Consider the following 55486-nt stretch of genomic DNA (forward strand, 5'->3'; position numbering starts at 1 on the left):
GGCACTGCTTTTCACGAACCAATCGTGATCACGGGACGTGTGGTTCGGCACGAGATCGAGAATGAGCTTGATGCCCAGCTCGTGCAACTTGGCGATCAGGCGATCCATATCTTCAAGGCTGCCAAACGTGGAGTCGATGGTCCGAAAGTCGGAAATGTCGTAACCGAAGTCGCGAAAGGGACTTTTGTAGATCGGCGTGAGCCAGACTGCGTCGACGCCGAGCCAGGTGAGGTACTCGATGCGCGAGATGAGGCCGGGCAGGTCTCCCTTGCCGTCGCCATTGGAGTCCTGGAAAGAAATCGGTGCCAGTTCGTAGATGACTGCGGACTTCCACCAATCGCCTGTGGCTTTATTCATGAAGAAGCTTCGCCGCGCTATCTCTTCCCGAACGTCCGTGGTCTCATGAACGCTGATCTGCAATCGTCAATCTGCCGCGTGCCATCCGTCCCGTCTTTCTGGGCGCGATTGCCGGCACAAGTGCTGGCGCATCGGTCGCGATGCGAAGCGCAAAATAGGCGATCGTCGCCTGAAGCCCGTCTTTCAGCGGCACGCGCGGGCGCCAGCCCAACGACCGTTCGGCCGTTTCAATGACAGGCTTGCGACGCTTGGGATCATCCTTTGGCAGCGCCTCGAAGCGGAGCGGGGAGTCCGAATGTGTGTATGACAGGACCTCACGGGCAATGGCTTCGATCGTAACCTCATGCGGGTTTCCCAGATTACATGGACCGGTGACGGAGGCCGGGCTCTCCATCAGCAGCTGTAATCCCCGCACAAGATCTTCGACGAAGCAGAAACTCCTGGTCTGAGTTCCGCGTCCATAGATCGTGATGGGTTCTCCCCGCAATGCCTGCACAATGAAGTTCGAGACGACCCGACCGTCATTTTCGAGCATGCGCGGTCCATAGGTGTTGAAGATGCGGGCGATTTTGATCTCGACGCCGTACATCCGGTGGTAGTCGAACATCAAGGTCTCTGCCGCCCGTTTGCCCTCATCATAGCATGCTCGTGGGCCGATCGGATTGACGTTGCCCAGATAGGACTCGGGCTGCGGATGGATTTCGGGATCGCCGTAGACCTCGCTGGTCGACGCTTGAAGCACGCGGGCTCCTTTCTGACGCGCCAATTCGAGGATGTTCAGGGTCCCGATGACGCACGTCTTCATCGTACCGATCGGATCCTTTTGGTAGTGGCGCGGCGAGGCCGGGCAGGCCAGGCTGTAGATCCGGTTGACGTCCTCGTCGATCTCAAGCGGCTCACGTACGTCATGCTCGATGAAGTGGAAATTCGGATGGTTGAGCAGAGGCCTGATATTGTCCGTCGTCCCGGTGAACAGGTTGTCGACACAGATCACTCTGTGGCCGCGCTGTAGCAAGGCGTCGCAGAGATGCGATCCGATAAAGCCGGCGCCTCCGGCAATCAAAACGGCGGAGCCGCTACGGGGCGCATTGATGCGGGTCTGGAACGTCATGGTACTCTCCCTTCAGAACTCCGCGACCTGCACCGGCCGGATTTCGGACAATTTTCTTGGTTTGCGTTGGCGCCGCGCGAGAGCTTCCAGATAATAGGTCTCCAATTGCTCGGCTCTATGATACGACGTGTGTTCGGCGAGAACTCGCTTTCGCGCGTTCGCTGCGATCGTGCGGCGGCGTTCGTCAGTCATGTCGCGCAGGATCTCGAAGACATCCTGGGGCTTCGAGACCAGCAGAATTTCCTGCGACGGCTTGAAGATCGTCTCGATTCCAGGCCATCTATCCGAGATGATCGGCGTGCCGCAGGCGGCTGCTTCAAACATCCGAACGCTTGGGGAGAAGCCGAGCGCACGCATGTCGGCGCGGGTCGCGTTCAGGGTGAAGCGCTGCTCCGAGTAGAACATCGGATGCTGTTGTGGCGTGAGATGCTCGATCCGGGACACGTTGTCCGGCCAAACTATACTTTCGGGGTATTGTGCCCCCGCAACGACAAATTGTTCGGAGGTAAGGCTGCGGGCAGGCGCGATAAGCAATTGTTCGAGAGTCGGCTGCCTGTCGTCGCTGTAGGTCCCGAGATAACCCAGCGACCATTTCGGCTCCGCCTGTTGGGGCGTGTAAAGCCGCGTGTCGGCGCTGCAATACAGTGCTCTTGCAAAGGGGCTGCCGTATTTCTCCTCGATCATCTGCGGGACTGGACCACCGGAGAAGGAGAGATAGAGGTCGAAACGCGGGATCATTGCGGCAGACAAGTAGTCCACGCCTCCTTCGAGCCGGGATAACGTGACCGGCGTATCGATGTCATAGAAGGCTGTAATGCCTTGGGCTTGGCTCGTGACCCATTCGGAAATCGCGATGCCGTCCGGGACGAAGGAGCCGATAATGACCAGATTGGCCGCACGGATGAGTTGGCCGAAGCGGCGCGGAATGTCACTCAGAGACTCATAGAGGCTGACGTTCCACCCGGAAGGCTTCACCAGATCGCGATGGTTTCGGTACCACGAGACGTCCCGCTCCAGAAAAGTAACGTGGTGGCCACGTTGCGCCAGGGCCTCGATCAGGGCGCGATAGGTCGTGGCGTGACCGTTGCCCCAGGACGATGTGACCGAAAGACCGATGACGACAATGTTGAGCTTCATTCTGCTGCCTCGATTCGCGAACTGCTTCCGATAAATAGATCGCTGAACTGGCGCGCGCGGTGCCGATAGGTGTGATGGCCGAGGATACGCAGCCGCGCGCGGCCGGCGATCGCATGCGCGCGATCGGGGCTCAGGCCGCTGATATGATCCGCGACCTCCGCGCCGGTCGAGGCCACCAGGACCTCTCGGCCAGGTTCGAGAAAATGATCGATACCGTCCCATTGATCGGTGATCAGGCAGGCTCCGGCGCCGACGGCTTCAAAGACGCGTGTTGGTGGGGAGAACCCGTAGCGAGCCATGCTGTCGCGATTGACGTTCAACGTGGCGAGACCCGAGCCAAAGAATGCGTTGTGGTCGGCGGTTCCGACATGTCCGATCTTGCGCAGATTGGCAGGCGTGTCCTTGGTTTCCCAACCGCAGCCGCCAAGTACAAAGGTCTTTTCCGGCAACGAGCGTGCAACATCGATGAAGAAAGTTTCGACTCGCTGCTCGCGATCGGGCAAGCGGTTCGCCAGCAGGCCGAGATCGCAACCGAACCGCGGCAACGGCGGCGCCGAATAATGCGTGGCGGGGTCGAGTGCATTGTAGATCGGTACGCAGTCCCGGGCACCCATGGCGCGATAGGCGGATACGACGCCGTCGCCGCCGCCATAGGTCAGCACCATGTCGTAGGACGGGATTGTGCGGCGCAGATGATGTTGCGGATCAAGCGCCATCGCCTCGAGCGTGGCGGGCGCGTCGACATCCCAGTAGATGCGCGTCGCCTTTGATGGGATGCCGGCTGCGGCGATTTCCAATTCCTGATCGAAGACGCCGACGCCGCTTGCCTTGATCAGCATGTCGGCCGATTTTGCGGCCATGTCGATACTGCGTTGCCAGCCATCTGGCGTTGCCGGATAGACGACCACTTTCGCCCAATTAGGATCCGCGATGTCGCGATGCGCCTGGCGCTCGAAAGCGTCCGGCTCGAAGAAGGTAATGTCGTGCCCGAGTGCCGCGATTTCCTTGAGCATGCCACGATAATAGGTCGCGGCGCCGTTCCAGTACGACGAAACAAGGCTGGATCCGAAGAAGCAGATCTTCATGCGACAGCTCCGACGTATGGCCGCTGCTGCGGCTGGCCCGAGACCCGGATGTTCTCCACGATGCCGAGAAGCTGTTCCGCGCGATGACGGCAGGTGTGACGTTCCCTGATGACATCGAGGCCGGCTTCCACGGTCGCGGCGGAGAGCTCGCGGTCATCCAGCAGCATGCGCAGGGTGCGTTTCATCTGTGCTCCATCGGCAGCGCTAAAATAGGTACCTTCGGGGAACAGACCTTCTGCGTCCGACCAAGGTGCGGAAACCAATGGGATGCCGCACGCCATTGCCTCGAACACGCGAATGGTCGGGATGCCGGGAAGAGACCGGACATAAGGGCCACGCGGCACATGCACCGTTGCGCGTGCGCTGGCGAAAGCCGCGGGAGCCCAGTGCGCCGGCAGCCAACCCCCGTGCCGGATGCCAGCGGCCCGTATCGTGTCGAGCGCCGTATCGGAGTAGCGGACGCCGTAGGCGCTTGCGCTGAGTTTCAGTTCAGCGACCGGATTAACCAGAAAGTCGTTGAGTTCGGCGCTTCGTTCGCCGTCGCCCCAATTGCCGATCCAGATCAAATCGTCGGTGCGTTGGATATGCGGCAACGGATGGTACAGAGCGACGTCAGCTGCCTCATGCCACGTGAATGCCCGGTCGGCCCAGCCGAGCTTCAGGTAAATCTGGCGGAGCACCTCGCCGAAGGCGAGCACGCCGTCGAACCCGTCGAGGTCGAACTGCGCAAGTTCGTCCGGCGCGCTGACGGCCCGGTGATGGGTATCGTGAAACAGCAACGTGAACGAAGCACCCTGCGCCCGCCTGCGCCCGATCTGCGCGATCAGATCGGGCGAGTTCCACTCGTGAACGATCACGAGATCGGCGCAGTGCAGCGCCTGCTCAAGATCCAGGAATGCGTCATAGCGACGAATATCAATGCCGGGAAAGAGCGTCGCGATGTCCTCCATCGCCTGAGTACCGCCCTCTCGCATGGCATTCAACCGGCTCCAGCCGTCGACGGGTTCGTAGACAATGACCTCGTGACCGAGCGCATGCAGCTCGCGGGCATAGCCGCGGAGAAAATGTGCGTTGCCGTTGTTCCAGCAGGACGTGAACGCGTGATAGAACAGGACGCATTTCATGCGCGCACCTCGATGGGACCGTCTGGCGCGTTCGCGCCCCGCGATGTGAGCAGCCCTTCGTAGAGGCTCAGGTAAGCGCTCGTCATCCGGGTCAGGGAATAGGTCAGGGAATGCTCGTAAGCGGCACGTTGCAGCCGGGTGCGTTCGCGCTCGTCGGTGCAAAGATGGACAAGCATGCGATGCAGCGCTTCGCTGTCGGCTAAATCCACGAACAGGGCGGCTCCGCTCCACAATTCCCGGAACGTCGGAATGTCGGACAGGACAAGCGCGCAACCCGCTGCCGCGGCCTCAAGGATGCACAGGCCGAACGGCTCGTAGAGCGCCGGGCTGACGAAGATTCCGGCATGCTGCAAGCGTGCGCGCATGACCTCCCGTGGCAACTGTCCAAGCCAGCTCACAGCAGTTGACGGGCTTGCATCGGCCGGTCCCGCGACCTGGACGGGCCAGGGGAGTGCGGGTGCTGCGGCAGCCAGAGCTTCGATGTTCTTGGCGCGGTCCCAAAGTCGACCGGCCGCCATGATCAGGTTCTGTTTTCGCCCGCCGGGTCCCCCGGGCGCGATCCCATTCCAGATCACCGCGCCGGGGGAGCGGGGACGGTAGATCTCCGCGATCTCGCTGTGGAATGACCGGCTCGGGCACACCCAGGCTTGAGCGTCGTCGAGAGCTGCAGCGACCCGTTCGGTGTAGCGGCGCCATCGCGGCTGCTCCAGCCAAGCCGTGTCCTGACACGCCCGCGCCCAGGAGTTTACGCAGGAATGTGCTGCGAGCACAGTTGGCGCGCGCCAGCCGAAGGATGCCTCGCGAAAGCTGTTGAGATGAACAAGGTCCGGCCTGAATTTGGTTTCGAGGCCGGCAAGGACGCGCTGCGCGTCGGATACGTTTTGTCCTTCAGGATCCTGCCATTCGAGCGCAAGGTCCGTCTCGATCAAGCGCACGCGAGAACCATGCAGCATCGCCCGCTGATCTGCCCGCGCGCGAGGGCCCATAGTCACAAGCTCGACGTCGGCGCCGGACCGAGAGAGATGCGATGCGAGACCACAGGAATAGGTCCACACACCGCCGACCGTATCGGTGGTCATCAAAATCCTGATGTCCGAGACGCAGCTCATGGCGCGACCTGAAGTTCGAGGCTGTCGAGGGGGACGGGACGCTCGTTCTGCACGTCGCTGAACTGATCGAACAACGCGAGATAGTACTGATGCGCGCGTTCCCAGGCGAAATCGTCGGGCTCGCCCCACAGCTTCCTGTAATCCGGCGAGCCCGGATAGGGGTAGAGCGGCACTGGATCATTCGCCCAAACTCCCGCATCCTGCATCTGATGGCGCCAGCGCTGCACGACCGGATCATCGTCCTCGGGCACTTCGATCAAATTGGCCTGCACGAAGGGGACGTGACGGCGTGCCTCGACCAGCCGCTCGGCCAATTGGTCGGTGGTCATCTTGCAATTCTTGGCGAGCGCGGCGCGCCCTTCCACGGTCAGGCTCTCGATACCGGCCTCGATCGAGACACAGCCGGCGTTGCCGAGCAATGCCAGCATGTCCGGTTTCCAGAGGTCGATCCGCGTCTGCACGCCAAATTTCAGCCCGCGCGTGCGGAGCCCCTCGAGCAGTTCCCTGTTCGGAAGAAAGATTTCATCGATGAAGTAGACGTATTCGATGCCCTGTTCGCGGAGCCTATCGATTTCATCGAGGATGATCACGGGAGGGCGCTTGCGATAGGCGTTACGAAAATTGTCCTTGGCGCAGAAGGTGCAGCTGTACGGGCATCCCCTTGACGCCTCGACTTCGGCGCCTGGAGCGAGCGGCTCGGCCTCGAAGCGGTGATGGTGGTGGTGATGACGCCGGATCATTTCATCCGGCCAGCGCAGGGGCGGCTGATCCTTGAAATCCACCGCCTGAGGGCCTCCATTGACCTGGACCGAAGCCCCCTCGGCAAAGCACAGGCCAGCGAACTCGCGCTCGCCATTGGCCAGCCGAAGCAAGGAGATTTCGCATTCCCCCATCACGACGATGTCGACGCCGAGCTTCTTCAGCGCCGCCCGCGGCGTGGTCGAGCCGTGAGGACCGATCGCGACCAGGACCGGGGCGAGGTCTCGCACTGCCAGCGCGAGCTGCTGTGGAACGCGGAGCTCAGGCGGCGCGCAGCGCCAGAACAGATAGGTCGGCGCGGTCGTGACGACGACCAGGTCGGGACCGAAAGCGCGCAGTTCGGCCTCGATCTCGACCAGAGACAGATCGAACATGTGCGCGTCGAGCAGCAGGGTCTTGTGCCCGGCCGCCTTCAGATAGTGCTCGGAGATTCCGAGCTCGAGCGGGAGGTGAGCGGATCGGCAGCCGAAATAGATGCTGCCGCTGAAATCCCAGTTGGGGTTGATGAGCGCAACGCGCGTCATGCCAAGGCCTCGCGGCTGCCAGGTGGTGATCCGAAACGGCTCTCGAGCCATGTGTGGAGTGAGCGGAGACCTTCCGTGATGGCAATCTGCGGAGCCCAACCAAGCGCGGTGGACAGCGCGCGCGTGTCGGTGACATACCAGGGCTGATCACCAGGACGCCAATCGGCGAAACTGTAGGCGACATTGCGGCCGGTCAGATCGGTGATTCCATCGATCAATTCCAGCAAACTGATCGCGTTGGCGGGACCCCCGCCGAGGTTGAACACGCGTCCGCGGACCGAGTCCATGCGGTCGAGCACAGCAAGCCAGGCGGTAACCGCATCCGAGACGTGAAGCGCATCACGGACCTGCTTGCCATCGCCGTAAATCGTGAGCGGATTTCCGCGGATCGCGCTCAACAGGAAATGCGCGATCCAGCCCTGATCCTCAGTCCCGAACTGGCGCGGGCCGTAGATGCAACTCATCCGCATCACAACGGTCTGGAGACCGAACACACGAGCGTAGTCGTGAACGTATTGGTCTGCCGTGCCCTTGGAACACCCATAGGGGCTATAGAAATCGAGCGGCGTGTTTTCGGAGACACCGCCGGCCAAGACACCGTCTGTCGGAACATAGCGGCGGCCGGAGAGACTGATCGCACTCTCATCGATCAGACGGCCGTAGACTTTGTTGGTGGAGGCGAAAATCACTGGTGCCTGCCTGTTGTGCAGGCGGACGGCTTCGAGGACGTTCAGCGTACCGCGCGCGTTGATCTCGAAATCGGAGGCCGGGTCGCTCACGCTGTCGGTGACCGCCACCTGCGCCGCCAGGTGCAGCACGGCACGGACTTCGCGCACGGCGTCGATCACCGGAATCGGATCGCGGATATCGGCAACCGTGATGGCAATCTTCTCGCCGTGCCTGGACTTCAGCCACTGCGCGTTTTCGCGCACTCCGGCGCGAGCGAGATTGTCCAGCACCAGAACGTTCTCGCCGCGCTCCGCAAGCCGATCGGCGAGATTGCAGCCGATGAAGCCGCAGCCGCCGGTGATAAGGACTGGCCTGTTGTCCGGGCTTTGGGTCATCACGCAACCAATCCCCGCTGCAGCAGCTCACTGGTTGCACGTTCGGCCTGATCGTCGGCGATCTGATCCGCCAGATACTCGGCGAGCTCCCCGAGGCCGTCCTTGAAAGCAACATGTGGCTCGAAGCCGAGCAGATCGCGGGACTTGCCGATATCAGCGAAGCAATGCCGGATATCGCCGGCGCGGTACTTGCCGGTGATTTCGGGTTCGATGTCAGTCCGGCCCATGACTTCGGCCAGATCTTGTGCCACCGAAATAATGGTTCGGCTGTGACCCGAGCCGACATTGAAGACGTCGTGGGCGTGCTCGGCCTCGAGCGCGATGCGGCAGGCACGCGCTACGTCATGCACGTGGACGAAATCGCGACGCTGCTGGCCGTCCTCGAACACGAGGGGCGACCGCCCGTTGAGCAGTCGGGCGGCAAAGATGGCGAGCACGCCCGTATAGGGGTTGGACAAGGCCTGGCGCGGGCCGAACACGTTGAAGAAACGCAGGGCTACCGTGGGAATGCCGTAGGCTTTGCCCGTAATCAGGCACATGCGCTCCTGCGCATATTTGTTTAGCGCGTAGATTGAGCTCAGCGACGGCTGCTTTGTTTCAGGCGTCGGAATGGGCTCGAGAGGATGACCGGCGTTGTCGCGCAACTCCCAATCGCCGCGGCGAAGCTGTTCAATCGGCCGCTCCGCGCAGGCAAACACGCTGTGGTCGGCGTTGCAATAGAGGCCTTCGCCGTAAATGCTCATGGACGAGGCAAGCACCAGCCGTTCGACGGGCCGCTTCGACAGCGCCTGCAAAAGCACGGCAGTGCCGAGCTCGTTGGTTCTGACGTAAGGTTCGATGTCGTACATGCTCTGCCCAACGCCAACGGCTGAGGCGAGATGGAGAACCATGTCGGTCCCGCGTAAAGCGTGTTCGACGGCAAGTGCATCGGTCACGTCCCCGATCACGAGCTCAGCGTCTTCGGCAAGATAGGCCGGACGCTGGCGATTGCGGCCGTGAACCTGAGGCGAGAGATTATCGAGGATTCTGACCTCGTAACCCGCCGCGAGGAGGAGATCCGCAGCATGGGAGCCGATGAAGCCCGCCCCTCCAGTGATCAATACTCGCGTCATTCACCGCTCCGTGCCGCGTGAGACCGATCTTGCGTGATCGGCCTGGATGAGAGTGGAAGCGCGCTTTACTGATGGTCGGGCGACCCGCGCGCCAGTCACGTTCTTAGAAGCGGTGCAAGGAATGTTCGTTCCTCGAAAATGTACAAACGAAAATTTCTCTAACCTGGATCAATAATCCAGGTGAATCGCGTTCGTGGTCTCAAAAGCAGGCGCCGTGAAGCAGCGGCGGCAATTCGAGATGCTTCGCGACGGAAGCTGCGATATCGGCAAAGCCGGTCCGATGGCCGATCCGGGTGGTCCAATTCGCGTTCACGGCTAAAATCGGGACCTGCTCGCGCGTGTGATCTGTGCCGCTCCAGGACGGATCGCAGCCATGATCTGCCGTGATGATCAGAAGATCGTCGCCTCGCAGGCGGTCCAGCAACTCCGGTACGCGCGCATCGAATGCTTCGAGGGCTGCGGCGTATCCCTTGACGTCGCGGCGATGGCCGTAAGTCGTGTCGAAATCCACAAAATTGGCGAATAGCAGGCCACCGTCTGCAAGGCCATGCAGCTCCTTGAGCGTTGCGTCGAATAGTGCGTTGTTGCCGTCGCCCCGTATGTTCCGTCCCGTGCCGCGGTGGGCGAAGATGTCGTCGATCTTGCCGATCGAGACGATATCGCGATGGTCACTCTCGGCGAGATCGAGGATTGTTCGTCCTGGCGGAGGAACGGAATAGTCCCGGCGGTGCGAGGTCCGTTTGAAGTCGCGTCCGGAATTACCGATGAACGGCCGCGCAATAACGCGGCCGATATTCAGGGGATCGACCAGCTTGCGTGCGATCGAACAAACCTCATAGAGGCGTTCGAGCCCAAAGGCCTCTTCATGTGCGGCGATCTGGAAAACGCTGTCGGCCGAGGTGTAACAAATCGGTTCGCCGCTTTGCATGTGGCGCTCGCCGAATTCCGCAATAATCTCCGTGCCGGAGGCGTGACAATTGCCCAGGATGCCGGGCAGCCTCGCCTGCGCACACAGGCGCTCCGTCAGTTCGCCGGGAAAACAAGGTCTTGTTCTTGGGAAATATTCCCATTCGAAGGGGACGGGAACGCCGGCGATTTCCCAGTGTCCCGACGGTGTATCCTTGCCCCGCGACATCTCGGTTGCGCATCCGAACTGGAAATGCTCACTCGCCACGTCGTCGAGACCCGGAGGAATACGTCCGGTGGCGAGGCGACAGGCATGACCCAGCCCCATTGCCACGAGATTGGGAAGACGCAGCGGGCCCTCGCGCACCTCGCTATCGGCTTGTCCGCGCGCACACGCATCGGCGATATGACCGACGGTGTCAGCGCCTTTATCGCCGTAGTGCTGGGCATCGGGCGCGCCGCCGATGCCCACAGAGTCCATCACCAGGATCAGGGCACGCATGCACGCTCCTCGTCGGCCGCCGCAGGAAGTGAGGTGTGAGCCGAAACGCCGGTTCTCACGCAGTAACGCTCGACCATTCGCGCGCAGAAGTCTGCGAATTCGTTCACGTCAAGCGGTGGACTTGTGTGGTGAGGGGAGATGCCCCTGTGTTCTGGCGTGAAGCAGAACGTGATCGTCACCTGAAATTCCGCCAGGGCGTCCATCTGACGATCGAACCAAGCAAGAGCGTTCGGACGGAAGCTGTCGGCCCACGACAAGCCGGTCCTGAGATGCACAACGCCGAGGCGCTGCATCCAGCGTACCGCGTCATCCAGGCGATGATCTTCGAAATGGAACCACTGGCACAGGCCCATTTCGCGTGCGTACCGGCCAAACAGGTCGAGCGCGGCCTTCGGCGTTCCATCCTCGCGCAGCAGCCCCATGTGAAAATGGCGATAATAGGAGGAGCCCTCAGCCTCCTTATGCCGCGTCGTGGCTTCCCAAGTGGAGGGTAGATCGTAGAGGCTGTACCAGTGAATACGTGGCGCGCGGCCGATCAGGAGGTCTGCCGTGTGCGACAGTCCCCACGCCTGCACCTCTTCGGCACCGAAGGACGAAACGCCGACTTCGGTCACCCAGACCGGGAGCGAAGTGACGGCCTTGATCTCCTCCAGCCTGTTCGGCCATTCCCCGATTTTCCATAGATTCCAGTCCAGCGGAAAGCCGTGCACAGCCACGGCATCGACATGATCGAGAACGCCCCGGGCCTGCATGTTCCGGATGAAGGATGGGTCGATCGGCGATATACCGCCCAGCACGCGCGGCAATGTCGGATGCGCGGTACGGATCGCTTTGCCCGCGGCGGTGGCCATTTCAGCGAACTTGGCCCAGTCGGGATCGATCAGGATGTCCCAATGCGATTTGTTGTTGGGTTCGTTCCAGATTTTGGCAGCTTCGATCATCAGCCTGGTCTCCGGAAGGGATAGACCGGGCCGTCGGCTTGCGGCCGCTCGGACCGCTTGCAGAGATAAACCTCGTCTTCCGGATGCGCCGTAATGGCGAACCCAGAACTGCGGAGCATGGCTTCCACGCAGGCGCGGTTGGGCACCCACCAATTGGTCGGATCATCGGCATATTTGTGCTCGATAAAGTGGAGTTTTGGATAGCCGGGCGAGTCGAAATGTTCCGTGGTCCAGAAGTCGTAGTTCTCGTCGAGGGGATCAACCTGAGCGTCGCCGCGCAGCATCGATTGGAACAGCAGGAGATCGCCAGCCACGTGCTCATGGATCAGGTCGAGGGCGAGCAAGGGATGCCGAAGGTGATAGAGGACGCCCATGAAGATCACGAGATCGAATTTTTCGCGAAGCTGGCCCACGTCATAGGCCGACATCTTGCGAAACTCGATTCTGAGCCCACTGACTTCCGCGGCGAAGCGAGCCTGCGCCAGATACTCCTCGTCGGTATCGAGGCCGAGCACTCGCTCGGCGCCACGCCGCTTCATTTCCATCGCGTAAAAGCCGGCGTTGCAGCCGATATCCAGCACGGTCTTTCCTTCGAGCCGGTCAGGAATGACGCCGGAGAACCGTCGCCATTTGACGTTCGGGTAGTCGCCGAGAAAATGCGTGGGGGCGGTCGGGACGCCGTCAAGATCGAGATTATGAAACCACGGACCCAGCGCATCGACGCGCCGGCGAATTTCGTCACGGGAAAGGACGCCTCTTGTCATGCAACCGCTCCGTCGTTCGTGATGGCCGTCGCGCGTGCGGTGTCTGGAGATCCGCCGGCCCACAATCGCGCGCGGCCGTTTCCCGTGGTGCTTCCAGCGAGAAGTGCCATGGCCGTGCGATAGCCATCGATGGTGCCGACATCGACATAGGATTCGCCGGCCTTCACTCCAGTACCGCGACCGCCGGAGGCGAGGTAAGCATTGACCAGCGTGCCGAAATATTCGTCCTGGCGCTCGCGCTTGCTCCAGAGCGCCTGGAGCTGGCGAAACCCCTGCGCGGACATCCGGAAGGCTCCCCATATCCATTTTGACGCAGCATCCGGTTGTTTCACCTGGATCTCCATCACCTGATCGCCGTCGAGCACAACGGCGTCGAAGAGCTCCGGACGTTCTACCGGAAACAGAAGGAAGGACAGATCAGCGTTCGGCAGAGCCTGCAACGCGGCCTTGGGAAACCAGACGGTGTCGGGAAGACCGACCACGACGTCTTCGTCCCTGCCAACCACTGTGGTGGCTCGGAAGACTGCATCACACAGCCCGGATGGCTCCGGCTGCACGACGTAGGCGAGCTTGGCGTCGCCATAATGGTCGCCGAAATATTCGAGGATGTCGGATTTGCCGGGTGAGATCACGAAGCAGATCTTGTCTGCACCTCCCAAGATCAGGCGCTCCAGAAGATATTCCGAGACCGCGCAGGGACGGTCAGTGCCGTCGTCTCCGCGGCTGCCGACGGGCAGCAGTTCCTTCGAGAAGGCGAGCGGCTGGATTCGGCTGCCGCGACCCGCAGCCGGGACGATGCCCCACATGTCAGGCCTCCTCGGGTTGTTGATGGCGCGTGCCACGGCAGGCGGCTCGTTCCAGCAAAGAGATGAGTTCGCGGGCGCGCTTGTCCGATGTGTGCTGGTCCATGGTGCGCTCGCGCGCCCTCTGCGCGATGCGTTGGAGTTCGGCATCCGGCATCGCCAAAGCGGCGAGTGTGTCGGTCTGGTCGCGTGCGATCAGGATCTCGTCACCGGGAACGAAGAACGCATCAATCCCCTGCCAATCGTCGCTCAGGAGCGGAACTCCGCAAGCGGCGGCTTCGAACAGTCGTCCCGACGGACACCAACCCATTTCCGCCATCGCCGAGCGCGTGACATTGAGCGTCAGGCGAGACGACGCAAAGAACGGCGCATGTTCGGATGGCGGCAAGTGTTGAACGAAATATATATTTGGCGACCATGGGAAAGCGTCGGGATACTGGGCACCTCCGATCAGGAAGCGAAGGTCGTGCCGCGCCTGCGCGGGTCTGACGAACAGTGTCTCAAGCGTTTGCTGACGATCTTCGGAATACGTACCGAGGTAAGACAAGTCCGCGCGGTAATGCGGTTGTGGCGAGACCGGCCGATGAATATCGGTATCGACGTGACCGTAAAGCGGCTCGACACGACGTGCGCCGAGCCTGGTGCAGAACTCGTCCGAGACCCGCGCGCCTCCGGTGAAACTCAGGACCAGATCGAAGTCCTTCAAGCCGCCCGGGCCGATATATGTCACGGCTTCTCCTGCCACGAGCCTCGCCAAAGTGACCGGCGTGTCGAGGTCGTAGAACACAGGAACTGCGCGACCTTCGGCAAGGATCAGTTCGGTCGCCGCGATTGCGTCCGGACAGTAGGAGGTTACGATTGCGACGTCGGCGTCGCGAACCTCGTTTCTCGCGGTGGGACGTACATTGTCCCAATCCGAAAACAGGGTCAGACGACCACCGGGGAGCTCGTGAAGATCCCGGGCTCCGGCGTAATACGGCACGTCGCGCTCGAAGAACACGATTGTGTGCCCGAGCCGCACCAGATGCTTGCAGAGCCCGCGCCACAAGGTCGCATGGCCGTTGCCCCATGAGGAGGAGATGGTCAGACCGAAAATCACGATTTTCACGCAAATACCCGCTGGTTGATGCCGGTGATCGTGAGCTCACCGTTCTCCACGCTGAGCGTACTGATGCTGGCTGGATCAATCTCGATCGCGAGGAAGTCGTCGAGTTCAATTCGGGAATAATGCAAGAGGGCGGCGCGAATCGGCTCGGCGTGGCTCACGGCGACAATGGTGTCACCGCCATGATCGCTTCGCACTTGCTCGAGATGGCTGACGACCCGGCGCTGGAGCGATCGCATGCATTCGCCGCCCGGCGGACGGCTGGCTTCGCGTTGTGTATTCCAACTGGACCATTGGGGATCGCGGCCGAGGTCTTCAAAGGCTCGTCCCGTCCATTCGCCGTAATCGAGCTCATCGAGGGCGGGCACGATCTCGATCGGGAGACCGAAGCGGGCGGCCAGAATGCAGGCCGACTGCATGCAGCGCCGCTGCGGGCTTGATTGTATCAAGGTTGGCCGCGGTTCGATGACGTCGGCACAACGCGCCATCTCCTGAGAGCCGAGATCGTCGAGCGCAATCCCCTTCATCCGGCCGCATAGCGTGCGTCCCAGCAGGGCGTGATGGCCATGACGCACGAGATGAACGATCGTCGCCATCACGTATAGGCCTTGTCTGCGATGAAGGCCCGTGTGCGGCGTCCGGCCTCCTCATCGGTGAACTGCCGCGGCGGCGACTTCATGAAGTAGCTTGAGGGGCCCGTCAGCGCGCCGGCCTGTCCGCGATCCATCGCGAGTTTGGCGCAGCGGACCGCGTCGATGACGACACCCGCTGAATTTGGGGAGTCCCAGACCTCCAGCTTGACTTCCGCACTCAGGGGAACGCCGCCGAATGTCGTTCCTTCCAGCCGAATGAACGCAAGTTTGCGGTCGGTGAGCCAGGGGACATGATCGCTGGGACCGACATGGATATTGTCGGCCTCCATGGGAACGTCGAATTGGCTGGTGACGGCTTGCGTCTTGGATATCTTCTTGGACGTCAGTCGCTCACGCTCGAGCATGTTCTTGAAATCGGTGTTGCCGCCAACGTTGAGCTGATAGGTGCGATCGAGCTTGACGCCCCGATCGCGAAACAGATTGGCAAGCACGCGGTGAACGATGGTGGCGCCGACCTGGCTCTTGATGTCGTCGCCGATGATCGGCAAACCAGCTTCCTCAAACCGCCGCTGCCAATCGGGATTCGAGGCAATGAAGACCGGAATGCAATTGACGTAGCCGCAGCCCGCCTCAATGGCACGTGCGGCGTACCATTCGCTGGCCTGCTGGGACCCGACGGGAAGATAGGATACCAGGACGTCCGTGCGCGATGTCGACAGTACGTCCGCGACGTCAGCTTCGGGAACGTCGGCAATCGGAATGTCGTCCTGGAGATAGCGGCCGATCCCGTCCATGACCGGCCCGCGTTGCACGAACACGCCGGTCTCGGCAACATCGGAGAAGCGGTGCGTGTTGTTTGGCTTGGCCCAGATCGCTTCGGCAACATCCCGTCCGACCTTGTAGGCGTTGACGTCGAATGCCGAAGCGATCTGAATATCGCTGATGTGATAGCCGCCGAGATCGACATTCATCAATCCGGGCACCGGCTCGTTCGACTCGGCGTCCCGGTAGTAGCTGAGCCCCTGGACCAGGGAGCTTGCGCAATTGCCGACACCAACAATGCCGACGCGCACGCGCCGCCTGTCTTGAAGACGTGAATGCATGGATTGAAGCCCTCCAGGAAGAACGCGGCGTCGACGTAAGTAGATCGGCGAACGTGCGGCAGGTATGTTCGTTCCTGCCCAGATCATGCTGTGGAGCGGCCATGGCGTTTTTCAGCTGCACAAAATGCAACGAGCTTAACCTGGATTAGAATCCGTGGACGTATGGAGGGAACGAAGAGCTTCTTGGTTGAAGATGAAGAAGATGATGCTGGCGGCCGCCACCTCAAGCACCCAAAGAACCAATCCTGCCGGCCGGCGTTGGACGGGAAAGCGGGGCCCTCATCCGCATGTTGGGAGCCAGCGCGCCAGTAAGGAAGGTGTCAAATGAACACGAGCCATGCAAAGACCCAAGACAGCGAAGCCCAGAAGACCACCGACCACAATGTCATTCGGAAATGGGTGGATCAGCGCGGCGGAAAGCCCGCCACCGTGAAGGCAACCGAGGAGAATGGGCACGCCGGCATCCTCCGGATCGATTTCGATCCTCCCGATGAAGGCCTGGAGCGGATCGGCTGGGACGAATTCTTCGAGAAGTTCGATGACGCCGGAATCGCGTTCCTTCATCAAGATCGGACCAAGGACGGCGAGTTGAGCCGCTTCCATAAATTTGTAAAAGCCTAGGCGAGCCGCCTCGCGTGGGCGGGACGGGCGGCTGGACAGAAGCGATGCGTGCGGGCGCGTTCCCGCAAGCCTGGGCGATCACCGACCGGGACCTGGCGAGGCTTGCGCTTCCTCCCAAGCATACCGGCCCTCGTCATCTCCAGCGGATCTGGCGGGGCGAGCAGCTTGCGGGCAAACATGTGCTTGTCCGCTGCTATCACGGGCTCGGCGACACGATCCAGTTTCTCCGCTTCATGCCCGCGCTTGCAGCTATTGCACGAAGCGTGACAGTCTGGTGCCAGGCCGAGCTGTTGCCACTGGTCGAGCGAACGGAAGGCGTTGATATCGCGATTCCGCTTCACGATGGTACGCCCTGCGTTGAATTCGAGACTGACATCGAGATCATGGAAGTCCCCCATGCTCTCCGTGCCGGACGCGAGACAGCCGAAATGCGAGCGCCGTACCTGACGCTGCCGGATGGTGGTGCACGCGCAGAACCGCTAGAAGGCTCCAGCGGTTTGGCCGTCGGTTTGGTCTGGGAGGTCGGCGCTTGGGACAAGCGGCGTGCCATTCCTGCCGAGCTTTTGCGGCGTCTTGCGTGCGACGGCATAACGCTTTACTCACTCCAGCGCGGCGCCGGCATCGATCAGCTCGCGGAGACGGGCGCGCGGGACATCAGCACGCCCGACATCGTCGCGCTTGGGCATCTTCTCCGGCAGCTCGACCTCGTCATTTGCGTCGACACGATGGTTTCGCACCTGGCGGGAGCGTTAGAATGCGAAGCCTGGGTGTTGCTGCATGCCGACTGCGACTGGCGCTGGCCCGCTTCGGAAGCACATACCTTCTGGTATCCGACCTTGCGGCTTTTCCATCAGGAAAAATTGGGGCAGTGGGACGGCGTCGTCGAACAGGTTCGGCTGGCGCTGCTCTCGCGCGCCGAGCTGAAGCGGGCGGCCGCATGAAATTTCACGCGAGCTCCACTCCCATCGAGATTGGTGTGGGCTGCGGCGGCCGCGCTTCACTGCCGTGAGGACGGGTTCGCAGATAGGCGGGATCGAAACCTGCAAGACGGACAAGGCCCGGCCAATCCGTGATGGTCATGGTTCTACCATGCCATTGCAGGAGGTTGCGCCGACGCAACTCCTGAATCGTCCGATTTGCGTGGACGGGGGAGATGCCACATGCGGCGGCGAGGTCCGACTGCGTGAAGGGCGACGGAAAGCTGAAATCTCTTGCGAGACCGACGCCGTGGAGGCGCTCCCTGATTTCGCAAAGAAGGTGCGCCACACGGCAGAGGGCGTCACGGCTGCCCAGATTCACAGTCCAGTTTCGTTGGATGGCGAGATCGGCCAGCATCATCAGATGCAACGCGTGCGCCATCGCGGCCGAATTCGCCGACAGCTCACGAAAGAAGTCGTGAGGCACCAGGGCGATGGTCGCTGATCCGAGCGCGACAAGATTGGCCCCGGCCGAAGGATGGTAAAGCGTGTGCAGATCTGGAACGTCGCCGGGAACGTATATCGACGTGATCTGCCCGTCCTGTCCCGCCGCGACATGCCAGCAGAGATAGCCTTGGAGCAGAAGGCAACAATGGTCAGTCTCAGTGTGGTGTCGTACCACAGTCTGATGAGCTCCAACGTGCACGATGGTGCTTGGCATATCCGCGAGCAGATCAAGATCCTGGGCGGTCAAATCAGTGAGGCTGGACAGTCTGTCTGCCAGCTTGGAGAAGGCGAACCCTGCTTGCATGAGGCATCCAGTTACGCGTTGCCAGCCTCCTATTTGACCTAGGTTGCAGGAATGTCGCATTAACGTTTGCTAAGTGGGCAAAGTATGTTCACGCACACCGAGTTCTCGGTCACTTGGGTTGTAACTTCACGCAACAGGCTTTGCGTGTCGTCGCGGCTACATGTTCAGGAGGGGGCGCCGGTCCTTGCTTGGCCGTTCGTCAGCTGCCTCGCTCGATCTTTGACGGCGGCGAGCCCCTTTGGAAAGCCGCTTCGGTCGGGATAGAGCCTGCGCCTTGCTTTGGGCGAGGGACGCTTCGGCTTGGTCTCCTGCGCCGCGCGGTAATCGAGCATCGCGATGCCGCCAATCATGAGAAGCGCCAGCGCGACGTTGCCCTTCTTGGGATTGTCCGGCGTCAGTGCGGAGATGAGGGCAGCAGCATCCAGGCCGTCGCCACCGACGCGCGCCCACAGGCCGGCGTTCTTGTCGACAGAGAGGGACATGATCCCGCTGATGATTTCCCGAGCGCCGAATGCGCGCACCAGCGTCTCGTGGCCCTCCATCCCCAGCGTCTCCGTGACCCGTCGCGGCGCGAAAAGCTCGGCCAATCCGAGGCCGATGCTGAACCAGCCGAGCGCACGTGCGAGCCGATCTTCGGGGCGCGCGAGACTCGTTCCGCTGTCCACGATTTTCGGATCGCCCTTGGTCCTCACGATATTGCCGAAATGAAACATGGCTTGCTCGCTCCTTCAGGGCTTCAATACGACCTTGACGCAGGAGTCCCGCTTGTCGCGAAATACCTGGTACATCTCTGGACCTCGTTCCAAAGGGACCGTATGCGTGATCACGAAGGATGGATCGATCTCACCTTGTTCGATCCGGCGAAGCAGGTCGTCGGTCCAGCGGTTGACGTGCGTCTGTCCCGTGCGCATTGTCAGCCCTTTGTTCATGAAAGCGCCCATCGGAATCTTGTCGGAGAAGCCGCTGTAGACGCCCGCAACGGAGATAATGCCGCCGGGACGGCAGACATAGATCATCTCACGCAGCACATGCGGTCGATCGCTTTCGAGCATCACCATCTGCTTGGCGCGGTCGAGCAGCGTATCCGGTTGCGAGGCCATGACATGCGATTCCATGCCGGTCGCATCGATGCACTTCTCCGGCCCCCTGCCGTCGGTCAGATGGTCGAGCCGCTCGAGAACGCTTTCGGTCTCGAAGTTGATGGTCGTGGCGCCGCCGGCCTCAGCCATGCTCAGTCGTTCCGGGATGCAGTCGATGGCGATGACCTGATTTGCACCGAGCAGGATGGCGCTGCGGATCGTCATCTGGCCCACTGGCCCGCAGCCCCAGATCGCAACGGTGTCGGTGGGCTCTATGTCGCAATGAACGGCCGCCTGCCAGCCCGTCGGGAAGATGTCGCTGAGAAACAGCAACTGCTCGTCAGGAATGCCGTCGGGAACCTTGATGTGCGTGGCATCGGCAAACGGCACGCGCAGATATTCCGCCTGGCCGCCCGGATAGCCGCCGGTCAGATGCGTGTAACCGAACAGGCCGGCGGTGGTGTGTCCGAACACCTTGTCGCCCAGCTGCCGCTTGCGGTTGGTGGTCTCGCAGACCGAAAAATTGCCGCGTTTGCATTGATCGCATTCGCCGCAAATGATGGTGAAAGGCACGACGATGCGATCGCCCTTCTTGAGCTTGCCATCCACGCCTGAGCCGACCTCGACGACTTCTCCCATGGTCTCATGTCCCATGATGTCGCCGGGCAGCATCCCCGGGATGAAGTTGTGGAACAGGTGCAGGTCCGAGCCGCAGATGGCGCAACTCGTGACCTTGATGATGGCATCACGCGGATCCTGAATTTCCGGATCGGTCACCGTGTCGCACCGGATGTCCTCCTTGCCGTGCCAAACGAGCGCTTTCATGCATGTCTCCAACTTGGGCTTGACGCATCTAAGTCGAGCAACAAACGATGGTTGCTATAGAGGCTTCAAAAAATCGCTGACGATTGCGAGGTTTCGTGAGATTTGGAACGAGCCGCTGGCGAAGCGATTGAGCGGGATCAACGAACGTCGAAGGACCCGCTCATGCCAGCCAATCAGTTTGCCGTCGTCACCGGAGCTTCCACCGGCATCGGTCTGGAACTCGCCAAATGCTGCGCCAAGGCCGGCTTCGATCTTGTGATCGCGGCCGATGAACTGGCGATCCAGAAAGCGGCCGACGAGCTTCGCAGTCTCGGCGCGAAGGTCGAGCCTGTCCAAGCTGATCTTTCAACGACCGAGGGTATCGACAAGCTGTGTGGCGTGGTTGGAAACCGGCCGATCGACGCGCTGCTGGCCAACGCCGGAGTAGGCCTCGGCAAGGCGTTCCTCGATCAGGATTTCGGGCGCATCCGGCGCGTCATCGACACCAACATTAGCGGGACACTTTACCTGATCCATCGGGCAGGCAACGAGATGCTTCGGCGCAAGAGCGGACGTATCCTGATTACGGGCTCGATCGCGGGATTCATGCCCGGCAGTTTCCAGGCGGTCTACAATGGTACGAAGGCGTTCCTGGACTCGTTTTCCTTCGCGCTCCGGGAGGAACTGCGCGATTCCGGCATCACTGTCACGTGCCTGATGCCGGGCGCAACGGAGACCGAGTTCTTCCGCCGGGCCGACATGATGGATACCAAGGTTGGGACCGAGGAAAAGGACGACCCTGCCGATGTCGCGAAGGCCGGCTTTGAGGCGATGATGAGCGGAGAATCCGACATCGTGACCGGCTTCAAGAATAAGGTCCAGACCACCGTCGCCAACGTCACGCCGAACGAGCTGCTTGCCAGGCAGCACCGCAAGATGGCCGAGCCCGGTACCGCGAAATCCTAGAGCGGACCGAGCGAGATCCCTCGCGGCCCCCAAAAAATGTGACAGCAGCAAGCTGCGGATTCACATTTCATAATGCCGATCCTATTCCCGCGGTCAAAACTCGCGCTGTGGAACGAGGCTGTGGGCGATGGACCAGGTGGAACGGTTTTTTGTCGGCACTGCGATTGCCGGCTTTGTGATGATGGTCGCAGCGCTGGCCTGGATGGCTGTGGCCTGACAAGCAATCACGGCGTCTCGCCTTTTGGCGAGCGCGATGACCGCCAAGGCCAGCTCATTTGTCCAGCCCCGCTTCGGCACGGAGCTTGTCGATCAACTCGGAGGCTTGCGCCTTGGTGAGCTGGCTCTCGGTCGGGTCCGGCTGGTGGGACTGCTCACTCAGAGTCTTGAGGTAAGAGGCTTGCGCGCCGGTCATCGGATCATCCCCGGACACCCACTCACTCGGATCCTTCTCGGTATTGTCTGCCATCGTGATCTCCCATGTTCATTTCGCTCAACGCGGCACCTGCGCATCTGTTCCCCGTTCGTTCTTCGCGGAGCCTGAGAACAGGCCCGGGATTTTTCCGCTGGCAGGTCACGACGCAACTAGCCGAAATCGCGAAAATCTCGGGGTAGATTAACCTATCCAAATGCGGGAACGCGGCCTGCGCCTGAAGCTGAGGGTGGTGCCGCTGGTCTCCCAATGGCGGCATGATCCCGGCTCCGGTGCCATACCTCCCGCCGGGGCCGGTTTCCCTCCTTCCAGAAAAAGCCGTGGAAGCGCAGATGACCGCCACACGCAAGCGAACGAAACAGACGCAATCGCTCCAGCAGCGATTGCTGACATCGGCCGACAAGGCCCGCGAGCGCGCGCAGCACATGCCGCCGGGCAAGGCACGAGACATATTGCTGCGACGTGCGATGCAGAACGAAGTGACTTCCAGCCTGACGGATTGGCTGAGTGCGCCCGTGTACAGGAGATCGGCCGAGTGACCATGCACAGCATAAGGCATTACCGCGCTTTCCAGATTGATTTGGACGGAAATGTTTTTGGCTGCATCAATCTCGTCTGTAGCGACGACGAGGAGGCCAAACGCGAGGCTGCTTCGCTCGTGCTCACCCATCGTATCGAGCTATGGCGTCTCGATAGGCGGATCGCACAATTCGACCTGCCTGCCGAGAGCGCTCACGCCGCCGCCTTCATCCGCTAGTTCGAAATTGGATCGCGCCTGCTCCCCCTGCGGCTCGGAACTGCGCGTTGCGGCTTGGGTTGGTTGAAGACTTGCGCGCATCGCGAGTTCGAAACCGAAGGCAGGTTCAGCGCTATGGCTCGCCACAACGAAACAAGCGCGGCAATGCCGCTTGATTGCGTGATCATCGGCGGCGGTCCGGCTGGATTGATGGCTGCGATCTATCTTGCACGATTTCGGCGCCGCGTATGCGTCGTCGACGCCGGTGCAAGTCGCGCTGGCTTGATTCCGCGCAGCCATAATGTTCCTGGTTTCACGCACGGCTTGTCCGGCAGTGACCTGCTTGCACGGATGTCAGCGCAATTGGCCGACCTTCAGGTACCGCGAGTCACCGCCGAGGTCACTCACCTGGCGCCGAGCCAGAACGGCTTTCGCGCCGCTTGGGCCGGAGGCGAAGCCGAAGCCAAGGCTGTCGTGCTGGCCTGCGGGATCGTGGACAATCATCCGCCATTCGAAGAGTGGCGGGTGGCGGTCGCCGACGGTCTTTTGCGCTACTGCCCGGTTTGCGATGCGTACGAAGCGATCGACCGCCGGATCGGTGTCGTCGGTCCGCCGGCGCACGCCGCAGGCAAGGCTCTGTTCCTGCGCGGTTACTCTCGGGACGTGACCATGCTCGCGACCGCGCCTGCTGATGCCGAAGCAAGATCGCGGCTGACCGCGGCCGGCGTGGAGGTCGTGGATGCCGGCGATGTGCAGTTGAAGGGCCGGGGTTGCAGGCTCGAAGCCTGCTTCAACGGAGGTAATACCGCGGAATTCGAGGTCGTCTACCCGGCGATGGGAGCGGAGGTGCGCTCGCGGCTCGCGCTATCGCTCGGCGCGGAACATACAACAGATGGATATCTCAGGATTGATGATCATCAGCGCACCTCCGTGGATGGCCTGTATGGCATCGGGGACGTCGTGACCGATCTTCATCAGATATCGGTCGCGTTCGGTCACGCGGCGGTGGCTGCCTGTGCGATCCACAGCAGCCTGCCCCGACGTCTCGTATAAGCCGTCGACCCACCATCCGGACGAAGAGAGTGCGATGAGCGGGGAAGAACAATCATCAAGAACCGCCGTCTATGCCGCCCTGGTCGGAAACATCCTGGTCGCCGTGACGAAGATCGCCGCTGCGCTCTGGACGGGAAGTTCGGCGATGACCAGCGAGGCCATCCACTCGGTCGTCGACACCACCAACGAGGCGCTGCTGCTTTACGGCTATCGTCGCGCCAATCGGCCGCCCGACGATTCCCATCCGCTCGGATACGGCCGTGAGCTCTATTTCTGGAGCTTCATCGTCGCATTGCTTATCTTCGCGCTCGGCTCGGGCGTGTCGTTCTATCAGGGCGTTCTGCACGTTCTCAGTCCGGAACCCATTGAGAATCCCATCGTCAGCTATTTGGTGCTCGGATTGTCTTTCCTGTTTGAAGGCACGACCTGGCTGATCGCTCTTCGCCGCTTTCGCGCAGACGGTGAGCGATTCGGATATTACAAGGCGTTCATCCGGAGCAAGGACCCTCCGGCGTTCATGGTTCTTCTCGAGGACAGTGCAGCGCTGATCGGAATCCTCATCGCGGCCGTCGCGACGGCGGCGACAGTATTGCTGAAGCAGCCGCTGTGGGACGGCATCGGGTCCATTCTGATCGGCATCCTTCTCGGACTTACGTCTGTCTTGCTGGCCCGTGAAAGCAAAAGCCTGCTGATTGGAGAACCGGCGGATCCGGAGCTCGCGCGGTCAATTCTCGAGCTGGCCCGGCAATCACCGGGGGTGCTGCGGGCGAACGGCTTGCTGACCGTGCAGATGTCGCCGACAGAAGTCGTCGCAGCCCTCAGCGTCGAGTTCTCCGATGATAGGCGTGCCGACGACATCGAGCAGGCGATCGTCGCGATCGAAACGCAGATCCACGAGCGTCATCCCTCGGTGCTCACGCTCTTCATCAAGCCGCAAACCAACGCGCGATATCGCCGCAATCGCGCCCGGCGCCTGCGAGAGGCCTGAAGCGGAATCCTATCGGGAGGCGCGCTTCTGGGGATCATCGCGGCGTTGGGCCGCCCTGGTGTTCTCATCGAGTCGCGCGCGCTCGCTTCTGCGCAACCGGCCGGTCTTCATGACGCCGTACAGGATCGCCCCACCCAGTATGAAGGCGCCTATGAACATCATCCAAATGGTCGTGGCCGAGGTGTCTCCAAGGAGCATTCCGACGCCGCTATTGCCCATGTCCGCTACTCGCTCTGGCTTTCCAGAACGGAAAGTCGAGGGACGCGCCAAGGTTCCTCAGTCGCAGAGAACGCGGATCGGTTGAGCAGCGGGCGCCCCTTGCCGCGCAAGCTCTGGAGGGCAGGGAAGTCCCTAAGCCGCGCGATTGTTGAACAATGCACCAAAGACGGAAAGGAGAGTGGGCGGGTCGAACGGCTTTTCACATCGCGGATGATCGCGATAGCGACCATCGAGCGCATCCCGGCCATATCCGGTCACAAACAGGAAGGGAATTGAACGCGCTGCGAGCGTATCCGCGATAGGGTATGATTTGCTGCCATGAAGATTGACGTCAAGGATGGCGCCGTCGAAGCTGCCGGGGCGTTTTCGACCACGGCAAGTGCCTCATCTAGGGAGCCGACCGGCCCGACGACATTGACTTCAGCTTCCTCCAGGAAATCGCTTAGAACCTGAGCGAGCAGGTAATCGTCCTCCACGACGAGTATCCGGCGGCCTCGAAGGATTGCGGCTTCACCCGTCACTCAACGCCCCCTGTCTTGTGGAGGCATCTGTCGCGGGCAGCGGCAGTTCAATATGACAGAGGACCCCATCCTCGCCGAATGAAAGCTTGGTCTTGGCGCGCAGGGTGTAGGCGAGCGCCCGCTCGATAAGGTCCCGCCCGAAACCCTTGCGCGACGGCTTCGATAGTTTGGGGACTCCGCTTTCCTTCCAGTTCAGCAGCAGAGTCGGAACGCTCTCGCCGTTGGTCTGAATGCTCCAGCGGACATCGAGTTTCCCCTGGCTCTCCCTAAGCGCCCCGTACTTGATGGCGTTGGTCGCAAGCTCGTGCAGGGCAAGTCCGAAGGTCTGGACCAGTTCGAATCCGAGGGCAACCGGTGGACCCGACACCGACACCCTTTCGTCGGCAGCGCCGACGGCCTGCAATTCCAGTCGGATGATGTCGCCAAGGTCGATGTGATCATCCATCGCTCCGCTGACGAGGCTCTGAACCCGGCCGAGCGCTGCAAGGCGGGTCGAGAACGCCTCCAAGGAGCCGCCTTTTCCGAGAGTCTGTTGCGCCAGCGACTGGACGACGGACAACAGATTCCGGGTTCGGTGTTGAAGCTCGGCGATGAGAACGCGCTGCCGCGCCTCCGAGCGCGTCAGGCTCGTGACATCGATGAACGTGACGATCAAGCCTTCGAACTTCTGGCCGCCGTCGCGGTAGGGTGCCAGCCGCACCAAATAGTGAGGGCCGTGTCCTTCGCTCTCGACCCTTCTTTCAATCGGAGCTGCGCCTGCAAACACCTTCGCAATGTCGTCGGCAAAGCCCGTGAGGTTCAGCTTGCTCGAAAGATCCGTGATTGGCCGTCCCTTGTCGGTCGGAAGTATGTTGAAAACCTTCGTCACCGCCGGGGTGAAACTCCGAATGACGAGCTTTGTGTCGAGAAAAACAGTCGCGACGTCGGTACTTTCAAACAGATTTTGCAGATCGTTGTTGGCGCGGTCCAACGCGTCCACCTTGCCGCTGAGCTCGGCATTGACCGTATGAAGCTCTTCATTGACCGATTGCAATTCTTCCTTGGATGCCTCGAGTTCCTCATTGGTTGACTGCATCTCCTCGTTGACCGAGACGAGCTCTTCATTGGAGGACTTCAGTTCTTCGAGAGCGGTTTCGTACTCCTCGATCATGGATTGCAGGCGATCCCGGGTCTCGCGGAGCTCGCGCTCGGTATGTGCGGCTACGCCCTCATGATTGATCTGAGCCCGGTTCAGCGCGTCCTCCCGGCTGAGCACCGGCCCCTGGTCGGAGAAAAGCACCAGGTAGAGCGGTTCGCCGGCAGTACGATCGCCCAGCGGCTCGATCGTCACATCGACGATCTGAACGCCACCTTCCTCGCTGTCCAGCGAGATGCCGTAGCGCGTTGCCGTTCGTCCGGTTTCGACAGCTTCCCGGAATAGCGTTCGCAGATCGAGCCGAAGGCTCTTGCGAGCCATCGTCAGCAGCTGCCGCGTCGGTGCCCCCGCCGGCGCTTCCAGATATTTTCCGGTCCGTGTCGAGTAGTAGACGACGTCGCCGTCATGATTCACCACGACATGCGGAGGGGCAAAATGCTCGACGACCTGCTCCTCCACGGCCTGGCGCAGGGCAAGGCCGGCGAGCGGCGGCCGTCGCGGAACGAGGTCCGCACCCAGTCCCGGCCGCAGACCGTGCAGGGCGATGGGAAGTCGTGTCGGAGAGGCGGAGTCGGCGCGCCGACGAAAAATCCGGTGTCGCTTCTCGATCGGCGCAAACAACTCCGCAAACTGGCTGACATTCTCGGCTGAACCGAGAAAGAGATAGCCTTCCGGGCGCAGCGCATAGTGGAACGTCGGGATGACTTGGTTCTGCATGTCCGCCCCGAAGTAGATCAGCAGGTTGCGGCAGGACACCAGGTCGATGCGCGAGAAAGGAGGATCGCGAATGACGCTGTGCGGCGAAAAAATGCAGAGCTCGCGCACGTCCTTGGACACGACATAGCTGCCGCCATCCGACACAAAGAAGCGCTTGCGCCGTTCCGGCGACACGGTGTCCAGCAGGGCACCCGGATAGCGGGCTGCCCGCGCCACCGAAAGCGCCCGGTCGTCGATGTCGGTTGCAAAGATCTGCACCCGCGGTACGGCGGTCAACCGGTCCATATGCTCCCGCGCCAGGATCCCGATCGAGAACACTTCCTCTCCGGTGGCACACCCCGGGATCCAGATACGAACCGTATCGTCGGCCCCGCGCCCTTCAAAAAGCTTGGGAATGACCGATGTCGCGAGCGCCTCGAAGGCGTCCTCGTCACGGAAGAAATTCGTGACGTTGATGAGCAGATCGCGGAACAGGGCGCCCACTTCAGGCGGCTCCTGCCGCAGCCGCTCGACATAGGCTTCGATCGTCGTGAGTTGGGTCACCTGCATGCGGCGCTGGACGCGGCGGATGAACGTCTTGGTCTTGTAGCCGCTGAAGTCGTGGCCGATCTGATTTCGCAGGATGCCGTAGATTTCCGGCAAGACCTGGCTGATCGTCGAATCCTCGGCGCTGTCGCCAGCTCCATTGACCATCTGCTCGAACAAGTGGTTTGCGCGGACAAACTCGACCAGCTTGGCGCCCATATCCTCGACCGGAATGGCGAAATCGATCAAGCCGGTCGAAATTGCGGCGTCCGGCATATCCGGGTGCTGGGGGCCGAAGCCGTCGCCGACCTGCGCGAACGTAATCCCGCCGCGTTCTTTGATCGCCTTGACGCCAAGCGTGCCGTCGGAATCCCCTCCGGAGAGAATGACGCCGCCGGAGAGCTCGCCGATATCGACCGCCAGCGCACTCATGAAGATGTCGATCGGCTTGCGCTCGCGGCGACTGCTGTTTTTGCGCAGCGTCAGCCGTCGGTTCTCGATGCCAAGAATGGAATCGGCAGGCATCACATAGATGTTGTCGACCTCGACGGCCATGGCGTCGGCGGCGACCCGCACCGGCAGATCCGTATAGCGGCTCACGATCTCATGAAGGAGGCTTTCCCTGTCCGGACTGAGATGGGTCACGATGACCAGCGCGAGCCCCGGTTGTGGAGGCATACCGCGAAAAAATCCTTCCAGCGCTTCGATGCCGCCAGCTGATGCGCCAAGGCAAACGATGGGAAAGTCTGCTGTGTCGGTCACGATCGTGGACTCCGCGACCGTGCGGCAACGCCGTTAACCTTGGCTCCGGTAAGTGGTCGCTTGGTCAGGCCGGGCCAGGATGAAGGCTGCGATTGCGAAGCGTCTCTCTCCAGCAGGCGCAGTGCCGCTCTGACGACCTCGCTCGATGTCCGGAAACGACCCGAGGCGACTTGTGCAGAGATGAAGTCGCAGAGTTCGCCCGTCAGGGACACGTTCAGAGTGTGCTTGCTGGGCATTGCGGAGCTCCGCTGGGTGGCAACCTCTGCTACCCTCGCAGCAAACGAGCCCATGTCAAGAACGGGATCGCAGCCGGTGGGTTCCAAAGCATGGTTCGTCGTGCGCATCGAGCGGGCAGCGAGTGTCGGCGCGATATGTGTAAGTGGATAGGACGTATCCGCCAGGACCGGTGTATGATCTGCAGCAAATAGCTGAAAATGCCCCAGGCACGACCAGCCGGTGACGGCGTTGTCGGAAGATCGATGCCTCTGAGGAAAGGACGCCGCGATGCCGCGTTTCTTTTTCGACTTCAGCTCGGACGGGACGGTAGTGGCCGATGATGTCGGAACGGAATTCCCCTCCCTTGAGGAAGCGTATCTCGATGCGTGCCAGTCCGCCCTGGAGATGTCTTTTGAAAAGCTTCGCATCCGCAGCGATCCCAACTTCGATTCAGTCGAAATCCTGGATGCCCGTCGTCAACCCTTGATGCAAGTGCCTTTCTCGGATGTGCTTCGTCCGAAGCCGTCGCGGTCGCCTGCGAGGCAGGATCAGTGCTCCGAGATCGTCAGCTCCTACCAGGAGCAATTGACCCGCGGCAAACGCCTCAAGGCTGAAATCGGCGAAGAGCTGAGAAAGATGCAGACGACATTTGGTGCCATCCGCGCCAACCTCGAACGCCTGAAATAAGGAGACGAATATCCTGGACTAGCTGCGGGCCCGCGCCTCCGCCGGGTCGAGGTACTCTGAATCGAATTCGGCGGCCTCATACAGCCCTTCTCTGTCGAAGATGGTGAGCCGACCTCGGCTCAGATCGACCAACTTCCTGTTGCGGAGCTGTTGCAAGACCCTGTTCACGTGAACGGTCGATAACCCCAGAATATCGCCAAGCTCACGTTGGGTTAAGGGGAATTCGAAATCCTCCGAGTCCCTCCCGCCGGCCAGTGAACGACAGGCGATCTCACACAGGAGATGAGCCAGGCGTGCTTCAGCCGGCTTGCGGCCGAGCCAGATCAGCCACTCCCTCTGGATCGCCGCCTTCCACGCTGTTTCGCGCCATAGCGCCCGCATGATCGTCGGCCGCTGTTGCAGGAGTGGATACAATTCGGCCCCGGGGATCGACAAAACCAGCGCGGGGGAGAAGGTGCTGATTGAATTCCCGCAGCGGCCCAGCACGAAATCTCCGGGATTGAGAGGATCGCCGGGCAGGAAAATGGAGACGATCTGCTGGCTGCCGTCTTCCAGGGTGCGGGTGGCGCGAGCCGCGCCGCTGCACAGCAGGAGCAAGGGAGCGGATTCGGATCCTTCTTCGACGATCAGTTCGCCCTTGGCAAAGTTTCGCGCCTGCGCAATCGAAAGCAGCGCCTGCTGATCCGACACGGACAGGACCATTCGGCGCGCGAACGTTGTCAGCAAGGGAGATAGATTGGTCGCGATCGGTTGTGCAGGAAGCGTGGGCGCCATCTGAGCACCTCTTCGAACGGAGGGCGCTGGGGTGCACTCCATCCAGGCCCGCAATTCGGCATAGAATTCCAGCAGGCTCGCCTCGTTCAGCAGCAGCGTTCTGAGGTGCCCCTCCTTGGACCCGGCCATCGTGCGCCGTTCGGCCGCGAGCTGTCGAAGCTCGTCGACGGTTCGGCCCTGTATGGTGAGGCGATGCAACATGCCCGGAGCGCTTTTGGAGCCCTTTTGGCTAACAACGAAGTACGGCTTTACCGGTTCCCGCCGCGTTCCAACTTTGATCTCTTGGGCCCTATTTGCTCTCACTCCATTTGCTCTCTTGGGCTCCAAATCTAGGTGTTGGCAGAGTTCAGGAACGTTCAGTTTCGCCGCCGATTGTCGCCTCAAAATCAGAGGAGATGACCTATGCGGCAGACAATTTCACGCACCATCCTGATCGCGTTTCTCGCAAGCGCCTCACTCACAGCCGCTTCGGCCCAAGGTGGCGGCGGCGGCGGCGGCTCTGGCGGATCAGGGGGAGGAGCAAGCGCAAGCGGAGGGACCGGTACGGGCGGGTCATCCGCGACCGGTAACGCCTCAAGTCCCACATCTGCGACGGCACCTAATCAGGCAAACCCGGTTGGCACTTCCACCTCGTCATCCGTCGCGACGGCGCCGGGGACGAACGCGGCCGGAACGGCTCAGTCGACTGGCACGGGCGTGTCATCCACGACGGGCAACTCCTCTAGTCCCACATCTGCGATGACCCCCACTCAGGCAAACCCGGCTGACCCTTCCAGTTCGTCATCGGTCGCGACGGCTCCGGGAACGAACAGCGCCGGCACAGCTCAGTCGACCGGCACCGGTCCGCGCGGGTCGACCACGGTCGGCATGCCCGGAAACCCTGCGGGAGGCACCAATAGTGGTCGCATCGACGGGACGGTGACCCCTGGCCCGTCGATGCAGGGCGATGCGGCAATCCGGTCCGAGAGTTCGCAGGACTCCCCGGTCGACCGAAAGATCAAGAGCATCTGCAAGGGATGCTAGCGCGCCGAGTCGGCTGCGATGAAAGGTCACCCAGCGCGTTGCCGGGTGACCAAAGTGGCGGCGGGACGTTCGCGAAACGCTCTCACCTCGGGGCATTCGTCACGAGCGGCTCAAGCGGGGGCGAGTATCTCGTTCTGGCTGATCTCTTCCGTGGCCGTATCGAGAGGGACGTCGCGGGTTGTTCTGGTAACTGTTCGCTAGCTGCGATCTAGAGAAGACGCAGCCTCGACGGTGGAGAGGAGTCCGCCGAGGCCGCTCTCACCCACGCATCATCCAAGCGAACGGCTCCTAGAGACGCGATCTCTGAATCGGCTAGTGCCGGGGGACAACGCCATTGGAAGGCGGAGTCGTTTCGTTGCGCATTCCGGGAGGGCTGGAGGCGCCTTGTCCGCCGCGTTCCACATGCGTGATGCCACCGCCGCCACCGCTTCCGGAACCGCCTGCTCCGCTACCGCCCGATCCGGCGCCGGCTCCTGCACCCGCGCCGCCTGCACCCGCGCCGGCGCCTGCGCCGCCACCGGTTCCACCAGCGCCGCCGCCTGCACCGCCAGCGCCTCCGCCTGCACCACCGCCCGCGCCCTGTGCGAACGCACCACCTACTGACGCGCTGGCCAGCAGCGCTGTGACGAATATCGCCAGGATTGTTTTACGCATCTCGTTGCTCCTTCATGGCCGAGTAATGCTCGTCCAATCGAGTACAGCTTGAAGCGTTCCTATGAGATCGGATGTGCCGAGACATTCCATCGATCATCGTATCGTCAGCGTGCAATCTGCATCGCGCTGGTGTGGCTGAGGCAAGCAAGTTTGGCAAAGCGCTCGCCGAGGGACGCGAGTGCGGCAAGTGCGCGCACTCGCGTTCGTCGCCTCTGGGCTCTCTTAACTCAAGTTAGAAAAGCGCCGCATCGGGCTGGTCGGCTACCTCAACTCGAACGTCGCTCTTCTTCGAAGGCCTCAGATGCAAGCAAAGATTCACGCGGTTATAAGAACCATGGACGCGACTGCCGGTTGAGTTCGACAACCCGATCGATGCGGAGCAGCATATGCGCGAGAACGTCCGGCATGGCGGCCTGACCCAGGTTTCGAACGATGTGTGGATCTTTGATGCGGCACGGCTTCAGGCCGCGGGTCTTCCGCTCCCGCTGCGCATGACGGTCATCAGACTCTCGACCGGCGATCTGCTGCTGCATTCCCCAGTGAAATATTCACCGGCCCTGCGCGCGCTTTTGGAGCGCTTGGGACCGATCAAATACCTGCTCGCGCCCAATGTCGCGCACTGGATGTTCTTGCGCTGCTGGCAAACCGCTATGCCCGAAATGGTCACGTTGGCCGTGCCGGGCCTGGCGAGCCGCAACCAGGTTCGCCGGTCCGGCGTTCGCATCGACCGTGAGCTCGGCGATGGAACTCCTGATGAATGGGCCAACGACATCGAGACTGTCCTGGTGAGCGCTCCCTTCTTCTGCGAGGTCGAGCTGTTCGACAAACGCAGTCGAACGCTGATCCTGACCGACATCGTGCAGAACATCGATCCAGGGATATTTCCAGGTGCCGTGAGACCTATAGCCGATCTGCTTGGCGTCACCACGCCGGACGGAATGGCACCCGTCTACCTGCGCCTTCTGCTGCGTCTTGGCGGCTGTTCTGTCCAAGCGGCGGCGCGGAGACTGGTCAGCTTCGCACCGGAGAAGGTGATCTTTGCGCATGGCGATTGGTTCGACAGCCGGGGAACGGAGCGTCTGCGCCACTCCTTGCGTTGGCTGCTTCCGCAGAGCGGTTCAGGACGTGTAGCCGGAGAAAACGAAATGGCGGGAACACGCGTCGTCATCACCGGCGCGTCCAGTGGCATCGGGCGCGCGGCGGCGCTGGCCTTTGCCGAGAAAGGTGCAAGTGTGGTCCTCGCCGCCCGACGTGCAGACGCGCTCGAGCGCCTCGCATCCGAATGCGAATCCGTTGGTGGTCGTGCGCTTGCCGTGCCGACCGATGTGACCGATGCGGAAGCCGTCAAGCGCCTCGCCGCCAAAGCGGATCAGTCCTTTGGCGGGATCGACGTCTGGATCAACAACGCCGGCACCGGCGTGTTCGGCGCCTTCCAGGAGGCCGATATCGCGTTGCATCGCAAAACGGTGGAGGTGAATCTGCTCGGCACCATGAACGGAGCGCATGCTGTTTTGCCGATTTTCCTGCGCCAGCAGCGAGGAATTCTGATCAACAATATCTCTCTCGGCGGCTGGGCGCCGACGCCGTTTGCCGCAGCCTACACGGCCAGCAAGTTCGGCCTGCGCGGCTTTACGTCGAGCTTGCGGCAGGAGCTCGCGGCACAGCCGGACATCCATGTTTGTGGCGTGTTCCCTGCGATGGTGGACACGCCCGGTTTCGTCCACGGCGCGAACATGTCCGGGCGCAGACTCGATCCGGGGCCACTGCTGTATCAACCCGAGGACGTCGCGGAAGCTTTCCTGAGCCTGGTCCGTCAACCCCGAAGCGAGATCGCGGTGGGCTGGCCGGCCCGGGCGGGCCAGATCGCGTTTGCACTCGCTCCCCGTGCGACGGAGCATCTTCTGGGCTCCGCGTTTCGTTGGCTGTTGTCTCGGGCGCGTCAGGCAGAAAAGACTGAGGGGACGATCGTGGAGGCGGCGCCTCAAGGGACGTCCGCCGATGGCGGCTGGCTCGCGCGCAAACGACTTCCGCCGGCAGCGCAGGTCAGCAAACTCATCGCGTTGATGGGCATTGCGACTCTGGTGCTCGCGTCGGCCTCGCGTGCGGCAGCCTTGCCGAGGAGACGCCAGGTTCGGAGATCATCGGCCGGGTTTAAGCGCCGAAACAGCGGTCTATCGAGCCATCGAAGTCGATAGCGGAGAGGAACTTCGCAATCGGTAGACCAAGCGCAGCAATGCCAGGTACCCCAGCTTCGCGGCGCCCGCGCGTGAAACGCAGCGTTCCAATATGTGGTGGGCGCCACTGGAAGAAAGGAACCCCTGCACAAATGCGCCATTTCAAACAAGGCAAACTGGCTCAGGCGAAAAATGATTCACCACGTCTCCGTCGGCTCAAATGACATCGAGCGTGCTCGCGCCTTTTACGATCCGCTGATGTCGCTTGTTGGCTTTCGACTTTTGAAACATTCCGAGAGGTCACTGCACTACGGCGCCTCCGATATCGTCTTCAGCCTCGAAACGCCAGTGGACGGACGTCCCGCCACTGCCGGCAACGGGGCTCACGTCGCGTTCCAGGCCCCGGATCGGGAAACCGTCAGGCGTTTTCATCGGATCGCGCTTGTCAATGGCGGCGTCGATGAAGGGGCGCCAGGTATTCGCGATAACTACAATGCCAATTATTATGGCGCCTTCGTCCGTGACCCCGACGGAAACAAGATCGAAGCCGTTACGTACACCGCGAGAGAAAGCTTCGGCCTTTAGCAGATCTCAGGCGCTGTCCCGGCGTAGGATCGAAATCCGATGGTCCGCGTTATCTTCGCGCGGCTAGGGACCGATAATGGAAACGCTCGAGACTTACCTCGACAGGAAGTACGAGGAGCTTGAGCTGTTGAACGGCTCGCTCAGAAAGCCGTTGACTGTTCGTCGCCCGGAATCGGTCGTCGAAGTGATCGAGCGCAAATTCCACCTCGCTGCAGCGCTAAAGGCCGAACATGCTCTCCACGAATGGGCATCGACCGAAACGGCCTGGGCCCAACCGGATCAGCGGCGGTCTGGACCGTTTGAATTCAGCTACGACTATCAACGTGCAGACCTCGACGTCATTGGCCCGTCATTCTACCAAATTGGGGATACGGACGTTGACGTGTGCATTTATACCTCGTCGGGCATGGCCGCGATCTCGGCGCTGCTGCTGGCCTCCGCTCGCGTCGTGGGTGAAGCGGAATTACTGCTCTTGCCGGGATCTTACAGCGAAACGGTGGAGCTGATCGAGCTTCATGCCCGGCACTTGAGTCCTCTGGTGTTGGAGAAGCCGCTCGGCGAAACGGTGCTGCCGCCGCGTCGACCCAGGATGCTGCTCCTCGATTCCTGCGCAGCGGCGGAGGACTTTGCGGCGACGCTACGGTGCGCGAAGCCCGAGCTGGATTTGGTGATCTTTGACACCACCTGCTTCTCGAGCGGTTCGGGACGTATCCGCCGGGTGATCGACTGGACGCGACGTCATCAGGTTCCTGTCGTCCTCGTTCGCAGCCACACCAAGCTGGATTCTCTCGGATTGGAATATGGCCGACTCGGCTCTGCCGCATTTCTTCGCGGTCCGGCGGAAGCCGCCGGGCGCGTGTCGCTGCGGAGTCTGATTGAGGAGACGCGCATTGCCGTCAGGCTGTTCGGAGGCGCGGCGCTGCCCGCGCACTTTCCGCCTTATGCGGGCAGCCGCGCCTATCGACATCTGACCAACAGGCGTATTGCGGCTATGTTGCACAACAGCAGGCGCACGGTGCGTTGCTTTGCCTCGGAGCTCGCTTGCGCCTCTGCAGAGCTGCATTTCGCTCACGGACTATACGTCACGCTTGCCCCTTCAAGAGCGCTGGATGAGCGGCAGGCAAAGCAGGTCGCTGCGGAGTTGAGCCACGACTTGAGCAAGGCGGGGCTGCCGCTGCGTCACGCAGGCAGCTTTGGCTTCGACTTCGGCGCTGCCGAATGGAGCTACGATGGGAGACGCGAACGCCATGTCGTGAGGATCGCGGTGCCGGATCTGCCAACGGCGCTGTGGGACGAAGTCGCCCTCGCCGCGGCGAACTGGTGGAGCGCCTGGCAGGCGCCAAAGCGCGGCGTGCGCTGATAAGAAAACATACGTAATGTCAATGGCTTGCTACTGTGCATGGGGTTGTTTTCGCGCTTTTTGTTCAGAACTGAAGATTGTTCCCAAACATGTTGCGGGTTGCCCCGCGCACTGCCTCGATGCCCTCGACATTATTCATCAGGGCGATCTCGCCCTGCTGCTCGTGACGTATGGCGTGAGCCATGACGCGCAGCCGCGGGTCGCCGCCCGAATGCCATTCGGCGTCCGCCATCTGGATCGCTCCGGCATGATGCAGGCTCATCAGGCGGACAAAGACGGCGTCAAATTCATTGCCAGTTGCTTTGCTTGCTTCTGCCATTTGCGACGGCGTCAAATACCCTGGCATCGTCTCCCGTTCTTCGGTTGTGCAAACCGGCAGTGGCTCGGTGAACCAGCCGTCCCACCAGCGCGTGAAAATGCGGTTCTCTCCCGACTGCGATGCGACCATCAGAGCCGCCAAGGCGCGCAAATGCGGTGCCCGCGCCCTTGCGATGGCGAGCTGCGCAAGTTCGATGCCCTGTTGATGATGCGTCGTCATGTGGCGAATGTATCGCTGGTCGTCGTCGACGTTGCCGCTTATGAGAGGGAAGGGAAGGGCGAGCGCGTCGGCAAGGCCCATCGTCGCCGATACCGCTAACACGCAGCCAGCGCCGACAGTCCAGCGCTGCGCGAAGCGCACCGCGCTGGTCGGCGGCGCCTGGCCGGCCGGCCAGCGCAGCCAGGCAAACAAGGGATACATCAGAGCGGACGAGAGATGCACCAGAAGGCCGATCCAATAGGGCTGCTGCAACGTGAAGATCGGCTGCCAGAACGGAAACAGCGGGACGAGCACGAACCATTCGGTCGCCGAGGTCAAAACGGCCCAGGGCACGGCGAAGCCGGCGATGGCCGCGGGGTGCAGCTTCTCGGTCCATCGGCCCAGCAGACCAAAGAACACCAGCGCCCATGAAAAGTCCGCCCATTGGTGAAAGGCGATGCCGATGGCAACCGCGCTCGCGGTGGGATCGGAGGACAGTACCGCCTCACGCGCCGGTATCGCTGCGACCGTCATCCAATCGACAAGCGGGTCGCGGCCAAGCTGGGCCGCGGTCACTTGACTGAGCAGCGTGGAGAAGGTGCTGCTGACCAAGCCGAGTTGGGCTGCCGCCAGCCAGCGCGACTTGCCAGGCGTCATGCGCCAAACAGCCTCATTGGAGAACTCCGAGCGAAAAGCCGATGACAGAAGCGCAGCGCCAGCTCGAAGTTCCTATCTGCGCCGGCGCTCAGTGAAACTCAGGTTAAAAACGAGAGCGCGGCCCAGACGGCGCGAACCAATTGCCCCTCAGGTGCGGGTCAGGAAATCCATCATTCCAAGCCAGAGCAGGATACCAAGCCAAAACAAGCCGGCGCCGGCAAAGGTGAGAGTTGTGGCGTTGCGGTGACGAAGCTCCATGAAGATCGCCGCGACAATCGCAGCTTTGACAGCCCCGATCGACATGGCAATTGCGGCGTTGAAGGCCCCAAGCGGCAGGTAGGCCAGGCTCACGGTCAGTGCGAGCAGCGCAAGGAGTGCGAGCCATGCTCCCACGAGATGACGAGGAGGGAGCCACTTCGTCATGCTGCTCGCCCCGGCAGGTAGATCAATGCAAACAGGAAAATCCAGACGATATCGACGAAGTGCCAGTAGAGCGCGGCGCTGTGCAACGCGGTCCGGTGTCGGGTCGACGGCGTCCGGTTAATGAGCAGCGCCATCACCCCCAGCACGGCGATGCCGATGACCATGTGCAGGGCATGAAGCCCGGTCGCGACGAAATAGAACAGGAAGAACAACTGAGCGCCGTCGACGTGGACAGGATCAAACCTGAAGTCGATGCCCGGAACGAGATGCTCGCGGTACTCGCTCCTGTACTCGAAGCCCTTGAGGACAAGAAACGCAACTCCGAGTCCGATGGCGCAGGCGAGCAATGTCGCGCAGAATTTTCGCGTCTCGGCCGAGAAGACCTCGACGGCCCAGGCAACGGCGAAGCTGGACGTAAGCAGGATTGCGGTATTCGCGGTGCCGATCACGAGGTCGGTCCGGCCGCTCGCGGCGGCGAAGCCGACAGGGTGGAGATGGCGATAGACGAGATAGCCGAGAATCAACGCGCCGAACAGCAGCACTTCGGTGGCAATGAACACCCACATGCCGAGCTCGGCCGCTTCGTCGCGATGCCGGCTTGAGACAAATTGCGGCGCAAATACCTTGGTCTCAGGCATTTTGCGGCTCTGCTTTGAAATCCGGGGAGTATTGATACGGCGGTCGCGTCACGACCGGCTGTTGGTCGAAATTATGCTCGGGCGGCGGCGACGGCGTTTGCCATTCCAGCCCGGGCGCATTCCAAGGATTGGCCGGCGCGCGGGCGCCGAAAAACAGTGAATAGCCGAGATAGAACAGCGGTAACAGATAAGCGGCTGCGAGAATCGTAGCCCCTCCGGACGAGAGAACATTCCAGACTTGGAATTCGGGCGGATAGACGTGATACCGGCGCGGCATGCCTTCGGCGCCGAGCACGAATTGCGGAAAGAACGTCAGGTTGAATCCGAAGAAGATCAGAACGGCCGCAGTGCGCGCCCAGTATTCGGAGTAGAGCCTGCCCGTGATCTTCGGCCACCAATAATGCAGTCCGCCGAAATAGGCGGTCACCATGCCGCCGACCATGATGTAATGAAAATGGGCGACGACGAAATAGGTGTCGGTGGCATGCACGTCGTAGGCGAGGCACGCCAGAAACAGGCCGGTGAGGCCGCCGATCGTGAACAGCCCGATGAAGGCCAACGCATACAGCATCGGCGCGTCGAAATGGATCGAACCCTTGTGCAGCGTCGCGGTCCAATTGAACACCTTGATCGCGGACGGCACGGCGACAACGAAGCTCATGAACGAGAAAACAAGGCTTGCCAGCAATGATTGCCCGCTGACGAACATGTGGTGGCCCCAGACCAGAAAGCCGACCGCGGCGATGGCGAGGCTCGCCCAAGCCACGAATTTATAGCCGAACACCGCCTTGCGTGAGAAGCAGGAGATCAATTCGTTGATCACGCCCATGCCGGGCAAGATCATGATGTAGACGGCCGGATGGGAGTAGAACCAGAACAGATGTTGGAACAGCAGTGGATCGCCACCGATGGCGGGATCAAAGATGCCGACGCCGAGCAGCCGCTCGATGGCGATCAGGACCAGCGTCATCGCCAGAACGGGTGTGGCGAGGACGAGAATGATCGACGTGGCGTAAAGCGACCAGATGAAGAGTGGCAGCCGATACCAGGTGAGGCCGGGCGCGCGCAGGCGATGGATCGTGACGATGAAGTTCAACCCGGTCAGGATCGACGAGAAGCCGGAAATGAAGACACCGGTGACCGCAACCACAACATAGCTATTGGAGTAGAGCGTGGAGAACGGCGTGTAGAACGTCCAGTATCGATCCCGCCCGCGAGAACCGCGAACAGCGTCATGGCACCTCCCAGCATGAACAGATACCAGCTCAACAGATTGAGCCGCGGAAAGGCCAGGTCACGCGCGCCGATCATCAACGGCACGATGAAATTGCCGAGTGTGTTGGGGATCGACGGGATCAGGAAGAACCACACCATGATGATGCCGTGCATGGTGAAGAGTCGATTGTACATGTCTGAGCTGACGAGATCGGCTTGCGGCGTCGCCAGCTCGATCCGGATCGCGGTTGCGGCGGCGCCGCCGATGAAGAAGAACAGGATCAGGCTTGCGAAATACAGGATCGCGATGCGCTTGTGGTCGGTGGTGAAAAGCCACGATCGCAGGCTGTATTCCGCGTTCAAATAGTTGGTGTCGATCATGATCCGTGTCCACCCAGTGACTTGATGTAGGCGATCAATTTCAGCAACTGCTCTTCATCGATCTTGCCTTCGAACGACGGCATTAGCGGTTCGTAGCCCGCGGCGATCTGGCTGCGGGGCAGCAGGATGGAGTCGCGGATATATTTGTCATCTGCGGTGACGACGCTGCCATCGGCAAGCGGCACTGGCTTTCCGTAGACCCCCTCGAGGAGTGGTGCCCGGACCTTGCTGCCGATGCCGTGACAGCCACTGCAGCCGAGCTCGCGGAACAGGACGCCGCCCTCTTGTGCGAGGGGGCTCGACGGTGTCTGGCTCCCCAGCCAGGCGGTATAGTCGGCAGCCTCCATCGCCACGATCTCTCCGCTCATGCCGGAATGCTCGGTGCCGCAATATTCGGCGCAGAACAGGTGATAATGCCCGGGCACTTGCACCGTGATTTCCAGATCCTGGTAACGACCGGGTACCACGTCGTGCTTCAGCCGCAGCGCCGGAATGAAGAAGCTGTGAATGACATCCTGCGAAGCCATCACCAGCCGGATCGGCCGGTTGACGGGAATGTGCAACGTATTGATCTCGGATTGGCCGCCGGTGTGCTGAACCTTCCACATCCACTGCCTGGCGACGACGAACACTGACATTTCTTCCGGCGGGGTTCGGAAGATCTGGAAGTAGATGCTCGCGCCCCAGACGAACAGGGCGAGGAAGCAGATCAGGGAAGCCGCCGTCCAGCCCACCTCCCAGTGCCAGCTCTTGCTGGTCTGGTGGCCCCGGTCGATCTGGTTGGACGCGCGGTATCGGACGCAGAACAGAGCCAGCAAGAAAAACAACAGGCCGAGCACGAGCGAACTGGTGACCAACAGACCGATGAAAAGAAGATCAACGTCGCCGCCATGGGGCGATACGCCGGGATGCCAAAAGGGAATCCATTGACGCCACATTGAACTGTCCGGCTAGATGACGAGCTTTGGCATCATGGCGATGGCCATGCCGGCAGCCCCTTCTGCGCCAGAAGTTCCATCGCGCGCGCGATTGGAATGCGAACGACGCCGCGGCCGCGGTCGGTCCAGCCGTAGCTTTGCGCCAATTCATCGTCGCCTCGGCGCAGGTGTTGCAAATCCCTTTGTGGCGTTATTTCCAGCTGTGGGGCGTCAGCACTCAGCGCAGGCGGGGCGGACGGCGTGCGGTGAGCCATGGTCTGCGGAAAGACGAGCGGCATCGACAGCGGCGTCGCGATCACGAACAATCCCAGCCCCAACGCAATCCAGCCGATTCCGGTCGTGTTGATATCGGTCCGCTCATAGTCGAACCCTGCCGTGTCCTTCATGGCCCGGACCTCCAAGCGCATCCGGACAATTCCAGAGCTGCAAGGGGGTTCCAAAACAGGAACGAATCCCGAGCGGCTGGATTGTTCGTCGCAATGCACTCACGAGCGGTCAGCCGGGATGGCCCAGATTTTCTCTCCTGCCGCCGATACCTGGCTGCGAATGTCCTTGCTTGCGGCGCTTTCCATTCTGGCGGGAGGAACGGCCGGCATGGTCGGCTTTGCGCGATCGAGCTACATGACGTCTACCGACTTTCGGCCTGCGCAGCCGGTTCCCTTCAGCCATCGGCATCATGCCGGCGAACTCGGGATCGACTGTCGCTATTGCCATAGCGGCGTCGAGACATCGCGACGTGCCGGATTACCGCCGACGGAAACCTGCATGACTTGCCATTCCCAGATCTGGACCAACGCGTCGATGCTGGAGCCGGTCCGACAAAGCCTCGCCGATCACCAACCGATCCAGTGGACACGGGTCGCCAAGCTTCCCGACTACGTATTCTTTCGCCACGACGTCCATATCGCCAAGGGGGTCGGCTGCGAAAGCTGCCACGGACGCATCGACCAGATGGCGCTGACTTATCGGGCCAAGGCCTTTACCATGGAGTTCTGTCTCGACTGTCACCGCGATCCCACGCCTAATCTGCGTCCGCAGGATCACGTCACCGACATGGCCTGGAAGCCCGCCGTAGATGCTCAGTCCGAAGGCAAGGAGATCGCGGCGCATGAAAGCATTCGCTTTGGCGAACTCACCCATTGCTATGTGTGTCACCGATGAGGCGCCCGTCGCAACGCATGAAGCCGTCCGCACCGCGGCAGTGGTCCAGCCTCGAAGAACTGTCCGATGATCCCGCCTTCCAGGCGTGGATCGATGCCGAATACCCGGCCGCAGCCGAATTCGCGCCGACCGCGCGGCGTCAGTTTCTCAAGCTCATGGGCGCTTCGTTCGCGCTCGCGGGGTTGACAGGATGCGAAAAGAGCCCCTTCGTCGCGGCGCTGCCCTATGTAAGCCAGCCCGAACGGGAAGCGATCGGCGAGCCGCGTTCTTTTGCGACCGCGGTGCTGCTGGACGGCTACGCGCAGCCGGTCATCGCCACCACCTATTCCGGCCGGCCGACAAAGCTCGACGGCAATCCGGAGCATCCCGTCACGAAGGGGCGCAGCGATGCGTTCATGCAGGCTGCCGTGCTTGGCCTTTATGATCCCGATCGCGCGCAAGGACCGGCTCGGCATGGCGAGCCGGTCACCTGGAAAGACGTCGCGGCCGCAATTGCCATCCTCCGTACGACTTGGGGAAGTGATCAGGGCGATGGACTGCGGATGCTGCTTGGGCCGACCAGTTCACCGACATTGTTGCGACAGCTCGATGCGCTCCGCAGCCAGTTCCCCAAGATGCGGATCCATCTTGACACGCCTGCGGGCACGACTGCGCGTGCAGCCCTCACGACTGCTGCCTATGGTCAGGCGCTCGATCTGCACTATGTGCTGGACGCCTGTGACGTTGTCGTCAGCTTCGATGATGATGTGTTGGGACCGGGTCCGGATCAGGTCCGCAACGCACGAGGCTGGGCGGCTTCGCGACGCCGGGCTGCGGATCGGCCGGGCATCACCCTTTATGCCGCCGAAAGCGTGCCATCGGCGACCGGAGTGGTTGCGGGCGAACGCCTGATCGCCGATGCCTCGCGCATGGCCCGACTTGCCGAGGCACTCGCCAGCGCGTTGGACGTTGCCGGCGCGAAAGCCGGGGATCTGACGCCGACCGAACAAAGCTGGATCGATAGCGCCGCCAAAGCCTGTCGTGCCGCTCTGGAAAGGACCATTGTGACGTCGAGCGCGTGCGGGGACGCGGCTACAGCGGTCTGGGTTGCGCGCATCAATGACGTCCTGAAGGGTGCCGCTCATACGCTCAAAGCTACCCGGCCGATCATAGGTCCGGCCGGCGCGGGAACGCTCGCTGACCTCGTGCGCGACATGCGCGCCGGCAAGGCTCAGTCGCTGATCATTCTCGATTGCAATCCGGCCTATGCGGCCGCCGGTGTGCTCGGCTTCGCGGATGCGCTCAAGCAGGTCTCGTCGACGCTGCATATCGGCTTGCAACGCGACGAAACCGGCGAACTCTGTGAATGGCAGCTTGCGATGGCGCATCCGCTGGAGAGCTGGAGCGATGCCCGGGCGGTCGACGGCACCGCGTCAATCCTGCAACCGACGATCACGCCCTTCTACGACGTCCGCAACGTGCATCAAGTCATGGCGATGCTGCTCGGCGAGATCGATCCGGCACCTGATGCGGCAGTTCGCACGACCTGGCAGTCGGCCTTCGGTGGTGAATTCGACGCTCGCTGGCGGGCGGCGCTCCACGACGGTTTCATCGAAGGGGCGGCGCCCTTCGTCGATGCAACACCCACAACGACTGGCGACATGCCGGCGGACATCGCAAGCGAAGGCCTCGATGTCGTATTTCGGCTGGATCCGACCGTCTGGGACGGCCGCTTCGCCAATATCGGCTGGTTGCAGGAACTACCCAAGCCTCTGACGACCTTGACCTGGGGCAACGCAGTGAGCGTTAGCCCGGCTTTTGCGAAGCGCATGGGGATCTCAAACGGCGATCACGTCGAAGTCGAGATCGACGATCGAAAAGTCGCGGGACCCGCCTGGATCATGCCGGGCCAGGCCGACAATACGGTCGCACTCTATCTCGGATACGGCCGCAGGCGGGCAGGGCGCGTCGGTGACGGCCTTGGCTACGATGCCTACAGCATTCAGCCAGCCGATCGCCCCTGGCTCGCCAAGGGGCGCCTTCGCAAGACCGGCGGCACCGAAACTCTGGCGGTGACCCAATTGCACCACCGCATGGAAGGATTTGATCTCGTGCGCGAGGTCAGTGCGGATCAGCCGGCACTGCCGGAGCCGAAGCCTCAAGAGAGCTTCTATCCGTCCTGGCCGTCCTCGAAGAACGCGTGGGGCATGGTGATCGACCTCGATTCCTGCATCGGTTGCAACGCCTGCGTCGCTGCGTGCACGGCGGAGAACAACGTTCCCGTCGTCGGCAAGGACCAGGTGACGGTCGGCCGCGAGATGCACTGGCTCCGTATCGCGCGCTATTATTCCGGCGAGGCGGAGACGCCGCGCAGTTTCTTCCAACCGGTCCCCTGCATGCATTGCGAGCAGGCGCCTTGCGAGATGGGTTGTCCCGTCCATGCAACGACGCACAGTCCCCAGGGCGTCAATCAGATGGTCTATAACCGCTGCATCGGCACGCGGACCTGCTCCAGCTATTGCCCTTACAAGGTGCGCCGTTTCAATTTTTACGACTATCGCACCCCGCCGGAGGCGCCTGAGCATGCTGCGCAGAATCCGGACGTCACCGTCCGCTCGCGCGGTGTGATGGAGAAGTGCACCTATTGCACACAACGGATCGAGGCCGCGCACGCCGCCGCCGACAAGGAAAACCGCGCACTGCGCGATGGCGAGGTGGTGACGGCATGCCAGGCCGCCTGCCCAACCAAGGCCATCGTCTTCGGCGACATCAATGATCCCGATTCCGAAGTGTCGCGTCTGCGGCGCGATGGCCGCCATTACGCACTGCTTGAGGAGCTCGGAACGCGGCCGCGCACGACCTATCTTGCCCGCTGGCGCGACAATGGCGGAGGGCAGGGATGACCGACCGCTCCGCCGATATTCTTCCTGCCGATCAGAGCATCGGCCGCGTTTCCGACCAGCTCACCGGTATCCCCCTGCATTTTCCGGCCGGGCGGCGCTGGCTGATTGCCATGGTGTTCGCTTCGCTGCTGCTGCTGATGTTTGTGATCTCGGTGATCGCGCTGTTTACGCGCGGGGTCGGCATCTGGGGCATCAACATCCCCGTCAATTGGGCCTTTGCGATCCATAACTATGTCTGGTGGCTCGGCATTGGGCATGCCGGCACGCTGATATCGGCGCTGTTGCTTCTGACCCAAAGCGAATGGCGAAATTCGCTCAATCGGTTCGCCGAAACCATGACGCTATTTGCGGTGGTGTGCGCCGGCATCTATCCCGTGCTGCATCTCGGACGGCCTTGGTATCTGTACTGGATGTTTCCGTATCCTGCCACGATGAACGTGTGGCCGCAGTTCCGCAGTCCGCTGGAATGGGACATCTGGGCGGTCCTCACCTATCTCACGGTTTCCTTTGCCTTCTGGTACACGGGCCTCATTCCTGATCTCGCCGCCGCGCGCGACCGTGCAACGACACGCGGCTGGCAGATCTTTTTCGGCGTTACGTCGCTCGGCTGGCGTGGATCGGCGACGCACTGGCTGCGGTGGTCCCAGGCCTATCGGCTGACGGCGGGACTGGCCGTTCCGCTGGTCGTCTCCGTCCACAGCGAGATTTCATTGCTGTTCGCGGCAGGGCAGATTCCCGGCTGGCATTCGACGATCTTCCCGCCGTATTTTGTGTTGGGCGCCGCATTTTCCGGCTTTGCCGTGGTCTCGATCATCGCGATCTCACTGCGCTCCTGGTTCGGGCTGACTAATCTTGTCACCGACGAGCATCTCGACCTCCTGGGTACGGTGCTGCTCGCGACCGGCCTGATGACCGCGTACGGCTACATCTTCGAAATTTTCGGCGCTTTGTATTCCGGCGATCCGCATGAGTTGCAGACCCTGTCCGATCGGCTGACCGGCGCCTATGCCTGGACCTATTGGGGCGCAATCTTTTTCAACTTCGTTCCGCTGCAGGCCTTGTGGTGGCGTAGCGCACGGCGAACCGGCTGGTCGCTGATGCTGATCTCGATCTCGGTTGCGCTAGGCATGTGGCTGGAGCGCTATATGATCCTGGTCACAAGCCTGTATCGCGACTTCCTGGTGTCGTCATGGGGCGGCTTCACACCAACGTTTTGGGACTGGTCGACCTATTTCGGGACCATCGGCCTGTTCCTGGTCCCGTTCCTCATTGCCATTCGCCTCATTCCACTGATCTCGATCTTCGAGACCGAGGAACTTCTGCACGAGGAGCAGGAGGCGAGGCATGGCTGAGAGCAGCTACGGCCTGCTGGCGGAGTTCGACAGCCCCGAGGCACTCAAGGCGGCGGCAAAGCAAGCACGCGCGGCTGGGTATCGCCGGCTCGACGCTTTCACGCCCTTTCCGGTCGAGGGCCTGGCGCAGATCCTGAGGCTGCCGAAGCCGAACATCTCCTGGGTCGGCTTGGCCGGCGGTGTCGCCGGTGCCAGCGTCGCACTGCTGATGCAGTGCTATGTCAACTACGACTTCCCGATCAACGTCGGTGGACGGCCGCTATACGCCTTCTCGGCGTTTCCCGTCGTGATGTTCGAATTGACGATCCTGTTCTCGGCGTTGTCGATGATCGCGGCGATGCTGTGGCAGAATGGGCTGCCGCGGCTGAATCATCCGCTGTTTGATGCCAGGCGGTTTTATCTTGCCAGCAAGGACCGCTTTTTTCTCTGCATCGCCGATGACGACGGCAGGTTCGACCAGACGGAAACCGGCAGCTTTCTCAGGCGGGCCGGAGCCAAATCGGTGGAGTTGACGGCATTATGAGGCGGGTGGCTGCCATCCTCGCAATCTCCGCGATCGTACTTGCCGGCTGCGAGCAGAACATGGACGCGCAGCCGAAATACAGCGCATACACGTATGCGCCGGCCTTTCGAGGCGGGGCATTGCGCGAGCCACCGCCGGGCTCCGTTGCGAGAGACGATCCCGCGCGGGATCTGGCCGCCATGAACAAGCCGCCGGTGACGACGGCGTTACTCGATCGCGGGCGGGACCGGTTCGGTATTTTCTGTTCGCCGTGTCATGGTGGTGGCGGCGACGGTAACGGCATCATCGTCCAGCGCGGCATGCCGCGGCCGACCAGTTATCATGACGAGCGCCTGCGAACCGCGGACGACCAGCATTTCTTCGACGTCATCAGCAATGGCTACGGTGCGATGTATTCCTACGCCGCGCGGGTGCCTCCGCGCGATCGCTGGGCCATCGTGGCCTATATCCGCGCACTTCAGTTGAGCCGGCACGCTTCGATTGATGATGTGCCTTCAGAGCAGCGTGCAAAACTGTCGGAATCTCGATGAGGCGCCAGGCCAAGATCATTGTGCTTGCGATCTCCGCGCTGATTCTGCTTGCAGGAGCGGTGATCGACCGCCGCTCGGCGCTTGCGGCCTATCTCGTGGCCTGGATCGGCCTCGGCGCGATCCCGATTGGCGCGCTGGGCGTGCAGATGACGAGCTATCTGGTGCAACGCGCCTGGACGCACGCCCTGTATGCGACCCTTGCTGCGGCAACGGCCGTGCTGCCCGTGGCCGCATTGCTGTTCACGCCGGTCCTGATCGGAATGAAGGAGCTCTATCCCGCCGCCACGGACGCGAGCTCACTGCCGGCGTTCAAAGCTGTCTATCTCGCACCGTGGTTCTTTGCATTGCGCTCCATAGTCTACTTCGTCATCCTCGCACTGCTCGCGCTCTGGCAGCGGAGCACGTGGGGCGAACCTCAGCGCATGATTCGTTCGGCATCCGCAGGGCTGATCGTCTATGCCTTGCTGGTCTCATGGGCCGGCGTCGACTGGATGGAATCGCTCGAACCGGAGTTTCACTCCTCGATCTATGGGCTCCTCTTTCTGTGCTTCACCCTGTTGAGTGGAACTAGCTTCGGCATCGGCGCCGCGCTGTTGTCGGGACGCCGTATCGGAGCCACCCGCGGCTATAGCGCATTGCTGCTGTCGACGATCCTGCTGTGGGCCTATCTGCATGCCATGCAGTACATCGTCATCTGGGCGGCAAATCTTCCTGACGAGGTCACCTGGTATCTGAAGCGATCGTCCGGCGGCTGGCCGATCGCCCTGGCAATCCTGGCGCTCGGTCAATTCGTCTTTCCGTTCCTTGCCTTGCTCAGCGGCCGAGTGAGAGCCGATCCAACCTGGCTGCTGGGCCTGTGCGGATTGACGCTGGTGATGCGGTGGCTGGAAGCCGCCGTTCTCACGCTGCCGGCAATACCGCACATTGAACTTTTGACCGTGGGGCTTCTGTTGGTCCCAGCCCTTGCTTTCATCGGAATCACTTTGTGGTGGTCGTTCGAGGTCGCGGAGCAAAGGAATTCGATGCGCGCGTGGCTCGCACCAGGCGCTCATGCCGAAACAGGATCCCGATGAGCAGCACAAGGACGGCAATCGTCGCAGCCGCGGCGGCAGCCAGCAGACGCCCGATCGCGAGCGTATAGGTCCCGCTGGCGGGATCATAACCGTAGCAGAGCAGCCGGATATGGTCGGTCCAGCCGCCGGTCTTGCCTTCGCCCGCCGCAATCAGCGCGAGTCGTATGGTCGTTGGATCGACCGTCAAGCCGGAAAGCGCGCTGGCAAGACCGCCGGACGGCGTGATGACGAAAGCCGCTGCCGGATGCGCGTACTGGTCGTGCTCGGCATCGTAGACGGAGCGAAATCCCAGCGCCTGTGCCAAAGCTCCGATTGTGGCGGCGTCACCTCGCACAAAGTCTGTCGCGGACAGAATTGCGTCCGGGCCGATCTGTGCCCGTTTCATGGCAGCGGCGTCGGCAGCCGTATCCTTGGGGTCGAGCCCGACCACGATCAGGCGAAAATCGATGCCTGGACGCAGGCCGCTGTGAGCAAGCGCATCCGAGACGATCGAGATCATCGGACCGCAGAGCGTCTCGCACGTGTAATCCGCGAGCAGCCAGACGGTCGGCTTGTTGTCGAGCCAGAACCGTAGCGGTCTTGCAGCGCCGTTTTCGCCATACAGGACGAGCGAGGCGGGCAGGGCGGCATCTGAAGGCGGGGCGACGCCAACGTTGGCCAGCTGAAGCGGCGTCACGGCGCCTGCCGGAGCTGTAGCGGTGCCGCCGACGAGACTGACGGCCAGCAAGATCGCGAGCAGTCGTATCACGGAAGTGGCGCTCCCCGAATGGGCAATTCGCCCATGAAATGCTGCCGTCTCGGGTTTCAATTTAGGAACGCTCGATTTGTTCCTGAGTTTTGCCGAAAAAAGGAGAGCAAGAGTGAACGTTATCGATCATGTCATGCGGACCTTCGCCATGATGGCCAACTTGACCGATGAGGAGGCGCGCGCAACGCGGAGCAGGCTTGAGCGTCATCTCGCTGCCTGCGAAGGTACCGAGCGTCAGCTTGCCATAGAGGGCATTCGTTTTCTGCGGCAGCCGCGACCGGTCAGGCGCCGCAGAAGCAACCTACAGCGTGATGATGTACGCAGCGGCGCCGATTAGAATGGCGAGGCCGACCAGCATGATGGCGAGAAACAGTTTTCCCACGACGACGCTCCGTGTATCCGATGCGTGCAATGAATGGCGCCCCGATCCGTTCCAGCGTAATGGAGCCCGCCGGCCGTCCGAGCGTTGCTTCACCGGTCAATGGACATTGATGATGGCGCTGGAAGAGCAGATCCGAAACTATGCCTATCAGCTTTGGGAAAAGGCGGGAAAGCCCGAGGGGCGAGATGAGGAGTTTTTGCAGGCCGCGAAGGCCGAACTCGGCGCTGAAGACGAAGCTGCTGGTACCACTGACCAGCCCAACCGGACCATCCTGCCGGGTTGATGCGGTCCCGGCAGGGGACCGCCGTCCCGCTAGTAGAGGAGATTGTCTTGGCGATCGAAATCCGCAAGGGAATGCCGCCCACCAAACTCGACCGGAAGACATTCGAGAAGCGATTCCGCTCCCGTCTTGCCGATCCCGCTTTCGATCATCTTCAGACCGAAATTGCTGCATTGCTCGATGCAGCATGGGACGGTTATTCAAACTCACGAAAATCGCCACGCACGCGGAGGGCCGGTCCGGGCTACGCAGATCCGGACTATGATCTGGCTATTGACTGGATCAGAGCCAAAGAGGCAATCGACGATGCACGTCGCCGTCATGATGATCCGGCTCAAAGAGCCCGAATTCTCATCATCAACGGCTCGTCTCGCAGTGAACATACCTGCCCGGGCGAAATGTCGAAGAGCTGGCGCATGGTGAAGCTTGCCGAGCCTTGCTTTTACGAAATGGGGTTCGATGTCGATATCCTCGACCTGTCACGCCTGACTTCGGAATACGGCAAGCAAATCCATCCCTGCAAATCGTGCGTTTCGACTTCCATGGCGCTCTGTCATTGGCCCTGCAGCTGTTACCCCAACTACTCTCTCGGGCAGACGGACGACTGGATGAATGAGATCTATCCGCTCTGGGTCGCGGCGCATGGCATCATGATCATCACGCCGGTCAATTGGTACCACACGCCGACTGTCCTCAAGGCGATGATCGACCGTCTCGTCTGCGCCGATGGCGGCAATCCGGATCCGACGTCAACCCACGGCAAGACCGCGGTTGAAGCCAAGGCGCTGGAATTGAATGGTTGGCCCTATCCCCGCCATCTGAAGGGACGCCATTTCGGCATTGTGGCGCATGGCGACAGCGTCGGCGCCGAGACCGTACGCCGTTCCCTTTCAGACTGGTTGACGGACATGCAGCTGATTTCTGCAGGTGGGCTGGCCGAGAGCGACGGCTATGTCGGGTACATGAAGCCTTATGCCGTTTCGCACAAGGAATTCGACCAAGACCGAGGTTTTCAGGAAGAGGTCTTGAACGTGGCTCGTGCCCTTGGAGCGGCGGTGGATCTCGCGCGGGCAGGGCATTTGGAAAATCCCGGCAAGGGTCTCAAGCAACCTTATCCCAAGTAGCCTTGTTCTAGAGGTCAGGTTCCATGGAAGCCGGCCGCTGTCGTCAAACAGGAACTGTTCTCCGGGACATGGTTTAAGAGCTGAGACCGAAGAGCGAACCCTTGTGACCAAGATGGACACTCCGAAAATTGAGATCGCCTTGACCGTTAACGGTGCCCGCCACGACATCGCGGTGGCCCCCTGGGAGACTTTGCTGGACGTTCTTCGTGAACGCCTGCACCTCACTGGGTCGAAGAAGGGCTGCGATCAAGGGCAGTGTGGCGCGTGTACGGTCCTGGTGGACGGGGAGCGGATCAACTCCTGCCTGGCGTTGGCCGTCTCCCGCGATGGGGCCGCGATTACCACCGTAGAGGGCTTGGCCGAGGGAGGAGAGCTTCACCCCTTGCAGGCGGCATTCATCGAGCACGACGCGTTTCAGTGCGGCTACTGCACGCCCGGCCAGCTCTGCTCGGGTGTTGCGTTGTTGCATGAGGGACGTGCCCAGACGCGCGAAGACATCCGAGAGCTGATGAGCGGCAATCTCTGCCGTTGCGGGGCCTATACCAATATCGCCGATGCGATCGAGACGGCTCTGAATCGGCAAAATGCCGGCCGGGAGGCTGCCGAATGATCCGGTTCGACTATGTCAGGGCTAACTCGGTCGCCGAGGCTGTCACGGCGCTTTCGTCCCCCGGCACACGGGCGCTCGCCGGTGGTACCAACCTCGTCGATCTCATGAAATACGATGTCATGAAGCCCCGCCGCGTGGTCGACATCAATCGGCTGCCGCTCAAGGACATCTCGGAAAGAGACAGCGGTGGTCTGAGGATCGGTGCCTTGGTCACCAACTCTGCTCTTGCCTGGGACGCACGGATTGCGAAGCGATATCCCTTGCTTGCCAGCGCCATTCTCGCCGGGGCGTCGCCACAGCTGAGAAACGCCGCCACGACCGGCGGAAATCTCCTGCAGAGAACGCGATGCTATTACTTCTACGATACGTCGACGCCGTGCAACAAGCGCGACCGGGGGGCCGGTTGCTCGGCCATCGGCGGCATCAATCGCATCCATGCGGTATTGGGCGCCAGCGATAGCTGCATCGCCGTCCACCCCTCCGACATGTGCGTCGCCCTGGCCGCTCTGGACGCAGAGGTCGAGGTCGAAGGTCCGCAAGGCGTTCGCACGATCACGTTCCCGGAATTCCATCGGCTGCCTGCGGACGATCCGCAGCAGGACAATACGATGCGAGCCGATGAACTGATTACTGCGGTGATCCTGCCGCCGGCTGATTTCGGTCGCAACCACACCTATCTGAAGGTCCGCGATCGCCTGTCCTACGCGTTCGCGCTCGTCTCCGTGGCCGCAGCCCTCGAGATGCGCGATGGCATTGTGAGGGATGCGCGCGTCGCGCTCGGCGGTGTGGCGCACAAGCCCTGGCGCGACAAGGAGGCGGAAGGCCTACTCAAGGGCGAGAGGCCGGACGAGACCACGTTTCGTGCCTTTGCCGAACGCCTGATGCGCGATGCGAAGGGGCAGGGCCAGAACGACTTCAAGATCGAGCTGGCGCGGCGCACGATCTTGCGTGCGCTTATGCAGGCTGCCGCGGGCACGCCTCAGAACCAGTCAGACAAAGTCATTCGCTGAGGGCGCATCATGGAAGCGGCAGATATTCACCACATCGGCAACCCGACCAACCGAGTAGACGGGCGGCTCAAGGTTACCGGCGCGGCGCGCTACGCCGCCGAATATGAGGCGCCTGGTCTTCTCCATGGTGTCATCGTTTCGGCGAGCGTCGCTGCCGGCCGCATCGTGAGCCTTAAGACCGAGCGCGCCTTATCGGTGCCAGGCGTGGTCGAGATCTTCACGCACGAAAACTGTGGAAGCGGTGCGTGGCTTGACCGCAACTGGAAGGATGAGGTCGCGCCGCCTGGCCATCCATTTCGGCCCCTGCATTCTGATCGCATCCTCTTTGATGGCCAACCTATTGCTCTTGTCGTCGCAGAGACTTTGGAGGCGGCCCGGGATGCCGCCTCGTTGGTGACGGCCGCCTACGAGGTCGGGCAGCATTGCACCGAGCTGGAGGTCAAGCGATCCCAGGCTTACGAGCCCCCGGAAAAGAGATCAGGCATCCCGCCGCCGCCAGAGCCTCGTGGCAAGGCGGAAGATGCCTTTGAGCGCGCCCGCCATCGCATTTCCGCCGACTACAGGATTCGCGCAGAGCACCATAATCCGATGGAGTTGTTTGCAACGACTTGCGTCTACGAAGGTAAGGACAAGCTTACGATCTACGAGAAAACGCAGGGTTCGCAGAACAGTCAGGGCTATGTCACATCCGTTTTCGGCCTGAAAACCAAGAACGTGCGGGTTATCAATCACTATGTCGGCGGCGCCTTCGGATCTGCGCTGCGGCCGCAGCAACAGTTGTTCTTTGCCGTCATGGCGAGCCTCGAGCTCAAGCGGTCCGTGAGGGTGGTTCTCACCCGCTCGCAGATGTTCTACATCGGCTACAGACCCGAGACCCGCCACGCCATCTCCCTGGCGGCGGACAATGAAGGGCGCCTGACCTCGATCATTCACGACGCCGTTGCCGCCACCTCGCATTACGAGGACTACCAGGAAAGCCTCGTGAACTGGTCGGGCATGATGTACCATTGCGACAACGTCAAGCTGAGCTACGGCCTCGCCAAGCTGAACACGGCGACGCCGTGCGACATGCGGGCGCCCGGCGCGGCTGTTGGCGTCACCGCCCTGGAATGCGCCATCGACGAACTCGCTCATGCAGCGGGGATCGATCCGCTGGAGTTTCGCAAGCGCAATTTCGCGACGCTGGATGAGAATACGGGCAAACAATTCACCTCGAAGGCGCTCGGCGCCTGTTACGAACAGGGCGCGGCAAGTATCGGATGGGAACGGCGCTCAGCCGAGCCCGGCGCGGTGCGCGATGGCCACGAACTGGTCGGGTTAGGCATGGCGACCGGGATGTGGGAAGCCGCCCTCATGAAGGCATCGGCTGAGGCTAAGCTGACGCCGGATGGACGTCTTCAGGTATCGACCGCCGCCTCCGATATCGGGACCGGCACCTGGACCATTCTCGCTCAGATAGGCGCCGATGCGCTTGGCCTGCCGGTCGGGGCCGTCACGCCGCTGATCGGCGATTCCTCGCTGTCCGCCTCGCCCGTAGAGGGAGGGTCCTGGACCGCCGCATCCAACGGATCGGCCGTCCTCGCCGCGTGTGAGGCGGTCAAGCAGACAGTGTTCAAGCACGCCAGAAAAATGGCCAATTCGCCATTGGCGGCTGCCTCCTTCGACGAGGTCGTGTTTCTTGGTGGTCGCATCGCCCTTCGGACTGATCCGGATCGCGGACTGTCTCTGGCCGAGGTGATGCACGCCTCGGATCTGCGCGAGATCAAGGCGAGCAGGAAGGCCGCTCCGAAGCTGCTACAGATGCGCAAATACGTCAGCTACACCCACTCCGCGGTATTCGCCGAAGTGAGGGTGGATAGAGACCTCGGCATCGTTCGAATTCCAAAAATCGTCTGCGCCGTGGCCGCGGGCAAAATCATCAACCCTAAGACGGCCCGCAGCCAGATCCTGGGTGGCGTGGTGATGGGCATCGGTATGGCGCTTCACGAGGAGGCCATGACCGATCATCGTCTGGGCAAGATCATGAACCATAACTTCGCGGAATATCATATTCCGGCACATGCCGACATCGCCGACATTAAGGTCATTTTTGTGGACGAGCAGGATGACAAGGTCAGCCCGCTGGGTGTGAAGGGACTCGGCGAGATCGGTATCGTCGGAACCGCAGCCGCTGTTGCGAACGCGATCTTCAATGCGACGGGCAAGCGTGGACGCGATTTTCCCATCACTCTAGACAAGATCATCAGCGGCTGATTGGAGGAAATGAATGGCACTGGCAGCATATCAGATATTCGGTGAGGCCGGCGAATGGCGCATTCGGCACGACGGGCAGTCGCACAACGTCTACCAGACGAAGGAAGCTGCCTTTGAGGCTGCCGTGGCCGCCGCCTCTCTTGCGCTCCGCCAAGGCTACGCCGTAACGGTCACCGCGCCGTCATCCGATACGGCAACCGGTGCTTCGAACGCCTCGTAGTTGGTCTTGTTGGTTGAGCGAATTGGCTGGCCAAGATAAAGTTGGAGACCGCGTTAGGCGCGGCAGATTGAAGTCACGACGACCGAGTGCGTTCTCGATCGGTGGCGGATCGTGACATAATGGAAATTGGAGCAATCTCTGGGCCTACCTCCGACTAAGTCCCTCGTCTTGGGCTGAACCTTAGCCAGGCGGACGGTTCACTAGAATCCGCTATTATCCGATCGAGACATTCGGCAACGCAGCTAAATGATGCGATGTGCCAGCAGGCGACATTTACTTTGGCGGCCTCGGCGGCAAGTCTTTGGCATCGGCTGGCGTCGGCCTGGCTTCTAGATCAGCTATCAGGTTCTTCATTTCGCCGATCTCCCTGACCTGCGCTTCAATGATGCCATCCGCGAGCTTGCGGACGCGAGCGTCTCGAATGTGAGCCCGTTCACTCGTCAGCACAGCAATTGAATGATGCGGGATCATGGCCTTCATGTAGAAAATATCGGTTACCGTTTCTTGACTGCGGACCAGCCATAGCGAAACGGCAAACACTGCAATGCATCCAATCAAAATGGAGATGTTAGCGGTGCGATTCTTGTACATACCCCACATGAAGCTGAGCATCACAGCGGCCATCACGGCTCCCATTAGAAGCGCCATCCAGGCACGCGTTTGACTGAACCATATGTGATCCATCGCGAACGTATTGAGGTACATGAGCCCGA

Annotated in this window: 57 protein-coding genes and 1 pseudogene (2 of these 58 cut by a window edge); 25 read left to right on the top strand and 33 right to left on the bottom strand. The window is 61.5% G+C overall.

Annotation, left to right across the window (positions count from 1 at the left end; translation table 11 throughout):
- From FXB40_RS36660 to FXB40_RS36735, 16 genes are all read right to left on the bottom strand, one after another.
- On the bottom strand, positions 1-357 hold the 5' end (the start) of the coding sequence (locus FXB40_RS36660) for an alpha-amylase family glycosyl hydrolase (protein ID WP_148777150.1). 1236 nt of this gene lie to the left of the window's left edge; the window shows 357 of its 1593 coding nt (coding positions 1-357); the start codon lies at positions 355-357; its stop codon lies off the left edge, out of view.
- Between the two features lie 43 nt (positions 358-400).
- Positions 401-1468: a UDP-glucuronic acid decarboxylase family protein gene (locus tag FXB40_RS36665; RefSeq protein ID WP_148777151.1), complete on the bottom strand. Its 1068-nt coding sequence runs from the start codon at positions 1466-1468 to the stop codon at positions 401-403.
- 12 nt (positions 1469-1480) lie between these two features.
- Positions 1481-2605 (bottom strand): CgeB family protein, encoded by a 1125-nt coding sequence (locus FXB40_RS36670; protein WP_148777152.1) that lies wholly within the window; start codon positions 2603-2605, stop codon positions 1481-1483.
- The gene (locus FXB40_RS36675) at positions 2602-3690 is read right to left on the bottom strand and encodes a CgeB family protein (protein ID WP_148777153.1); all 1089 of its coding nucleotides are present in this window, start codon (positions 3688-3690) and stop codon (positions 2602-2604) included. The genes FXB40_RS36670 and FXB40_RS36675 overlap by 4 nt, the downstream gene beginning before the upstream one ends.
- Positions 3687-4814 carry a CgeB family protein gene (locus FXB40_RS36680; RefSeq protein WP_148777154.1) on the bottom strand — a complete coding sequence of 376 codons (1128 nt, stop codon included), beginning with the start codon at positions 4812-4814 and terminating at the stop codon, positions 3687-3689. Before FXB40_RS36680 ends, FXB40_RS36675 begins: the two co-directional genes overlap by 4 nt.
- Complete coding sequence (locus tag FXB40_RS36685) at positions 4811-5923, bottom strand: glycosyltransferase family 4 protein (RefSeq protein ID WP_148777155.1); 1113 nt, start codon at positions 5921-5923, stop codon at positions 4811-4813. The genes FXB40_RS36680 and FXB40_RS36685 overlap by 4 nt, the downstream gene beginning before the upstream one ends.
- Positions 5920-7206, bottom strand: a complete 1287-nt coding sequence (locus tag FXB40_RS36690) for a TIGR04295 family B12-binding domain-containing radical SAM protein (protein ID WP_148777156.1) — start codon at positions 7204-7206, stop codon at positions 5920-5922. The genes FXB40_RS36685 and FXB40_RS36690 overlap by 4 nt, the downstream gene beginning before the upstream one ends.
- Positions 7203-8270, bottom strand: coding sequence for an SDR family NAD(P)-dependent oxidoreductase (locus tag FXB40_RS36695; protein WP_148777204.1), 1068 nt, complete (start codon positions 8268-8270; stop codon positions 7203-7205). Before FXB40_RS36695 ends, FXB40_RS36690 begins: the two co-directional genes overlap by 4 nt.
- Complete coding sequence (locus tag FXB40_RS36700; RefSeq protein WP_148777157.1) at positions 8270-9382, bottom strand: NAD-dependent epimerase/dehydratase family protein; 1113 nt, start codon at positions 9380-9382, stop codon at positions 8270-8272. The genes FXB40_RS36695 and FXB40_RS36700 overlap by 1 nt, the downstream gene beginning before the upstream one ends.
- A 199-nt stretch (positions 9383-9581) precedes the next feature.
- Positions 9582-10790, bottom strand: coding sequence for a phosphopentomutase (locus FXB40_RS36705; RefSeq protein WP_148777158.1), 1209 nt, complete (start codon positions 10788-10790; stop codon positions 9582-9584).
- Positions 10778-11731, bottom strand: coding sequence for a glycoside hydrolase 5 family protein (locus tag FXB40_RS36710; protein ID WP_148777159.1), 954 nt, complete (start codon positions 11729-11731; stop codon positions 10778-10780). The genes FXB40_RS36705 and FXB40_RS36710 overlap by 13 nt, the downstream gene beginning before the upstream one ends.
- Positions 11731-12495, bottom strand: coding sequence for a TIGR04290 family methyltransferase (locus FXB40_RS36715; RefSeq protein ID WP_148777160.1), 765 nt, complete (start codon positions 12493-12495; stop codon positions 11731-11733). The genes FXB40_RS36710 and FXB40_RS36715 overlap by 1 nt, the downstream gene beginning before the upstream one ends.
- Positions 12492-13301, bottom strand: coding sequence for a nucleotidyltransferase family protein (locus FXB40_RS36720; protein WP_148777161.1), 810 nt, complete (start codon positions 13299-13301; stop codon positions 12492-12494). Before FXB40_RS36720 ends, FXB40_RS36715 begins: the two co-directional genes overlap by 4 nt.
- A 1-nt stretch (position 13302) precedes the next feature.
- Complete coding sequence (locus FXB40_RS36725) at positions 13303-14406, bottom strand: CgeB family protein (RefSeq protein ID WP_148777162.1); 1104 nt, start codon at positions 14404-14406, stop codon at positions 13303-13305.
- Positions 14403-14999: a histidine phosphatase family protein gene (locus FXB40_RS36730; RefSeq protein WP_148777163.1), complete on the bottom strand. Its 597-nt coding sequence runs from the start codon at positions 14997-14999 to the stop codon at positions 14403-14405. The genes FXB40_RS36725 and FXB40_RS36730 overlap by 4 nt, the downstream gene beginning before the upstream one ends.
- Positions 14999-16099: an inositol-3-phosphate synthase gene (locus FXB40_RS36735; RefSeq protein ID WP_148777164.1), complete on the bottom strand. Its 1101-nt coding sequence runs from the start codon at positions 16097-16099 to the stop codon at positions 14999-15001. The genes FXB40_RS36730 and FXB40_RS36735 overlap by 1 nt, the downstream gene beginning before the upstream one ends.
- A gap of 324 nt (positions 16100-16423) precedes the next feature.
- Here FXB40_RS36735 and FXB40_RS36740 point away from each other — a divergent pair, with 324 nt between their 5' ends.
- Both FXB40_RS36740 and FXB40_RS36745 read left to right on the top strand, forming a co-directional pair.
- Positions 16424-16720, top strand: coding sequence for a hypothetical protein (locus FXB40_RS36740; RefSeq protein ID WP_148777165.1), 297 nt, complete (start codon positions 16424-16426; stop codon positions 16718-16720).
- 44 nt (positions 16721-16764) lie between these two features.
- Entirely contained in the window at positions 16765-17661 is an 897-nt protein-coding gene (locus FXB40_RS36745; protein ID WP_148777166.1) for a glycosyltransferase family protein, read from the top strand.
- A gap of 4 nt (positions 17662-17665) precedes the next feature.
- Here FXB40_RS36745 and FXB40_RS36750 read toward each other — a convergent pair whose 3' ends face one another.
- From FXB40_RS36750 to FXB40_RS36760, 3 genes are all read right to left on the bottom strand, one after another.
- Positions 17666-18448 carry a Crp/Fnr family transcriptional regulator gene (locus FXB40_RS36750; RefSeq protein ID WP_148777167.1) on the bottom strand — a complete coding sequence of 261 codons (783 nt, stop codon included), beginning with the start codon at positions 18446-18448 and terminating at the stop codon, positions 17666-17668.
- A 164-nt stretch (positions 18449-18612) separates the two neighbouring features.
- A complete protein-coding gene (locus FXB40_RS36755; protein WP_148777168.1) occupies positions 18613-19161 on the bottom strand; it encodes a hypothetical protein in 549 nt (182 codons plus the stop codon).
- Between the two features lie 15 nt (positions 19162-19176).
- Positions 19177-20352, bottom strand: coding sequence for a zinc-dependent alcohol dehydrogenase (locus FXB40_RS36760; protein WP_148777169.1), 1176 nt, complete (start codon positions 20350-20352; stop codon positions 19177-19179).
- Between the two features lie 162 nt (positions 20353-20514).
- Between FXB40_RS36760 and FXB40_RS36765 the strand changes: the two genes are divergently transcribed.
- Positions 20515-21297, top strand: coding sequence for an SDR family NAD(P)-dependent oxidoreductase (locus FXB40_RS36765; protein ID WP_148777170.1), 783 nt, complete (start codon positions 20515-20517; stop codon positions 21295-21297).
- Between the two features lie 93 nt (positions 21298-21390).
- Here FXB40_RS36765 and FXB40_RS48350 read toward each other — a convergent pair whose 3' ends face one another.
- Positions 21391-21561, bottom strand: a complete 171-nt coding sequence (locus tag FXB40_RS48350; protein ID WP_187437405.1) for a hypothetical protein — start codon at positions 21559-21561, stop codon at positions 21391-21393.
- 7 nt (positions 21562-21568) lie between these two features.
- Positions 21569-21763 (bottom strand): DUF3072 domain-containing protein, encoded by a 195-nt coding sequence (locus FXB40_RS36770; RefSeq protein ID WP_148777171.1) that lies wholly within the window; start codon positions 21761-21763, stop codon positions 21569-21571.
- A gap of 284 nt (positions 21764-22047) precedes the next feature.
- Here FXB40_RS36770 and FXB40_RS36775 point away from each other — a divergent pair, with 284 nt between their 5' ends.
- From FXB40_RS36775 to FXB40_RS36790, 4 genes are all read left to right on the top strand, one after another.
- A complete protein-coding gene (locus FXB40_RS36775; RefSeq protein WP_246208206.1) occupies positions 22048-22266 on the top strand; it encodes a hypothetical protein in 219 nt (72 codons plus the stop codon).
- A 2-nt stretch (positions 22267-22268) separates the two neighbouring features.
- Positions 22269-22484, top strand: a complete 216-nt coding sequence (locus tag FXB40_RS36780; RefSeq protein WP_148777206.1) for a hypothetical protein — start codon at positions 22269-22271, stop codon at positions 22482-22484.
- Between the two features lie 144 nt (positions 22485-22628).
- On the top strand, positions 22629-23516 hold the full coding sequence (locus FXB40_RS36785) for an NAD(P)/FAD-dependent oxidoreductase (protein WP_148777207.1): 888 nt from the start codon (positions 22629-22631) through the stop codon (positions 23514-23516).
- Positions 23517-23550: 34 nt separating this feature from the next.
- Positions 23551-24504 (top strand): cation diffusion facilitator family transporter, encoded by a 954-nt coding sequence (locus FXB40_RS36790; protein ID WP_148777172.1) that lies wholly within the window; start codon positions 23551-23553, stop codon positions 24502-24504.
- Positions 24505-24977: 473 nt separating this feature from the next.
- Here the strand turns inward: FXB40_RS36790 and FXB40_RS48800 are convergent, their stop codons facing one another.
- From FXB40_RS48800 to FXB40_RS36810, 3 genes are read right to left on the bottom strand one after another with little or no spacing between them, the layout of a single operon-like run.
- Positions 24978-25199, bottom strand: coding sequence for a response regulator (locus tag FXB40_RS48800; protein WP_210352222.1), 222 nt, complete (start codon positions 25197-25199; stop codon positions 24978-24980).
- Positions 25200-25233: 34 nt separating this feature from the next.
- Entirely contained in the window at positions 25234-28383 is a 3150-nt protein-coding gene (locus FXB40_RS36805) for a CheR family methyltransferase (protein WP_148777174.1), read from the bottom strand.
- On the bottom strand, positions 28380-28727 hold the full coding sequence (locus FXB40_RS36810) for a type II toxin-antitoxin system ParD family antitoxin (protein WP_347339798.1): 348 nt from the start codon (positions 28725-28727) through the stop codon (positions 28380-28382). Before FXB40_RS36810 ends, FXB40_RS36805 begins: the two co-directional genes overlap by 4 nt.
- A 160-nt stretch (positions 28728-28887) precedes the next feature.
- Between FXB40_RS36810 and FXB40_RS36815 the strand changes: the two genes are divergently transcribed.
- On the top strand, positions 28888-29286 hold the full coding sequence (locus FXB40_RS36815) for a DUF6894 family protein (protein WP_148777176.1): 399 nt from the start codon (positions 28888-28890) through the stop codon (positions 29284-29286).
- A gap of 18 nt (positions 29287-29304) precedes the next feature.
- Here FXB40_RS36815 and FXB40_RS36820 read toward each other — a convergent pair whose 3' ends face one another.
- Positions 29305-30261 (bottom strand): Crp/Fnr family transcriptional regulator, encoded by a 957-nt coding sequence (locus tag FXB40_RS36820; RefSeq protein WP_246208208.1) that lies wholly within the window; start codon positions 30259-30261, stop codon positions 29305-29307.
- Positions 30262-31467: 1206 nt separating this feature from the next.
- Here FXB40_RS36820 and FXB40_RS48355 point away from each other — a divergent pair.
- The 4 genes from FXB40_RS48355 (at position 31468) to FXB40_RS36840 (ending at position 35856) form a co-directional block, all read left to right on the top strand.
- On the top strand, positions 31468-31686 hold the full coding sequence (locus FXB40_RS48355) for a hypothetical protein (protein WP_187437406.1): 219 nt from the start codon (positions 31468-31470) through the stop codon (positions 31684-31686).
- 437 nt (positions 31687-32123) lie between these two features.
- Positions 32124-33932 (top strand): SDR family oxidoreductase, encoded by a 1809-nt coding sequence (locus FXB40_RS36830; RefSeq protein WP_148777178.1) that lies wholly within the window; start codon positions 32124-32126, stop codon positions 33930-33932.
- A 171-nt stretch (positions 33933-34103) separates the two neighbouring features.
- Positions 34104-34496 (top strand): VOC family protein, encoded by a 393-nt coding sequence (locus tag FXB40_RS36835; protein ID WP_148777179.1) that lies wholly within the window; start codon positions 34104-34106, stop codon positions 34494-34496.
- Positions 34497-34572: 76 nt separating this feature from the next.
- The gene (locus FXB40_RS36840; protein WP_148777180.1) at positions 34573-35856 is read left to right on the top strand and encodes a hypothetical protein; all 1284 of its coding nucleotides are present in this window, start codon (positions 34573-34575) and stop codon (positions 35854-35856) included.
- A 64-nt stretch (positions 35857-35920) separates the two neighbouring features.
- Here the strand turns inward: FXB40_RS36840 and FXB40_RS36845 are convergent, their stop codons facing one another.
- From FXB40_RS36845 to FXB40_RS36870, 6 genes and pseudogenes are all read right to left on the bottom strand, one after another.
- Positions 35921-37030, bottom strand: a complete 1110-nt coding sequence (locus FXB40_RS36845) for a DUF305 domain-containing protein (RefSeq protein WP_148777181.1) — start codon at positions 37028-37030, stop codon at positions 35921-35923.
- Between the two features lie 147 nt (positions 37031-37177).
- Positions 37178-37453, bottom strand: coding sequence for a cytochrome C oxidase subunit IV family protein (locus FXB40_RS36850; protein ID WP_148777182.1), 276 nt, complete (start codon positions 37451-37453; stop codon positions 37178-37180).
- Positions 37450-38091: a cytochrome c oxidase subunit 3 gene (locus FXB40_RS36855; protein ID WP_148777183.1), complete on the bottom strand. Its 642-nt coding sequence runs from the start codon at positions 38089-38091 to the stop codon at positions 37450-37452. The genes FXB40_RS36850 and FXB40_RS36855 overlap by 4 nt, the downstream gene beginning before the upstream one ends.
- A pseudogene (ctaD, locus tag FXB40_RS36860) lies at positions 38084-39687 on the bottom strand (cytochrome c oxidase subunit I). Before ctaD ends, FXB40_RS36855 begins: the two are co-directional and overlap by 8 nt.
- Complete coding sequence (gene coxB / locus FXB40_RS36865; RefSeq protein WP_148777184.1) at positions 39684-40625, bottom strand: cytochrome c oxidase subunit II; 942 nt, start codon at positions 40623-40625, stop codon at positions 39684-39686. The pseudogene ctaD and the gene coxB overlap by 4 nt, the downstream one beginning before the upstream one ends.
- A 32-nt stretch (positions 40626-40657) precedes the next feature.
- A complete protein-coding gene (locus FXB40_RS36870; RefSeq protein WP_148777185.1) occupies positions 40658-41011 on the bottom strand; it encodes a hypothetical protein in 354 nt (117 codons plus the stop codon).
- 118 nt (positions 41012-41129) lie between these two features.
- Here FXB40_RS36870 and FXB40_RS36875 point away from each other — a divergent pair, with 118 nt between their 5' ends.
- From FXB40_RS36875 to FXB40_RS36900, 6 genes are all read left to right on the top strand, one after another.
- Positions 41130-41786, top strand: a complete 657-nt coding sequence (locus FXB40_RS36875) for a cytochrome c3 family protein (protein WP_148777209.1) — start codon at positions 41130-41132, stop codon at positions 41784-41786.
- Positions 41787-41803: 17 nt separating this feature from the next.
- Positions 41804-44668, top strand: a complete 2865-nt coding sequence (locus tag FXB40_RS36880) for a TAT-variant-translocated molybdopterin oxidoreductase (RefSeq protein ID WP_187437407.1) — start codon at positions 41804-41806, stop codon at positions 44666-44668.
- On the top strand, positions 44665-46020 hold the full coding sequence (nrfD, locus tag FXB40_RS36885) for an NrfD/PsrC family molybdoenzyme membrane anchor subunit (RefSeq protein ID WP_148777187.1): 1356 nt from the start codon (positions 44665-44667) through the stop codon (positions 46018-46020). Before FXB40_RS36880 ends, nrfD begins: the two co-directional genes overlap by 4 nt.
- Positions 46013-46543 (top strand): DUF3341 domain-containing protein, encoded by a 531-nt coding sequence (locus FXB40_RS36890; protein ID WP_148777188.1) that lies wholly within the window; start codon positions 46013-46015, stop codon positions 46541-46543. Before nrfD ends, FXB40_RS36890 begins: the two co-directional genes overlap by 8 nt.
- Positions 46540-47073, top strand: coding sequence for a c-type cytochrome (locus FXB40_RS36895; RefSeq protein ID WP_148777189.1), 534 nt, complete (start codon positions 46540-46542; stop codon positions 47071-47073). The genes FXB40_RS36890 and FXB40_RS36895 overlap by 4 nt, the downstream gene beginning before the upstream one ends.
- Positions 47074-47168: 95 nt before the next feature.
- Positions 47169-48146 carry a hypothetical protein gene (locus tag FXB40_RS36900; RefSeq protein WP_148777190.1) on the top strand — a complete coding sequence of 326 codons (978 nt, stop codon included), beginning with the start codon at positions 47169-47171 and terminating at the stop codon, positions 48144-48146.
- Here FXB40_RS36900 and FXB40_RS36905 read toward each other — a convergent pair.
- A complete protein-coding gene (locus FXB40_RS36905) occupies positions 48052-48894 on the bottom strand; it encodes a thioredoxin domain-containing protein (RefSeq protein WP_148777191.1) in 843 nt (280 codons plus the stop codon). The genes FXB40_RS36900 and FXB40_RS36905 overlap by 95 nt on opposite strands.
- A gap of 112 nt (positions 48895-49006) precedes the next feature.
- Here FXB40_RS36905 and FXB40_RS36910 point away from each other — a divergent pair, with 112 nt between their 5' ends.
- From FXB40_RS36910 to FXB40_RS36940, 7 genes are all read left to right on the top strand, one after another.
- Positions 49007-49231: a hypothetical protein gene (locus FXB40_RS36910; RefSeq protein ID WP_148777192.1), complete on the top strand. Its 225-nt coding sequence runs from the start codon at positions 49007-49009 to the stop codon at positions 49229-49231.
- 1 nt (position 49232) lies between these two features.
- Positions 49233-49559 carry a DUF2934 domain-containing protein gene (locus FXB40_RS50200; RefSeq protein WP_347339799.1) on the top strand — a complete coding sequence of 109 codons (327 nt, stop codon included), beginning with the start codon at positions 49233-49235 and terminating at the stop codon, positions 49557-49559.
- Between the two features lie 71 nt (positions 49560-49630).
- Positions 49631-50680, top strand: coding sequence for a flavodoxin family protein (locus tag FXB40_RS36920; RefSeq protein WP_430648175.1), 1050 nt, complete (start codon positions 49631-49633; stop codon positions 50678-50680).
- Positions 50681-50792: 112 nt separating this feature from the next.
- On the top strand, positions 50793-51290 hold the full coding sequence (locus tag FXB40_RS36925; protein ID WP_148777211.1) for a (2Fe-2S)-binding protein: 498 nt from the start codon (positions 50793-50795) through the stop codon (positions 51288-51290).
- The gene (locus tag FXB40_RS36930; protein ID WP_148777194.1) at positions 51287-52300 is read left to right on the top strand and encodes an FAD binding domain-containing protein; all 1014 of its coding nucleotides are present in this window, start codon (positions 51287-51289) and stop codon (positions 52298-52300) included. The genes FXB40_RS36925 and FXB40_RS36930 overlap by 4 nt, the downstream gene beginning before the upstream one ends.
- A 9-nt stretch (positions 52301-52309) precedes the next feature.
- Positions 52310-54553 carry a xanthine dehydrogenase family protein molybdopterin-binding subunit gene (locus FXB40_RS36935; protein ID WP_148777195.1) on the top strand — a complete coding sequence of 748 codons (2244 nt, stop codon included), beginning with the start codon at positions 52310-52312 and terminating at the stop codon, positions 54551-54553.
- Between the two features lie 13 nt (positions 54554-54566).
- Positions 54567-54773, top strand: a complete 207-nt coding sequence (locus tag FXB40_RS36940) for a hypothetical protein (protein ID WP_148777196.1) — start codon at positions 54567-54569, stop codon at positions 54771-54773.
- 273 nt (positions 54774-55046) lie between these two features.
- Here the strand turns inward: FXB40_RS36940 and FXB40_RS36945 are convergent, their stop codons facing one another.
- Positions 55047-55486 carry the 3' portion of a DUF305 domain-containing protein gene (locus FXB40_RS36945; RefSeq protein ID WP_148777197.1) on the bottom strand. It continues 52 nt past the right edge of the window, so the window shows 440 of its 492 coding nt (coding positions 53-492); its start codon lies beyond the right edge, outside the window — the gene reads right to left on this strand; the stop codon is at positions 55047-55049.

Origin of the sequence: Bradyrhizobium rifense, from assembly GCF_008123425.1 — a bacterium.
Classification (GTDB): Bacteria; Pseudomonadota; Alphaproteobacteria; order Rhizobiales; family Xanthobacteraceae; genus Bradyrhizobium; species Bradyrhizobium rifense.

Bases quoted from the DNA above. Each gene is read 5' to 3' on its own strand.
- FXB40_RS36810 (WP_347339798.1), bottom strand. From the start codon at position 28,727: ATGCGCACGACGAACCATGCTTTGGAACCCACCGGCTGCGATCCCGTT.
- FXB40_RS36855 (WP_148777183.1), bottom strand. From the start codon at position 38,091: ATGCCTGAGACCAAGGTATTTGCGCCGCAATTTGTCTCAAGCCGGCAT.
- FXB40_RS36770 (WP_148777171.1), bottom strand. From the start codon at position 21,763: ATGGCAGACAATACCGAGAAGGATCCGAGTGAGTGGGTGTCCGGGGAT.
- FXB40_RS36850 (WP_148777182.1), bottom strand. From the start codon at position 37,453: ATGACGAAGTGGCTCCCTCCTCGTCATCTCGTGGGAGCATGGCTCGCA.
- FXB40_RS36930 (WP_148777194.1), top strand. From the start codon at position 51,287: ATGATCCGGTTCGACTATGTCAGGGCTAACTCGGTCGCCGAGGCTGTC.
- FXB40_RS36765 (WP_148777170.1), top strand. From the start codon at position 20,515: ATGCCAGCCAATCAGTTTGCCGTCGTCACCGGAGCTTCCACCGGCATC.
- FXB40_RS36665 (WP_148777151.1), bottom strand. From the start codon at position 1,468: ATGACGTTCCAGACCCGCATCAATGCGCCCCGTAGCGGCTCCGCCGTT.
- FXB40_RS36935 (WP_148777195.1), top strand. From the start codon at position 52,310: ATGGAAGCGGCAGATATTCACCACATCGGCAACCCGACCAACCGAGTA.
- FXB40_RS36840 (WP_148777180.1), top strand. From the start codon at position 34,573: ATGGAAACGCTCGAGACTTACCTCGACAGGAAGTACGAGGAGCTTGAG.
- coxB (WP_148777184.1), bottom strand. From the start codon at position 40,625: ATGTGGCGTCAATGGATTCCCTTTTGGCATCCCGGCGTATCGCCCCAT.
- FXB40_RS36755 (WP_148777168.1), bottom strand. From the start codon at position 19,161: ATGTTTCATTTCGGCAATATCGTGAGGACCAAGGGCGATCCGAAAATC.
- FXB40_RS36715 (WP_148777160.1), bottom strand. From the start codon at position 12,495: ATGACAAGAGGCGTCCTTTCCCGTGACGAAATTCGCCGGCGCGTCGAT.
- FXB40_RS36685 (WP_148777155.1), bottom strand. From the start codon at position 5,923: ATGAGCTGCGTCTCGGACATCAGGATTTTGATGACCACCGATACGGTC.
- FXB40_RS36720 (WP_148777161.1), bottom strand. From the start codon at position 13,301: ATGTGGGGCATCGTCCCGGCTGCGGGTCGCGGCAGCCGAATCCAGCCG.
- FXB40_RS36820 (WP_246208208.1), bottom strand. From the start codon at position 30,261: ATGTTGCATCGCCTCACCATACAGGGCCGAACCGTCGACGAGCTTCGA.
- FXB40_RS36730 (WP_148777163.1), bottom strand. From the start codon at position 14,999: ATGGCGACGATCGTTCATCTCGTGCGTCATGGCCATCACGCCCTGCTG.
- FXB40_RS36940 (WP_148777196.1), top strand. From the start codon at position 54,567: ATGGCACTGGCAGCATATCAGATATTCGGTGAGGCCGGCGAATGGCGC.
- FXB40_RS36925 (WP_148777211.1), top strand. From the start codon at position 50,793: ATGGACACTCCGAAAATTGAGATCGCCTTGACCGTTAACGGTGCCCGC.
- nrfD (WP_148777187.1), top strand. From the start codon at position 44,665: ATGACCGACCGCTCCGCCGATATTCTTCCTGCCGATCAGAGCATCGGC.
- FXB40_RS36705 (WP_148777158.1), bottom strand. From the start codon at position 10,790: ATGCGTGCCCTGATCCTGGTGATGGACTCTGTGGGCATCGGCGGCGCG.
- FXB40_RS36780 (WP_148777206.1), top strand. From the start codon at position 22,269: ATGCACAGCATAAGGCATTACCGCGCTTTCCAGATTGATTTGGACGGA.
- FXB40_RS36750 (WP_148777167.1), bottom strand. From the start codon at position 18,448: ATGCAAGCAGGGTTCGCCTTCTCCAAGCTGGCAGACAGACTGTCCAGC.
- FXB40_RS36785 (WP_148777207.1), top strand. From the start codon at position 22,629: ATGCCGCTTGATTGCGTGATCATCGGCGGCGGTCCGGCTGGATTGATG.
- FXB40_RS36880 (WP_187437407.1), top strand. From the start codon at position 41,804: ATGAAGCCGTCCGCACCGCGGCAGTGGTCCAGCCTCGAAGAACTGTCC.
- FXB40_RS36760 (WP_148777169.1), bottom strand. From the start codon at position 20,352: ATGAAAGCGCTCGTTTGGCACGGCAAGGAGGACATCCGGTGCGACACG.
- FXB40_RS36870 (WP_148777185.1), bottom strand. From the start codon at position 41,011: ATGAAGGACACGGCAGGGTTCGACTATGAGCGGACCGATATCAACACG.
- FXB40_RS36790 (WP_148777172.1), top strand. From the start codon at position 23,551: ATGAGCGGGGAAGAACAATCATCAAGAACCGCCGTCTATGCCGCCCTG.
- FXB40_RS36875 (WP_148777209.1), top strand. From the start codon at position 41,130: ATGGCCCAGATTTTCTCTCCTGCCGCCGATACCTGGCTGCGAATGTCC.
- FXB40_RS36695 (WP_148777204.1), bottom strand. From the start codon at position 8,270: ATGACCCAAAGCCCGGACAACAGGCCAGTCCTTATCACCGGCGGCTGC.
- FXB40_RS36895 (WP_148777189.1), top strand. From the start codon at position 46,540: ATGAGGCGGGTGGCTGCCATCCTCGCAATCTCCGCGATCGTACTTGCC.
- FXB40_RS36745 (WP_148777166.1), top strand. From the start codon at position 16,765: ATGCGTGCGGGCGCGTTCCCGCAAGCCTGGGCGATCACCGACCGGGAC.
- FXB40_RS36700 (WP_148777157.1), bottom strand. From the start codon at position 9,382: ATGACGCGAGTATTGATCACTGGAGGGGCGGGCTTCATCGGCTCCCAT.
- FXB40_RS36710 (WP_148777159.1), bottom strand. From the start codon at position 11,731: ATGATCGAAGCTGCCAAAATCTGGAACGAACCCAACAACAAATCGCAT.
- FXB40_RS36690 (WP_148777156.1), bottom strand. From the start codon at position 7,206: ATGACGCGCGTTGCGCTCATCAACCCCAACTGGGATTTCAGCGGCAGC.
- FXB40_RS36890 (WP_148777188.1), top strand. From the start codon at position 46,013: ATGGCTGAGAGCAGCTACGGCCTGCTGGCGGAGTTCGACAGCCCCGAG.
- FXB40_RS36670 (WP_148777152.1), bottom strand. From the start codon at position 2,605: ATGAAGCTCAACATTGTCGTCATCGGTCTTTCGGTCACATCGTCCTGG.
- FXB40_RS36845 (WP_148777181.1), bottom strand. From the start codon at position 37,030: ATGACGCCTGGCAAGTCGCGCTGGCTGGCGGCAGCCCAACTCGGCTTG.
- FXB40_RS36740 (WP_148777165.1), top strand. From the start codon at position 16,424: ATGAACACGAGCCATGCAAAGACCCAAGACAGCGAAGCCCAGAAGACC.
- FXB40_RS36835 (WP_148777179.1), top strand. From the start codon at position 34,104: ATGATTCACCACGTCTCCGTCGGCTCAAATGACATCGAGCGTGCTCGC.
- FXB40_RS36735 (WP_148777164.1), bottom strand. From the start codon at position 16,099: ATGCATTCACGTCTTCAAGACAGGCGGCGCGTGCGCGTCGGCATTGTT.
- FXB40_RS36680 (WP_148777154.1), bottom strand. From the start codon at position 4,814: ATGAAATGCGTCCTGTTCTATCACGCGTTCACGTCCTGCTGGAACAAC.
- FXB40_RS36920 (WP_430648175.1), top strand. From the start codon at position 49,631: ATGCCGCCCACCAAACTCGACCGGAAGACATTCGAGAAGCGATTCCGC.
- FXB40_RS50200 (WP_347339799.1), top strand. From the start codon at position 49,233: ATGGCGAGGCCGACCAGCATGATGGCGAGAAACAGTTTTCCCACGACG.
- FXB40_RS36830 (WP_148777178.1), top strand. From the start codon at position 32,124: ATGCGCGAGAACGTCCGGCATGGCGGCCTGACCCAGGTTTCGAACGAT.
- FXB40_RS36675 (WP_148777153.1), bottom strand. From the start codon at position 3,690: ATGAAGATCTGCTTCTTCGGATCCAGCCTTGTTTCGTCGTACTGGAAC.
- FXB40_RS36815 (WP_148777176.1), top strand. From the start codon at position 28,888: ATGCCGCGTTTCTTTTTCGACTTCAGCTCGGACGGGACGGTAGTGGCC.